Source organism: Williamsia serinedens, assembly GCF_024171725.1.
Taxonomy (GTDB): domain Bacteria; phylum Actinomycetota; class Actinomycetes; order Mycobacteriales; family Mycobacteriaceae; genus Williamsia_A; species Williamsia_A serinedens.
This window is the reverse complement of the sequence record NZ_JAMTCG010000007.1, coordinates 1-57671: the sequence shown is the minus strand read 5'-3', so window position 1 is coordinate 57671 and position 57671 is coordinate 1. Positions and strand designations below refer to the sequence as shown.

The window sequence follows — 57671 nt, the reverse complement described above, 5'->3', positions numbered from 1 at the left end:
TGGTGATGGCCGAGTGCGTCCGCGGGTTGCACTCGATCGCGTAGACCTCGCCGTCGGGTGCCTCGATGAAGTCGAACGACGCCTGCCCCGTGAGACCGGTCGGCGCGAGGAAGGTCTCGACCCACTCGCGGATGCGCGGGTGGTCGACCATCGCGTAGTTGATCTGGAACGCCGAGGACTCGCAGCACGCCCACACCTGAAGTCGTCCGTCGCGGACGGTGCCGTGGGTGCAGTACTCCGTGCCGGCGACGAACTCCTGCAGGATCCAGGGATCCTCGTCGCTGATCGAGAGGGATCGCGCGAATCGCGCGTTCTCCGCAGGGGTCTCGGCCCGCAGACGCGTGAGGTCCATGCGCCCCACCGGGTTGTAGGCGATGCGTTTGAGGATGTACTCGCGCCCCGGTCGGAAGTCGAAGTCGTCGATCTGCGCGGGGTGGGTGATCCGTGCGAAGTGCGGCACCGACAACCCCAGCTTCTCCGCACGTTCGCAGAACGCGGCCTTGTCGTCGAGCATCGCGATGGTGTCGACGTCGCCGTGCAGCACCTCGCACCGGTCGTCGAGGAGCGATCGGGCGGCGGCCTCGACGACGCTCGACGCGGGGCTCGACACCGGCACCACCACGTCGACGCGTTCCCGGTCGACGATGTCGGCGAGCGCACGGGCGTAGTCCGGCGAGCCGATCTCGGGGGTGGTGTGGAAGGCGTCGACCGCACGCGAGAACCGGTGTCCGGTCAGTCGGTACTTCGCCGACTCGACGAGGACCACACGGTGTCCCGCGGCGTGGAACGCGCGCGCCAGCGCGAGCGACTTGGTCATCTTCCCGCCCGTCACGAGCACGGTGCGGCGCCGCGGGGCCGGACGTGCCGGTGCCGGACGTCGACCGCCGACGAGGGCGGCACCGACCACGATCCCGTCGATCACCGCCGTCACCGCCGAGGCGGCGAGCACCGCCACGGTGCGCGCCGCGTTCGCCTCGCGCAGCGACGTCACGACGACCGCGTCCCCGCCCGGCGGATCAGGGTGACCCCGTCACGGATGGGCACGAGCACCTGCTCGACCCGGTCGTCGTCTGCGACCGCGGCGTTGAACGCGGCGATCGCGCGACCGTTCTCGGTGACCGGGGTGCCGTCGCGATAGGGCTGACCCTGCATCAGGGTGTTGTCGACCGCGATCACCGCATGCGGCGCCAACAGCGACGACTCGAGCAGACGATCGAGATAGCGGCCGTATCCCGCCTTGTCCGCGTCGATGAAGACGAGGTCGAAAGGCTCGATCCCGCCACGCTCGGCGTGTCCGGCGAGCTCGCGCAGGGTGTCGTCGGCGGGACCGACCAGTACGTCGATCCGGTCGGCGACACCGGCCTCGGCGAACGACTCCTGCGCGAACGCCGCCACGCGGGCGTCGATCTCGCTCGCCACCACGCGGGCGCCCGGACCGGCCGCCTGCGCCATCGCCAGCGCCGAGTACCCGGTGAACATGCCGAGCTCGAGGATCCGGCGCGCGCCCGCCATGTGGACGAGGAACTCCAGGAACCGCCCCTCGACGTGACCGGACAGCATCTCCTGTTCCAACGGCACCGTGTGCGCGTCGGCGTCCCAGTCGTGGCCCTGCGTGCGCCGGGTCAACCCGGCGAGCTCCGACGTCTCCGGCGAGGTGCACGCCGCGACGTACTCGTCGAGACCCGTTGCGAGATCGCGGGATCGACGCGCCGCCGCGAGCACGTCGTCGGCCACCCCGGCGTCGGCGAGACGATCACACAGCTCGATCAACTCCGCGGCGAGGACGGTGGTCGGTGTGACCGGCCGCGGTGCGGGGAGGGTGTGCGCGCCGGAGGGACCGTCAGGCATCGCTGCGGTCGGTGAACATGCCCGTGCCCTCGCCACCGCGCGGGAACTCGGCGCAGATCTTGCGGTGCACCTCGAGGGTGTCGACGAGCTCGCCGGTGGACACGTCGTTGAGGAACACGCAGCTGCCGATCGGGCTGGGGATGGCGGCGCGGAGGATCCCGTCGCGGGTGCGCAGGATGGAGTCCGTGGCCTCGGTCAGCAGCTCACCGGTGAAGTACGGGCTGTCCAGGGCCAGTCCGATACGGCTCATCGCGCCGAGGACCCGGTCGCGCTCCTCGGGCGTGATGTGTCCTCGCTGCTCGGCCAGCGTCGTGGAGTAGGCCATGTCGACGTTGATCGCGTGGCCGTGGAAGTACGGCGCCGGCGGCGTGAGTTCCAGTGTGGGACTCCAGGTGTGACCGAACGCGATGACGCGGTCGAGGTCGATCTCGTGCAGGTTGGGCGACTCGAGCTCGAGCATCGTCGCGATGGCCGCGTAGGTGACGCGATCGCCGATCGCCCGGATCTCGGGAGTGCCGTCGAGGTGCCCGAACCGGGTGCGCAGCAGCTCGGGTCCGTGCTCGTCGAGCAGGTCGAAGATCTCCCGGTTGCCGACCACCGAGATCTTGATGAGCTCGGCCATGCCGTTGCGGACCTGGTCCTCCGGCAGGGTCGCGAGGAAGGAGAAGTCCAGCAGCACCTGCTGCGACGCGTGGTAGGCGCCGAGACGGTTCTTGTGCTTGCCGTGGTTGACGGCGACCTTGATCGACACGCTGGCGTCGATGAGACCGATGAGGGTGGTCGGGATCCGGATGTAGGGGGTGTTGCGACGGTAGGCGGCACAGGCGAATCCGGCCACGTCCGTGCTCAACCCGCCACCGACGACCAGCACCGGCTCGGTCCGCACGAGTCCGAACGCGTCGAACGCGGTGACGATCTGCTCGAACGTCTCCAGCGACTTCGCCGTCTCGGCGATGGCCACCTCGTGCACCGTCAGGTCGATGCCGTGGTGGGCGAAGTAGGCCCGGAACCGATCGCCGTACAGGGCCGCGACCGACTCGTCGACGACCATCAGACACCGTCCGTAGGGGGTGTAGGCGTCGGCGAGATGCCGGTTCTCCGTGTCGAACACGCCGTCGACGTAGACGAGGTCGTACTCGATCCTCTCGTACCCCTCGACGTGGAACGAGGTGTCCGTCGCGGTCACGCTGGCCTGCATGTTGCTCATGGGTTCTCCTGGTCTGCTGCGATCGGCGGAGCTGCGATCGAGGTCGTGTCGGTCGTCGGGTCAGGCGGCCGCGGACGCGAGGTCACCCACGTGCGCGGGGTCGAGGGCGTCGACCTGTTCGAGGGCGTCGGCGAACGTGGTGCCGGCGGTGTTCTCGTTCGGGAAGGCGACGCAGCGGATCGAGGCGGCCGCGGCCGCGGTCACGCCGCCCACGTTGTCCTCGATCGCGACGGTGGCGTCGGCGGACTCACCGAGCTGGGCGAGCGCGTACTCGTAGACGGCCTTGTCCGGCTTGGGTGAGTCGACGGAGGTGACGTCGGTGACGATGTCGAACGACTCCGCGGTGACGTCGGGGCCGAGCGCGGAGAGCACGGCCGCCACGTTCTCCTGGGACGTCGTCGTGACGAGGCCGACCTTGATCCCGCGTTCGCGGGCGGTGCTGATGGTCTCGACGACACCGGGGCGGGCCGATGCGCCCTCCTGCAGCAGGAGAGTCCGGAAGATCTCCGACTTCGTGGCGTGGACCGCGTCGGCGTCGACCTTCTCGCCGCGCTGCCCGGCGTAGTCGGCGATGCGGTTGGCGCCGCCGTTGCTGTCCAACATCGAACGGTAGTCGTCGCGCGACCACTCCCAGTCCAGCCCGTGCGACCGGAAGGCCTCGTTGAAGGCGCGCCGCTGGATCTCCGAGGTGTCGACGAGGGTGCTGATGGAACCGAACAGGACTGCGGACACGATGTGCCTTCCGGTGGTTGTGATGCGCGCGCGAAGTGTCTGATCTCGCGTCGGGCGGGGTGCCAGTGAGAACCGGCGACTGTCGGGAATTAGTCCTCACACGTCAATGACGTTGAGAGCGCGTGGGTTTCACTCACAACACAGGCATATGTGCTCACAGTACAGTACCGGTCGCTTCGTTCAATAGCGTTTCGACGAAAAGTTCTGTCCGAAAAATGTCGGGGCCGTTCGGGCGTCGGGGCCGCAGGTGATGGCAGAGTCGTGTGTGACAGCAGGTGACATGGGGGTCCACGACCGAACCGGAGATGACGGTGAGCAACGAGGATGCGCGCGTGGCACGCACACGTGCCGACGTCTCCCGTACCGTCCGACGCCTGCTCGCGGAGGAGGGATGGGACGCGGTGACGCACGCCCATGTGGCGCGCGTGGCCGGGTACTCGAAGACGACGCTCTACACGCATTGGCCGTCCCGGGCGGATCTGTTGCGTATCGCGGTGGAGTCCCTCGGCGACATGCCCCACGCCGAGTCCACCGGTGACCTGCGGGCCGATCTCGTCGCGGAGGTGACCGCCTTCCGCACCGCGATCGAGGAACTCGCCCTCGACAAGGTCCTGATGGCCCTCGCGCAGCAGGGGGCCACGGTCGACGAGATCGGTGAGGTCCGCAAGGCGCTCGTCGCCGACGGCGAACGCCACATCCGGCATCTGCTGTCGGTGACCACCGACGAGCGGCGCCGCGACGCGGCGGTCCAGATGATGTCGGGCGTCGTGCTGTGTCCCGCCGTCATGTACGGCGAGTTGCCCGACGACCGGGTGATCGCCGAGGCGGTCGACATCCTGCTGGGCGGGCTCGGGGAGGCGTGAGCGGCCCGGAGAGCGGCGTCCGGTGGGTGCGGAGGACGGACCACGGCGTCCCGATCGACCTCGCCGTCCGACGGTCACGCGGCGGTACCGGCACACCGGTGCTCGCCGTGCACGGCATGGGCGGCGACCACACCACTTGGCGTCGGTTGGCCGCGGGGCTCCGGGCCGACGGTCGACCGGTGATCTCCTACGACCAACGCGGCCACGGGCAGAGTTCGCGCGGCGTGTACGAGCTCGATCGGCTTCGTGACGATCTGCTGTCCGTCGTCGAGGACCTCCCGGACGCGCAGACCGTCGACGTCGTCGCCCACTCGCTGGGCGCCCACGTGGCGCTGCGCGCCGCGATGGCGACCCCGGGACGGTTCGGTCGTCTCGTCCTCGAGGAGGTGCCGCCGACCCCCCGGGACGCCGCCGATGTCGCGGAGGGCATCACACCGCGCTCGTCACCGCGTGAGCTGGTGCTCGGTGTCCTCGACGTGATCCGGGACCCGCGTCCGGTGATGCGCTTCGACGCCCGCCTCGCGCCCACCGTCCAGGCGGAGTTCGACGCGCCGGACCCGGACTGGTGGGCCGGGCTGCGTCGCGTGAGCACACCCGTGCTCGTCATCTCCGGAGGCGACCAGAGCTTCCTGCCGCCGCGGCACCTGCGCACTCTCGCCGGGGCACTGCCGGATGGTCGCTTCCTGGCCATCCCGACAGGGCACAGTGTGCACCGCGACCGCCCCGACGACTTCGCCGCGGCCACGCTCGCCTTCCTGCGCGGTGAGGACGTCGGGACCCGCGCCTGACCGCCATTTCCGACCCCCGACGCCGGGTACCCGCCGCCCATGACCACGCGCTGGGACCGTGACGTCGCGCCGGGGATCCACCGGCTCGAGCACGCGCACACGAACCTGTACCTGGTGGAGACCGACGGGGGGCTCCTCCTCGTCGACACCGGCCTGCCCCGGTCCTACCGACCTCTGCTCGACGCGATCGCCGATCTGGGGCACACGCCGGCGGACATCACCGCTGTCGTCCTCACGCACGGCCACTTCGACCACGTCGGCACGGCGCGACGTCTCGCCGGCCGCTGGGACCTGCCGATCCTGGCGCCCGAGCTGGATCGTCGACTGGTGGCGCACCCGTACCGCTACCTGCACGAGAACTCCCGGGTCGGGGCGCCCCTGCGACACCCACGGTCGTGGCCGCTCCTCGGGGCGATGGTCGGGGCGGGTGCCCTCGTCGTGCGCGGTGTCCCCTCGCGGCAGGTCACGACCCTCGACGCGGGCACCCCGTTGCCCGCCGGCACACAGGTGATCCCCACGCCCGGGCACACGGCGGGACACGTCGCGCTGCACTGGCCCGACCGCGGGGTCGTCATCGCCGGCGACGCGCTCGTCACCCTCGACCCCTACACCGGCGAGACCGGACCCCGGATCGTCGCGGGCGCGGCCACCGCCGACATCGACCGGAACCTCGCGTCGCTGGACGCGCTCGCGGCGACGGGGGCCACGACCGTCCTGCCCGGTCACGGCGAGCCCTGGCACGAGGGCGTCGCCGCCGCGGTCGACCGCGCCCGGTCGACGCGCAGCTGACGCCGCTGACACACTCGGGCACGTGAGCCCACCCGATCCCGCGTCGCGCTGTCCGTGCACGTCGGGGCTGACGTACGGGGAGTGCTGTGGGCCGCGCCTGGACGGCACGCGTCCGGCTCCGACCGCCGAGACGCTGATGCGGTCACGGTTCACGGCCTTCGCGGTCGGCGACGTCGCCCACCTGCGGGCGTCCTGGCACCCGACCACCCGGCCGGAGTGCCTCGACCTCGACCCGGACGTGCGGTGGTACCGCCTGGACGTCGTCGACGTCGTCGCGGGCGGTCCGTTCGACGACGACGGGGAGGTGGCGTTCCGTGCGTTCCACCGCTCAGCCGACGGGCGCGGCGTCCTCGCGGAGCGCAGCCGCTTCGTGCGGGACGACGGCCGCTGGTACTACCTCGACGGTGTGGTCGGCTGAGGTCGCCGCCCCCGCGTCAGCGGGTGGTGATCCAGGTGAGGACCGACTGCGCGGCCTTCGGGTCGCCGTACTGCGTCCCGACCGCGCCCGCGACACCCGCGCCGACCGCGGCCCCGACGGCGGCACCCGGTACGGCCAGGATGCACGCGCCGAACACGGTGCAGCCCACCACGAGTCCGACCGCCGCGCCGACGACCGTCCCGACTCCCGCCCCGGCGGCCGCGGCGACCGTGCCGGCACGGTTCAGGCCGTTGGCGACATGGAAGAGCATGTCGTAGTAGGCGCGGTCCTTGGCCGCCGAGACCGGGTGCTCGCCGTGCCTCAGCGCGGTGGCCACCGCGGCCGGGAGCTCGGGCGTCAACGTCGCCGTGCGGCCGTCGGCACCGAGCGAGGTCCGCAGCGACACCGGTGTCCCGTCGAGCGGGACGGAGGTCGGGATGCGATCGAGCACGTGCCCGCGGGGATCGGTGACGACCAACCCGTCCGGCGCCTGCCGGAACGTCGCCCCCGACAGCGCCGACGTGATGCTGCCGTCGTGGGTGACCGCGACCCGATAGGTCGGCGGGGCGTCCGCGCCCGCCGTACCCGAGACGCTGCCCCCGATGACCATCGCCGCGACCACCGCCGGCGCCACGACCGACGTCGTGCGCGCGGCGATGACCATGCGTCCACCCCGCATGATGTCCCCCTCAGAACTGATCACGCGGATGCTATCCGACGGCGGACCCGCGAGGCCGGACGTGGGTCCACGCCGCGCCCGGGGTGGGTGAGTGGGTGCCCTCGGTGAGACTCGAACTCACACTGGACGGGTTTTGAATCCGTTGCCTCTGCCAATTGGGCTACGAGGGCGTGGCGTCGACGGTGTCGTCGGACGCGCGGAGCACCACGCTAGTGGATCCGCGGCGGCCCGGGCCAGCCGGTAGGGTTGCCCGGCACATCCCGACGCCGCGCTCGCGCGGTCGCTCGGTCCCGCATCGCCCCACCCGTGGAGGTCGTCGTGACGCCCGCACCGTCCCCCTCGTCGGTCCCGCCGCAGCGCCCCACACCCCAGCGGTCCGTCCCCGACGAGCCCGTCGCCGAGCCCGGCCCGGTGTCGCGGCGCGTGCTGGTGGCCGAGGACGACTCCCTCATCCGGATGGACCTGACCGAGATGCTCCGGGAAGAGGGCTACGACGTCGTCGGGGAGGCCCCGAACGGTCAGGTGGCCGTCGAGCTCACCGAGTCCCTGTCGCCGGACCTCGTGATCATGGACGTCAAGATGCCCGTCCGCGACGGCATCGACGCCGCGGGTGAGATCGCCCGCAAGCGCTTGGCGCCGGTCGTCATGCTGACTGCCTTCTCCCAACGCGACTTCGTCGAGAAGGCCCGGGACGCGGGCGCCATGGCCTATCTCGTCAAGCCGTTCAGCAAGGCCGATCTCGTCCCGGCGATCGAGGTGGCGGTCTCGCGATACACCGAGCTGACGACGCTCGAACGCGAGATCGCCGACATGAACGACCGTCTCGAGACACGCAAGCTCGTCGAGCGCGCCAAAGGATTGCTGATGTCCAGTCAATCACTCTCCGAGCCCGAGGCTTTCACCTGGATCCAGCGCGCGGCGATGGACCGGCGCACGACGATGAAGGCGGTCGCCCAGGTCGTCGTCGAGACCCTCGGTGACGGCAAGGCCTGATCGGCCCGGTCCCGACGCTGAGTCCGGCTAAGGATATCGGCGGCCCAACGACACACTGCCGCAACACGATTGCCACATTCGGTGCGCCGCGGCGGACACGTATCGGCGAATGACGCCGATGTCGCGCGAACGACCACGATCGGGGCTAAGTTCTCTCAGCAGCGTCGGCGACAGTCGCTGACGGGCTTCGTGCGGCGACACCGGTCGCCGCCGATCGGAGGAATGACCAGATGAATCGTCGGGTGACGGTGGGAGCGTTCGCGGTCGCGATGGCGGCCGTGCTGACCGTGTCGGCCTGTGGCAGCAAGAGTTCGGGTGGGTCGGAGGGCGGTTCGTCCGCCTCGGCCGGGTCGTCGTCGGGCATCACGATCGCCCCGATCGCCCAGATCGACACCGCGGGCAAGGAGGTCCCGACCGCGAGCGAGTCGTCGGCGATCCTGCCCGCCGGTGACGGCAAGGCCACGTGCCCCGCGTCGACGATCGCGATGGCGGGTGCGCTGACCGGTGACAACGCGGCCTTGGGCATCAACATCCGCGACGGCGCCCAGCTCGCCGTCGACCAGCACAACAAGGCCAACCCGGGGTGCCAGATCACCCTGAAGACCTTCGACACCGAGGGTGACCCGCAGAAGGCGAGTCAGGTCGCGCCGCAGATCACCAACGACCAGTCGATCATCGGTCTCATCGGTCCCGCCTTCTCCGGCGAGACCAAGGCGACCGGTGGCGTGTTCAACCAGGCCGGTCTGGTGGCGACCACAGCGTCGGCGACCAACCCGGCCCTGGCCACCAACGGCTGGAAGACCTTCTTCCGCGGCCTGGCCAACGACGACGTGCAGGGTCCCGCCGTCGCGAAGTACATGACCGGCAAGCTGGGCTTCAAGAAGGTCTGCGTGATCAAGGACGACAGCGAGTACGCCGCCGGTCTGGCCAAGGCCATCACCACGGGCCTGGGGTCGGCGAACGACAGCTCCTGCAACGGCGACGTGAAGACCAAGGACCGCGACTTCTCCGCGATCATCACCAAGGTCAACGCAGCGAAGCCCGACGCCGTCTTCTACGCCGGGTACTACGCGGAGGCCGCACCGCTGGTGCAGCAGATGAAGAACGCGGGTGTCGAGGCGACGTTCGTCTCCGGTGACGGTGTCAACGACCCGCAGTTCGTCTCGCAGGCCGGGTCCGCCGCGAAGGGCGCCGATCTCTCCTGCCCGTGTGGTCCCGCCCCGGACGCCTTCAAGTCGGCGTACAAGACCGAGTTCAACCAGGACCCGGGCGTGTACTCCGTCGAGGCGTACGACCTCGCGACGATCCTGATGCGCGGCATCGGCGCCGGCAACACCACGCGCCCGAAGCTGCTCGAGTACGTCCGCAACTACGACGGCCAGGGTCTCGCCCGCACCTACAAGTGGACGTCGGACGGTGAGCTCACCAGCTCGCTGATCTGGATGTACGACGTCAAGTAGTCCGCTGACGACGATGCGCCCGGACCCCGGGTCCGGGCGCATCGTCGTGTGAGCGACTCCGCGGGGAGGACACCGAGGAATGCACGCACTGGCCGACGGCCTGGTCCTGGCCTCGACCGTCGACTTCGACCTGAGGTCGCTGTACGACGGTTTCTGGACACTCACCATCGAGGGGTTGACCTACGGCGCGATCTACGCGCTCGTGGCGGTCGGCTACACGCTCGTCTACGGCGTCCTCAAGCTCATCAACTTCGCCCACTCCGAGGTCTTCATGGTGGGCATGTTCGGGCAGTACGTGGCGCTTCTGCTGCTCGGGTTCACCCCGTCGGGCAACGCCTACGCCGAGGGCACGGCCATGACCCTGGTGTACCTGGTCATCGCGTGCATCTTCGGCATGGCGGTCTCGGGTGTCACCGCCGTCGGCCTCGAACGGGTCGCCTACCGGCCACTGCGCAAGCGGGGGGCGAAGCCGCTGACGTTCCTCATCACCGCCATCGGCATGTCGTTCGTGCTGCAGGAGTTCGTGCACTACGTCCTGCCGAAGTTCGGCGGTGACCCGCCGCTGGGCGGGTCGACGGCACAGCCCGGCATCCGGCTCGTCGAGCAGAAGAAGCTGTTCGAGATCTTCGACGCGTCGGTGTTCAACCTGACGCTCATCATCATCGGCAGCGCGCTGGTGTTGACCTTCCTGGCCGACACGCTGATCAACCGCACCAAGCTGGGGCGCGGGATCCGTTCCGTCGCACAGGATCCCGAGGCGGCGACGCTGATGGGTGTCTCACGGGAGCGGGTCATCATGCTGACGTTCCTCATCGGTGGACTCCTCGCCGGCGCCGCCGCACTGCTGTACACCCTGCGTGTCCCCACCGGCATCGTCTACAACGGCGGCTTCATCCTCGGCATCAAGGCGTTCTCCGCCGCGGTGCTCGGCGGCATCGGCAACATCCGCGGCGCGCTGCTCGGCGGGCTGCTGTTGGGCGTGATGGAGAACTACGGTTCGGTGGTGTTCGGCAACCAGTGGAAGGACGTCGTGGCGTTCGTGCTGCTCATCCTGGTGCTGATGATCCGGCCCACCGGCATCCTCGGCGAGAAGCTCACGAGGGCCCGCGTATGAGCGCCCCCACGACGACCGACAAGGCCGCTCCCGAGCGCGGTCGGGGACTCGGCGACCGCATCCGTTTCTGGTGGAACAACCTTCCCCGTCCGCAGCAGTGGGCGATCGGTGTCCCGGCGGTGATCGTCATCGCGCTGCTGCCGGTGATCAAGCCCCCGCTCATCAGCACCACCGCCGTCGACTTCGGCGGCATGATGGCGCAGTTCGCGATGATCGCCCTCATCGCGATCGGTCTGAACGTCGTCGTCGGGCAGACGGGTCTGCTCGACCTCGGCTACGTCGGCTTCTACGCCGTCGGTGCCTACGTGGTCGCGCTTTTCACCTCCCCGGCGAGCCCGGTGTGGGACTCCAGCGACCACGGGTTCTTCTCCGGCCCATGGGCGTGGCTGGCGTGTGTGCCGCTGGCGATCGTGCTGACCGGTGTCACCGGGGTCATCCTCGGCACCCCGACGCTGCGTCTGCGAGGGGACTACCTCGCCATCGTGACGCTCGGGTTCGGTGAGATCGTGCGACTTCTCGCCGACAACCTCACCGACGTCACCAACGGTGCCGCCGGATTGCAGAACGTGCTGTTCCCCGAGGTCGGCCGGTCGGCGCAGAACCCTGACGGTGTCTTCTCCTCCGGCAACAACTCCGGGACGCTGAACTTCGGCGTGTGGTGGTTCTGGCTCGGACTCGTCCTGGTGATCGCGGTGCTGTTCTTCGTCGGCAACCTCGAGCGCAGCCGGGTGGGTCGGTCGTGGATCGCCATCCGCGAGGACGAGGACGTCGCCGAGATCATGGGCGTGCCGACGTTCCGGTTCAAGCTGTGGGCGTTCGTCATCGGGGCCGGGATCGGTGGGCTGTCGGGTGCGCTGTACGCGGGCCAGGTGCAGTACGTCGACCCGAAGGGCTTCACGGTCATCAACTCGATGCTGTTCCTGTGCGCCGTCGTCGTCGGCGGACAGGGCAACAAACTCGGCGTCATCGTCGGGGCGTTCATCATCGTGTACCTCCCCGCGCGGGTGCAGGGCATCCAGGTCGGCGACCAGTCCCTCGGTGACTTCAAGTACCTGTTCTTCGGGGTGGCGCTGGTGGCGCTGATGATCTTCCGGCCGCAGGGCATGTTCCCGGCGCGTGCCCGACTGCTGGCATACGGCAGACAGGTGTACGCGGCGGTGACCACGCCGGTGCGCGCGCGACGGGCGGACACCGCTGCGGTGGAGGCGAAGTCGTGAGCGGCGAGCACCGGGCCGACGAGAACCGGGCCGACGGCACGGGCCGACCCGTCGACCCGACACCCGAGCAGGAGGTGCAGGCCGTCCTCGCCGACCCGGCGTCGCGGACCGTCGTCGACCCGACGGCGGTCAACCCCGACCTCGCCGACCCCGACTTCGTCGCCGACGTCGTGGCCCCGAGCCGGGACATCGGCGCGAAGGTGGGCGAACCGCTGCTCGAGGTGTCCGGTCTGACGGTGCGGTTCGGTGGTGTCACCGCCCTCGACGACGTCAGCTTCACCATCGACCGCGGCGACATCTTCGGGCTCATCGGGCCGAACGGCGCCGGCAAGACGACCTGCTTCAACGCGATCACCGGCGTCTACGAACCCGCCGCCGGGTCGGTCACGTTCGACGGCCGGCCGCTCAAGCGGGTCAAACGGCACCAGATCACCCGGCGCGGTATCGCCCGCACCTTTCAGAACGTGCGGCTGTTCGGTGAGATGACGGCCCTGGAGAACGTGGTCGTGGGAACCGATGCGCGGCACCGCACCTCGGTGCTCGGGGCCGCCCTGCGACTCCCTCGTCACCACCGCGAGGAGCGCGACGCCGTCGACCGCGGGATGGCGTTGCTGGAGTTCGTCGGTATCGGTGCGCGTGCCGCGGAGAAGGCGCGCAACCTGCCCTACGGCGACCAACGACGGCTCGAGATCGCCCGCGCCCTGGCGACCGAACCCAAGCTCCTGTGTCTCGACGAGCCCGCCGCCGGGTTCAACCCCAGCGAGAAGGTCGCGCTGATGGAGCTGATCCAGAAGGTGCGTGACGACGGGTTCACCGTCCTGCTCATCGAGCACGACATGAAACTGGTCATGGGTGTCACCGAGCGGATCGTCGTGCTCGAGTTCGGGCGCAAGATCGCCGAGGGCACGCCCGCACAGGTCCGCGACGACCCGAAGGTGATCTCGGCGTACCTCGGCGTCCCCGACGAGTCGGACGAGGCCGCGGTCGGTCCGGAGGATGCCTCGGTGCCCGGGGCGGGAGAGGGAGACGATGGCCGAGCGTGAGATCGTCCTGCGCATCGAGGACATGTCGGTGCACTACGGCCGCATCCAGGCGATCCGCAACCTGTCGCTGACGGTCGGGGCGGGCGAGCTGGTGTCGCTGCTCGGCGCGAACGGCGCCGGCAAGTCCACGACGATGCGCGGACTGTCCGGGCTGCGTCCGCTGTCGACGGGACGCATCGAGTTCCTCGGCACCGACATCACCCGGATGCCCCCGCACAAACGGGTCGCGATGGGCGTCGTGCAGGTGCCCGAGGGGCGACGCATCTTCCCGGGCATGACCGTCGTCGAGAACCTCGACATGGGTTGCTACGGACGGAAGTTCGACTCCAAGGCGCAGTACGCGGAGACCCGTGACCGCGTGTTCGAGCTGTTCCCGCGCCTGGCCGAGCGGCGGTCGCAACTCGGCGGCACGATGTCGGGCGGTGAGCAGCAGATGCTCGCGATCGGGCGCGCGATGATGGCCCGCCCGACGCTGCTGTTGCTCGACGAGCCGTCGATGGGTCTGGCGCCGATGGTCATCGCCCAGATCTTCGACATCATCGGCGAGATCAACGCCGCCGGCACCACCATCCTGCTCGTCGAGCAGAACGCCCACCAGGCGCTCAAACGCGCTGACCGTGGGTACGTGCTGGAGACGGGTGAGATCACCAGGTCGGGGTCGGGCGCGGAGCTGCTCGCCGACGACTCGATCCGCAACGCCTACCTCGGCGTCGCCTGACTTCTCCCGGGCCGGAGCGGCGTGTCGGGCCCGCTCCCTAGACTCGGGGGCGTGACTCCCGCCTCGACGTCCGCGACCCGCACCGGCCCCGCGAAGGGGTCGTCGTCCGCGAAGGGCTCGGCGCCCACGCTGATGCTGCTCGACGGGCACTCGCTGGCCTACCGGGCGTTCTTCGCCCTCCCGGCGGAGAACTTCAAGACCGCGTCGGGGCAGACCACGAACGCGGTCTACGGGTTCACGTCCATGCTGATCAACCTCCTGCGCGACGAGGAGCCGACGCACATCGCCGCGGCGTTCGACGTGTCGCGCAAGACGTTCCGCGCCGAGATGTACTCCGACTACAAGGCGCAGCGGTCGAAGTCACCCGACGAGTTCGCGGGCCAGGTCGACCTGACCAAGGACGTGCTCGCCGCGATGGGCATCCCCGTGCTCGCCATCGAGGGCTACGAGGCCGACGACATCATCGCCACCCTCACTACCCAGGCGCGGGCGGCGGGGTTCCGCGTCCTCGCCGTCACCGGCGACCGCGACGCGCTCCAACTCGTCGACGACCACACCACCGTCCTCTACCCCCGCAAGGGCGTGTCCGACCTCACCCGGTTCACCCCCGAGGAGGTCGACAAGAAATACGGGCTGACGCCGGCGCAGTATCCCGACTACGCGGCCCTGCGCGGCGACCCGAGCGACAACCTGCCCGGCATCCCGGGCGTGGGGGAGAAGACCGCCGCGAAGTGGATCCGTGAGCACGGATCGCTGGAGGCGCTCGTCCACGACGTCGACCAGGTGAAGGGCAAGGTCGGCGACGCCCTGCGCGAGAACCTGTCGTCGGTGCTGATGAACCGTCGACTGACCGAGTTGGTGCGCGACGTCGACCTGCCGCTCGCGCCCGAGGACCTCGCGCTCAAGCCGTGGGACCGGGACCGCATCCACCAGCTCTTCGACGACCTGGAGTTCCGTGTGCTGCGGGACCGGCTGTTCTCGACGCTGAGCTCGGTCGAGCCCGAGGCCGAGGCGGGGTTCGAGGTCAACGGCGAGATCCTCGCCCCGGGTTCGGTGCGCGCCTGGCTCGACGAGCACGCCCGCACCGGGCGGACGGCGCTCGGCGTGGTCGGCCCGCAGCGTGTGTTCGACTCCGACACCGAGGGGATCGCCCTGGCCGCCGAGGACGGCCACGCCGCCTGGCTCGACACCGCCGTCCTCGACCCCGACGACGAGACCGCCCTCGTCGACTGGCTGGGGGAAGCCGGCGTCGCCAAGGCGATCCACGAGGCGAAATGGGCCTTCCACGCCCTGCGCGGACGTGGGTGGCCGCTCGCGGGCGTCACGAGCGACACGTCGCTCGCCGCCTACCTGGTCCGACCGGGTCAGCGGTCGTTCAACCTCGACGACCTCGCGCTGCGGTACCTGCGGCGCGAGCTGCGGTCCGACGACGCCCCCGACGACGGGCAGATGTCCCTGCTGGACGGTGAGGCGGAGGAGGCGCACGCCGCCGAGCAGCACATGATCGCCGCGCAGGCCGTGCACGAGCTCGCCGCCACGCTCGACGCGGAGCTGGAGACCATCGACTCGCTGTCGCTGCTCACCGACATGGAGCTGCCGCTGCTGATGGTCCTCGCCGAGATCGAGGCCGCGGGGATCGCCGTCGACACCGCACACCTCGAGGGCCTCGGTGAGGGCTTCGCGGACCGCATCCGCACCGCCGCCGACGCGGCGTACGCCGTGATCGGGGAGCAGATCAACCTCGGTTCCCCCAAGCAGCTGCAGACGGTGCTCTTCGACAAGCTCGAGATGCCGAAGACCAAGCGCACCAAGACCGGCTACACCACCGACGCCGACGCGCTGGCGGGGCTCTACGAGAAGACGCAGCACCCCTTCCTCGAGCACCTGCTCGAACACCGGGACGCGACGCGGCTGAAGGTCACCGTCGACGGGCTCCTCAAGTCGGTGTCGGACGACGGGCGCATCCACACCACCTTCAACCAGACCATCGCGGCGACGGGTCGCCTGTCGTCGACCGAGCCGAACCTGCAGAACATCCCGGTCCGGACCGAGGCCGGGCGGGACATCCGCAAGGGGTTCGTTGTCGGGACGGACCCGTCGGGAGACGCCTACGACTGCCTGATGACCGCCGACTACAGCCAGATCGAGATGCGCATCATGGCGCACCTCTCGGAGGACGCCGGGCTGATCGAGGCGTTCAACACCGGCGAGGACCTGCACAGCTTCGTCGGGTCACGGGCGTTCGGCGTACCGATCGACGAGGTCACCACGGACATGCGTCGGCGGGTCAAGGCCATGTCCTACGGACTCGCCTACGGGCTCAGCGCCTTCGGGCTCGCCGCCCAGCTGAAGATCAGCACCACCGAGGCCAAGGAGCAGATGGAGGCGTACTTCGCCCGCTTCGGTGGCGTGCGCGACTACCTCCACGAGACCGTCGAGGAGGCGCGCCGCAACGAGTACACCTCGACCCTGTTCGGTCGGCGCCGCTACCTGCCGGACCTCAACAGCGACAACCGTCAGCGCCGCGAGGTCGCCGAACGTGCCGCGCTCAACGCGCCGATCCAGGGCACGGCCGCCGACATCATCAAGGTCGCGATGATCGACGTGCAGCGCGCACTCGCCGACACCGGTCTGCGCTCGCGGATGCTGCTGCAGGTGCACGACGAGCTCGTCTTCGAGGTCGCACCGGGGGAGCGGGAACAGCTCGAGGAACTGGTGCGCGCCAAGATGGGCGGCGCCATCGAGTTGTCCGTGCCGCTCGACGTCTCCGTGGGTTACGGACGCTCGTGGGACGACGCCGCCCACTGATGCCACTCAGCCGCTGAGATCGGTGACGGTGCGCGCGTCGGAGTCCCACCGCCGCATTCCGTCGAGGTGGACGGTGCCGTCGATGCGGTGGTCGACCACGAGGCGCAGCACGTCCGACAGCTGGTCGAACGGCACGCGCCGCGCGACCGTGACGTGCGCGGTCCATCCGTCCGTTCCGCTGTGCGCGACGGGATCGACGGCGGCGGCGCCGATGGTCTCGACCACCGCGGAGTGTGTCACGAGCAGGTCGGCCGTCGGGACCACGAGCAGAGCGACGGTCGCGGTCCGCCCACCGAACACGACGGGGGCGCCGATCTCGACCGGCAGGGGCAGTCGGTCACGGGCGAGTCCGCGCATCGCGGGGTCCGTCGTGTCGTCGATGGTCCGCGCCGCGACCAGCGTGACGTGCGGCCGGTTCGACTCCGACGACACCGACGCCTGACTGGGCAGACCCGCGTCGATCAGCGCGTCCCAGATGTCGCGTATCCGACGCTCGGTGTCGGGGTCGGGGAGCAGCTCGACGGAATGTGCCATGGGGACAGTGTGATCGGCTCAGTTAAAACCCGGTAACCGCGGCGCAGCACACCGTTCATGTCGTCTACTGTCACCCCGAGGCGACGACACGCCGTGTCGCCCGTACCCGAAGGGGATCAACCAGTGCGATCGACACGACTCGCGACCACGGTCGCCGCCGCGGCAGTGGTCCTGCTCGCGGCCGCCGGCTGCTCGAACAGCGAGGGTGGTGGTTCCGGGGCGGCTCCGTCCTCGGGCGCGCCGACCTCCGTCGCGAAGAACGACGCGCTCGCCGCGCAGCTGCCCGCGAAGATCAAGAACGCCGGCGTCATCGTCGTGGGCGTGAACGTCCCGTACGCCCCCAACGAGTTCAAGGACTCCTCGGGCAAGATCGTCGGCTTCGACGTCGACCTGGTGAACGCGATCGCGTCGACGCTCGGTGTGCGCGCGGAGTACAAGGAATCCGACTTCGCGAAGATCATCCCGGCGGTGCAGCAGGGCACCTACGACATGGGCATGTCGTCGTTCACCGACTCCAAGGAGCGCCAGCAGCAGGTCGACTTCGTCGACTACTTCAGCGCCGGCAGCCAGTGGGCGCAGCCGTCGGGCAAGACGGTCGACCCGAACAACGCGTGTGGTCTACGTGTCGCGGTCCAGTCGGACACGGTCCAGGACACCGACGAGATCCCCGCGAAGAGCGAGGCGTGCGTCAAGGCGGGCAAGCCCGCGATCGACAAGGTCAAGTACCCCAGCCAGGCCGACGCGACCAACGCGCTCGTCCTGGGTCGCGTCGCTGCGATGTCGGCCGATTCCCCGGTCACCGCGTACGCGATCAAACAGTCGGGCGGGAAGATCGAGGCGGCCGGGTCGATCTTCGACTCGGCCCCGTATGGCTACCCCGTCGCGAAGGGCTCTCCCCTCGGACCGGTTCTCCAGAAGGCGGTCCAGGCGTTGATCGACAACGGGACCTACAAGGCCATCGCCGGCTCGTGGGGTGTCCAGGAAGGCGCCATCACGCAGTCCGTGATCAACGGCGCCACCAGCTGATCCGATGTCCGTGACCCCGCCCGGTGCGGTCCCCGCGGGGCCCGCACCGTCGGATCCCGTCCCCATCACGGCCATCCCGGTCCGACGACCCGGCCAGTGGGCGGCGGCGGCGATCGTCCTCGTCCTCCTCGCCTTGTTCGTGTACGGCGCGGCGACGAACCCGGCCTATGGGTGGTCGACCTACGGCAAGTACCTGTTCGACACGCGGATCCTGTCGGGCGTCGGCTACACCATCGCCCTCACCGTGCTGTCGATGGTCATCGGTGTGGTGCTCGGGGCCCTGCTCGCGGTCATGCGCCTCACCCCGAACCCGGTGCTGCGCTCGGTCAGCTGGGTGTACCTGTGGATCTTCCGCGGGACACCGGTCTATGTGCAGCTCGTGTTCTGGGGCCTGTTCCCGTCGCTCTACAAGACGATCAAGCTGGGCATCCCGTTCTCGACCACGTTCGCCGAGTTCGACATCCAGGACCTCAACGCGGCCTTCACCTTCGCGGTCATCGGCCTCGCGCTGAACGAGTCCGCGTACATGGCCGAGATCGTCCGCGCCGGGATCCTGTCGGTCGGCGAGGGGCAGACGGAGGCGTCGAAAGCGCTCGGCATGTCGTGGGCGCAGACGATGTGGCGGACGGTGCTGCCGCAGGCCATGCGCGTGATCATCCCGCCGACGGGCAACGAGGTCATCAGCATGCTGAAGACCACCACGCTCGTCACGGCTGTCCCGTTCAGCCTGGAGGTGTACGGCCGGCAGGCCGACATCGCCGGGGTCATCTTCCAGCCGATCCCGCTGCTGCTGGTCGCGTCGACCTGGTACCTGGTGATCACCAGCGTTCTGATGGTCGGGCAGTTCTATCTGGAGAGGTACTACGCGCGCGGTGCGACGCGTGAGCTCACCGGCCGGCAGCTGGCGGCGATGGCGGCCATGACGGGTAATCGCGACGCCGGCGGGGCGGGGGGATCATGACCACACCGATGGTGCGCGCCGAGCAGGTGTGCAAGGACTTCGGTTCCCACCGGGTGCTCAACGGCGTCTCGCTCGAGGTGAAGCGGGGCGAGGTCCTCTGCGTCATCGGGCCGTCGGGCTCGGGCAAGTCGACGTTCCTGCGGTGCATCAACCACCTCGAGTCGGTCAACGCCGGACGCCTCTACGTCGACGGCGACCTGATCGGGTACCGCGAGGCGAACGGCAAGCTGTACGAGCTCAGCGAGAAGCAGGCCGCCAGGCAACGTCGCGACATCGGGATGGTGTTCCAGCACTTCAACCTGTTCGGTCACCGGACCGCACTCGAGAACATCATCGAGGCGCCGATCCGGGTGAAGGGTGTCGACCGCTCGAGCGCCGTCGCCCGCGCGAAGGACCTGCTCGGCCAGGTCGGCCTCGCGGACAAGGCCGACTCCTACCCGGCGCAGCTGTCGGGCGGTCAGCAGCAGCGCGTCGCGATCGCCCGCGCGCTCGCGATGGACCCCAAGCTCATGCTGTTCGACGAGCCGACGTCCGCGCTCGACCCCGAGCTCGTCGGTGACGTCCTGCAGGTGATGCGCAACCTGGCGTCCGAGGGCATGACGATGGTCGTCGTGACCCACGAGATGGGCTTCGCCCGTGAGGTCGCCGACCACCTCGTGTTCATGGACGGCGGGCGCGTCGTCGAGGAGGGCGTGCCGACCGAGGTGCTCTCCGCGCCGCGCGAGGACCGGACGAAGGCGTTCCTCTCCCGCATCCTCTGACGGGCTCGACCGCGGTGCCCCAATGACCTCCGAGGTCATCGACACGATGACCTGCGGGCGGCGACGATGAGGTCGCCGTCGAGGAGGTCGCCATGCCACATCCGCCCGCCCCGTCACTGCCCGCCAGCCTGCCCCGCTGGCTGCGGCCGGTGATGATCGCCGACCGCACGCTGTCCGCGTGGTTCGTCGGGTGCGGGTTCGGGTTCGCGCCACTGCTCCTCGCGCTCACGCACGCTCCCTGGGCCACCGCGCTCGCGGTCACCGCGATCGCCGTCGCAGGGCTGTGGCTGGGCCTGCTCGGGATCGGCATGGCGTGGGGTCTCGCCCAGGTGCTGCGTGCCGGTGACGAACTGCCGCACCAGTACTGGGCGTCGATCATCGAGATGCCGCCCCCCGCAGCCGGGTCCGACGGAGGACGCCGGTGACCGCGACCGTGCCGGTCGGTGAGCAGCTGCGTGCCTGGCGGGAGCGCCGGGGTCTCAGCCAGTTGGCCGTGTCGTCGGAGACGGGTGTGTCGACCCGCCATCTCAGCTGGGTCGAGACCGGGCGGTCCCGTCCGTCTGCGGCGATGGTGCTGCGCCTGGCCGACCACCTCGACGTCCCGCTGCGGGAGCGCAACCGCCTGTTGCTCTCCGCGGGTCATGCGCCGGTGCACACCGAACACGACCTCTCCGACCCCGAGGTGGCCGCCGTGGCCGACGCCCTGCGCGCCGTCCTCGACGCGCACCGGCCCCACCCGGCACTGGTGCTCGATCGTCGGTGGCGGCTCGTGGCGGCGAACGACGCGGTCGCCCCGCTGCTGGCGGGCTGCGCCGAGCATCTGCTCGCGCCGCCTGTCGACGTGCTCCGGCTGACCCTGCACCCTGACGGGCTGGCCCCTCGGATCGTCGACCTGCCGACGTGGCGGTCGCACCTGCTGACGCGGGTGCGGCGGCGCCACCACGCCGATGGGGACCCGCAGCTCGGCGCCGTCCTGGCGGAGTTCGACGACCCGTCCGACGCGCCGACCCCGCCCACCGACCCGGTGGTGACGATGCGACTACGCGTCGCCGACACGGTGCTGTCGATGTTCTCGATGGCAGCGGCCGTGCAGACCGCCGGCGACGTCACCGTCGAGGAACTCACCGTCGAGCTGTTCTTCCCCGCCGACGTCGCGACCCGAGAGTGGTTCGCGCGCGAGTGATCCCGACCGGTCAGGCCGGCATGTGGGTCACGAAGATCGCGGTTCCGGGGAAGTACTGGCCGCGCAGCGGACTCCACTGGCCCCACTCCTGGTCGAGCCACTCCGGCCACTCGGGCTCGACGATGTCGTCCAGGATCAGCCCGGCCGCACGGATCTCGCGGACGCGATCACCGATGGTCCGATGGTGCTCGACGTAGGCCACCCGCCCGTCGTCGTCGACCTCGACGTACGGCGAGCGGTCGAAGTAGGGGATCGACGCGGTGAGCCCGCGGGGGCCCGGGTCGTCCGGGAAGATCCAGCGCACGGGATGGTTGACGGCGAACACCCACCGGCCGCCGGGACGCAGGACCCGCGCGACCTCCGCCATGACGCGCGCGGAGTCGGCGACGAACGGCACCGCACCGAAGGCCGAGCACGCGATGTCGAACACGGCGTCGGCGAAGGGCAGGTGCTCGGCGCCGGCCTGGACGAGCGCGGGCACCGCGGCGGACGAGCCCGCCGCGACGGCCCGCCGCCCGCGTGCGAGCATCACCGCCGAGACGTCGAGCCCGACGACCCGCGCGCCCTGCGTGGCCAGCCAGCGGGCGCACGGCGCCGAGCCGCACCCGACCTCGAGGACGTCGCGTCCGGCCACCTCGCCCAGCAGCCGGGCGTCGCCCTCGTGCAGGCCCTCGGGGCACCAGACGAACTCGCCGCCGGGGGAGTCGACGCCGAGGAACCGGCCGTGCTCCTCGTCGTAGGAGTGCGCGTCGGAGTCCCACCAGCGTCGGCTGGCGTCCTCGCTGGTCGCGGAGTCGGGGGTGGCCCGTGCAGGTCTGGTCACCGGTCCCTCACCCCTGTTTGCCCAGCGTCCGGGGCCTGGCGTAGCCTTCTCTACGCGCGTGCCCCATGCCCGCGTGGGTAGTCATGTCCTCGTCTGTCCGGTCCTCGTCGGCCGGACGACGGCCGGCGGCGGAACATCCAGACCGTCAGGCCGGTTGCATCGACCGTCCGAGATCCACCGAAACCTACTACCACCTGTCCGGAGCAACCCACCACATGCCGTCCTCCACCATCGCCTCGCCGCAAGTTGCCGTCAACGACATCGGCACTGCCGAGGACTTCCTCGCCGCCATCGACTCCACGATCAAGTACTTCAACGACGGCGACATCGTCGAGGGAACCATCGTCAAGGTCGACCGCGACGAGGTCCTGCTCGACATCGGGTACAAGACGGAGGGCGTCATCCCCTCCCGTGAACTGTCCATCAAGCACGACGTCGACCCCAACGAGGTCGTCGAGGTCGGCGACGCGGTGGAAGCACTCGTCCTCACCAAGGAGGACAAAGAGGGTCGGTTGATCCTGTCCAAGAAGCGCGCCCAGTACGAGCGCGCCTGGGGCACGATCGAGGAGCTCAAGGAGAAGGACGAGGCCGTCAAGGGCACCGTCATCGAGGTCGTCAAGGGCGGCCTCATCCTCGACATCGGCCTGCGTGGCTTCCTGCCCGCGTCGCTCGTCGAGATGCGTCGCGTCCGCGACCTCCAGCCGTACATCGGCAAGGAGATCGAGGCCAAGATCATCGAGCTCGACAAGAACCGCAACAACGTGGTGCTGTCGCGTCGCGCGTGGCTCGAGCAGACCCAGTCCGAGGTCCGCAGCGAGTTCCTGCACCAGCTGCAGAAGGGCCAGGTCCGCAAGGGCGTCGTGTCCTCGATCGTCAACTTCGGTGCCTTCGTCGACCTCGGTGGGGTCGACGGCCTGGTGCACGTCTCGGAGCTGTCGTGGAAGCACATCGACCACCCGTCGGAGGTCGTAGCCGTGGGCGACGAGGTCACCGTCGAGGTGCTCGACGTCGATCTCGACCGCGAGCGTGTCTCCCTGTCGCTCAAGGCGACCCAGGAGGACCCGTGGCGTCAGTTCGCCCGCACCCACGCGATCGGTCAGATCGTCCCGGGCAAGGTCACCAAGCTGGTCCCGTTCGGCGCGTTCGTCCGCGTCGAGGAGGGCATCGAGGGCCTGGTGCACATCTCGGAGCTGGCCGAGCGCCACGTCGAGGTGCCGGACCAGGTCGTCGCGGTCAACGACGACGCGATGGTCAAGGTCATCGACATCGATCTCGAGCGTCGTCGTATCTCGCTGAGCCTCAAGCAGGCCAACGAGGACTACACCGAGGAGTTCGACCCGTCGAAGTACGGCATGGCCGACAGCTACGACGAGCAGGGGAACTACATCTTCCCCGAGGGCTTCGACTCCGAGACCAACGAATGGCTCGAGGGCTTCGAGAAGCAGCGTGAGGCGTGGGAGGCCCGGTACGCCGAGGCCGAGCGTCGCCACAAGCTGCACACCGCCCAGATCGAGAAGTTCGCCAAGGCGGCGGAGGAGGCGGCCAACGCCCCCAGCGACTACTCCTCGGAGTCGTCGACGTCCACCGGCGGCTCGGCCGGCGGCTCGTCGAGCGCCCCGCGTGGCGGTTCGCTCGCCAGCGACGAGCAGCTCGCCGCTCTGCGGGAGAAGCTGTCCGGCAACGCCTGACATCTCGGCACGTCCCCGACGGCGCCTCGACCCGCACGGGTCGGGGCGCCGTCGTCGTGATCGAGGTCACACGACGATCGGGGTGTGAGGCAGTCGTGGCCCTCGCGGGACGGTTCGGACCGCGCCGACCTTGCCAACGATCGTTGTCACCTGAGAGTGTTCTGAGCGTCGGCGTGCAGCGCCGACTCGTCACCGCGGACGTCCGTGTCGCGCCGATCGACGACACATCCACGCATGACAGGACCGTCCGCCCGTGAACATGGTCTCGCGACTGCAGATCTGGCAGTTGGTGGGAATCCTCGTCGTGGCAGTGGCTTTCGGATCGCTCGTCGGGATCCGCTACGTCAAGCTCGACCACCTCGTCGGCGCCGGGATCTACACCGTGCACGCCGATTTCGCCGACTCCGGCGGGATCTTCACCAACGCCGAGGTCACCTACCAGGGTGTGCCCGTCGGCCGCGTGGGCGCGCTGTCGCTGCGGCCCGACGGTGTGCGCGTCGATCTCGCGCTCGACTCCGGGGGTCCGCGCATCCCGGCCTCGGCGCAGGCGGTCGTCGCGAACCGCTCGGCGATCGGCGAGCAGTACGTCGATCTGCGGCCGGCGTCGGTCGAGGGTCCGTCGCTGTCCGACGGATCGGTCATCACGAACACGTCGATCCCGGTGCCGGTGCAGGACGTGCTCTCCTCCGCGGTCGACTTCACGCAGTCGGTGCCACTGGACGATCTGCGGACCGTGGTGACCGAGCTGGGCAAGGCGTTCGACGGCAACGGCGAGAACCTGCGCACGCTGGTCGACTCGTTGGCGAACCTGTCGAGGTCGGGCAACGACAACCTGCCGCAGACCATCTCGCTGATCCGGAACTCCGACACGGTGCTCACCACGCAGGCCGCGCAGTCCGACGAGATCCTGACCTGGTCGCGCAGTCTGGACCTGGTCACCGCCCAACTCGCCTCCAGCGACCCCGACCTGCGACGTCTGCTCACGACCGGTCAGACCTTGGCGACCCAGCTGTCGGCGCTGCTCGAACGCAGCGGGGGAGACATCACCACCGCGCTGCGGGACCTCGCGAGCGACGTCCGGAACGTGAAGGGCGCCTTCTACGGCGTGGGCCCCGCCCTCGGACAGCTCTCGGCCATCTCGTCCGCGAGCTACTCGACCGCTCCGGGTGACGGCACCATCCACTTCGGCACCACGCTGGAAACGAACAACCCCCCGTCGTGCACCCTCGGTTACGAGAAGACGCAGCAGATCATCGCCGAGGAGAAGCGGAAGAACCCCGACTTCGACATCAACTACGACGACTTCCCGTTCAACACCGACGCCCGGTGCGCTGTCGCGCAGGGCAACCCCACCGACGTCCGCGGCGCGCAGAACGCCGCCTTCGCCGACCCCGGTGTCCGGCAGCCGTGGGACGGCACCCCCAAGAAGGACCCCGACAAGCTGAACCTGAACCCGCTGGTGACGCAGCTGTCGTACCTGCTGGGCGTCGTCCCGCGCTGACGGGTGCCGCCCGGGCGCCGTCTGACACACTGGCCCGGTGATCAGAGTCGGACTGACGGGCGGCATCGGCGCGGGCAAATCGACGGTGGCCAGAGCCTTCTCGGAACGCGGCGCCTACCTGATCGACGCGGACGTGATCGCCCGGGAGGTGGTGGCCCCGGGCACCGAGGGACTGGCCGAGTTGGTCGCCGCGTTCGGTGAGGACATCCTCGACCCGGACGGCGCGCTCGACCGCGCCGCGCTCGCCGCGCGCGCGTTCGTCGACGACGACAGTCGGAAGCGCCTGAACGCCATCACCCACCCGCGGGTCGGCGCGCGCACCTGGGAGCTCATCCAGTCGGCTCCCGACGACGCGGTGGTCGTGCAGGACATCCCCCTGCTCGTCGAGGGTGGTCTCGCGCCGATGTTCCATCTCGTCGTCATCGTGTGGGCGGACGAACAGACCCGGTTGCAGCGTCTCACCGAACAGCGCGGCATGCCCGCCGACGACGCCGCGGCGCGCATCCGCGCCCAGGCCGACGACGAGCAGCGTCGCGCGGTGGCCGACGTCTGGGTGGACAACTCCGGTGCCCCGGAGGCCGTGGCGGACGCGGCGACCCGGCTGTGGGACGACCGGCTCATCCCGTTCGAGGCCAACGTGCGCGCGGGCGTCGTCGCCGAGTCCTCCGTGTCGCGGCCGTCGGGTCCCGAGGCGGACGGGATCGCCGAGCGGGTCACGAACCGGCTCCGTGCGGTCGTCGGGGAGCGGGCACAGACGATCGAGCGGGATTCTTCCGTCGACGGTGTCGGCCTGCGGCTCGCGGTCGCCGACGACGAGGCCGCGTCGGGGCTGATCGCCCCGCTGACCGAGGCGGGGTTCCCGCGCGTCGACGGCGAGGGGCACGTGCACGGCTCCGCGGACCCCGGGCGTCCGGTGACCGTCCGCGTGGTGACCGTCGGCTGAGAGCCCCCTCAGGCGTCCCGCCAGCGCAGCGGGCACCCCTGCTCGACGAACCAGCGGTCGACGTCGTGGCCGAGCGCGGCCACCCCGGTCAGCGTGGTCGTGGCGATCTCGACGGCGGCGGTCGCGTCGGCCAGGTCGAGGTGCCCGACGCGGTGCGCGTCCAGCAGTTCGTCGACGTCGAGCAGCTCCAGTGGGCGCCCCGGGACGTCGACGAGGTCGAGGTACCAGTCCACCGCGTGCCACCTCCCGTGCTCGTCGGGACCACTGAACCGTCCGACGTCGAGGTAGAGCCGCTGATCCGACCGGTGACCGCCGACGAAGTGGAAGATGCTGGCCCGCAGACCGAGATCGGGCAGGAGCCACGACTCGAGGTGGTCGAAGCGGGGATGGTCGGCCGCGCGTGACATGTAGAGCCCGAACGGTGTCCGCTCGTAGACCTGCACCGGTCGGACGATCCCCTTGTTGTCGGTGTTCGTGCGTCCCGCGACGTCGAACACCTCCCGCTTCGGGGGGTGGGCAGCCTCCATCGGCGGACCCTATCGCCCGCCGGGGACGTTCGCGCAGGGCAGACCGCGGATGTCGGACCCCGCGCCTACCCTGGGATGCATGGCATTCGCGGCAGAACACCCGATCGTCGCCCACTCCGAGTTCCGTCCTGTCGGGGAGATCGAACGGTCCGAGGCGACCTTCGAGGTCGTCAGCGAGCACCAGCCGGCCGGTGACCAGCCGACGGCCATCGCCGAGCTCGAACGGCGACTGCGGGCGGGTGAGAAGGACGTCGTCCTGATGGGCGCGACCGGTACCGGCAAGTCCGCCACCACCGCGTGGCTGATCGAGAAGGTGCAGCGGCCGACGTTGGTCATGGCGCCGAACAAGACCCTCGCGGCGCAGCTCGCGAACGAGCTCCGGGACATGCTGCCCAACAACGCGGTCGAGTACTTCGTCTCGTACTACGACTACTACCAACCCGAGGCGTACATCGCGCAGACGGACACCTACATCGAGAAGGACTCGTCGATCAACGACGACGTCGAACGGCTGCGTCACTCGGCCACGTCGAGCCTGCTGTCGCGTCGTGACGTCGTGGTCGTCGCCTCGGTGTCCTGCATCTACGGCCTGGGCACACCGCAGTCCTACCTCGACCGCTCGGTCGAGCTCGAGGTCGGTCTCCAGGTCGACCGCGACGCCCTGCTGCGGCTCCTCGTCGACGTGCAGTACACCCGCAACGACCTGAGCTTCACCCGCGGCAGCTTCCGCGTCCGCGGCGACACGGTGGAGATCATCCCGTCGTACGAGGAACTCGCGGTGCGCATCGAGTTCTTCGGCGACGAGGTGGAGGCGCTCTACTACCTGCATCCGCTGACCGGCGACGTGATCCGCAAGGTCGACTCGCTGCGCATCTTCCCCGCGACGCACTACGTCGCCGGACCCGAGCGGATGCACCGGGCGATGGAGTCGATCGAGAAGGAGCTCGAGGAGCGTCTGGCGGAGCTGGAACGGGCGGGCAAGCTGCTGGAGGCGCAGCGGCTGCGGATGCGCACCACCTACGACCTCGAGATGATGCGTCAGGTCGGGTTCTGCTCGGGCATCGAGAACTACTCGCGCCACATCGACGGCCGCGGTCCGGGCACCGCGCCCGCGACCCTCATCGACTACTTCCCCGACGACTTCCTCCTCGTCATCGACGAGTCGCACGTCACCGTGCCGCAGATCGGTGGCATGTACGAGGGCGACATGTCCCGCAAGCGCAACCTCGTCGAGTACGGCTTCCGTCTGCCCTCCGCCGTCGACAACCGCCCGCTCACCTGGGACGAGTTCGTCGACCGGATCGGTCAGACCGTCTACCTCTCGGCGACGCCCGGGCCCTACGAACTGGGCCAGTCCGGAGGCGAGTTCGTCGAGCAGGTCATCCGCCCGACCGGCCTGGTCGACCCGCAGGTGGTGGTCAAGCCGACCAAGGGGCAGATCGACGACCTCGTGCACGAGATCACCACCCGGTCCGAACGCGACGAACGCGTGCTCGTCACCACGCTGACGAAGAAGATGGCCGAGGACCTCACCGACTATCTTCTCGAGATGGGCATCCGGGTGCGGTACCTGCACTCCGAGGTCGACACGCTGCGACGCGTCGAGCTGCTGCGACAGCTGCGATCGGGCGACTACGACGTGCTCGTCGGGATCAACCTCCTCCGCGAGGGTCTCGACCTGCCGGAGGTGTCGTTGGTCGCGATCCTCGACGCCGACAAGGAGGGCTTCCTGCGCAGCACGACCAGCCTCATCCAGACGATCGGCCGCGCGGCCCGCAACGTCTCGGGCGAGGTGCACATGTACGCCGACAAGATCACCGACTCGATGCGCAACGCCATCGACGAGACCGAGCGGCGTCGCGAGAGGCAGATCGCCTACAACGAGGCGGCCGGTGTCGACCCGAAGCCGTTGCGCAAGAAGATCGCCGACATCCTCGACCAGGTGTACCGCGAGGCGGAGGACAGCCTGGAGGTCGGCGGGTCGGGCCGCAACTCGAGCCGAGGTCGGCGCGCCCAGGGCGAACCGGGTCGGTCGGGGAGCAGCTCGGGAGTCATCGAGAAGCGTGACGTCTCGGCGATGCCGCGAGCGGAGCTGGCCGACCTGATCGCGTCGCTGACCGACCAGATGATGGCGGCCGCGCGCGATCTGCAGTTCGAGCTCGCCGGTCGACTGCGTGACGAGATCGCCGATCTGAAGAAGGAACTCCGCGGGATGGACGCCGCCGGTATCCGCTGACACGCCCGTCGGGCCGGTGTGTCGATCGCCACGAACGTCGGGACAAACCCCTCGTCGTGCCACTATTGTCCGGTCCGAGTGCGTGTTCGATCTGCGGACACCGCGAGCGATCGGTCATCGTTGATCAGACGGAGGAATGGATGAGCGCGTACACCACGGTTGTCGTCGGTACGGACGGCTCCGAGTCGTCGATGAAGGCAGTCGAGCGGGCCGGCGCCATCGTCGGCGACTCGGCGCAGCTGGTCATCGCGTGCGCTTTCTTCCCGCACGAGAGCAAGGACGTCAACTCGATGTCCGACGTCCTCAAGGACGAGGCGTACCAGGTGCACGGCAGCTCTCCGACGGAGGAGATCCTGCGCACCGCGCGCGAGCGTGCCGTGAAGGCCGGCGCCGCGACGGCCAACGTCAACACCCGGCCGGTCAAGGGCGCGCCCGTCGACGCGCTGCTGCAGCTCGTCGGCGACACGAAGGCCGACCTGCTCGTGGTGGGCAACAAGGGCCTGAACTCGATCGCCGGGCGACTGCTGGGATCGGTCCCGGCCGACGTCGCGCGCAAGTCGGCGTGCGACGTGCTGATCGTCCACACGGTCTGACACCAGGACATCGCGAACCGAGCGTGGGCGGCAGAGCCGCCCACGCTCAGTCGTCTGTGGCGAGGGACGCGGGCAGCGACCCGGTGTGGACGACGGTCAGCTGTTGCGTCGCGCGCGTGAGGGCGACGTACAGGTCGTTGAGCCCTCGGGCCGACTGGCCGACGATCAGCGACGGTTCGACGACGACCGTCCGGTCGAACTCGAGGCCCTTGCAGTCGGCCACGCTCAGCACCCGCGTGTCGACGTCACCCGCGGCGTGCCGGATCTCGTCCGCGAGCTCGTCGGGCACGATGATCGCGCTGATCCCCTCCACGTCGTCCATCCGCGCCGCCGTGGTCGCCGCGGCGGCCCGGTCCGGGGCGGCGACCCGACGCATCTCGGGCCGGGTCCCGGCACGCCGGATCGACCGGGGGGCCTGTGCCGCCGGGTCGATCTCGGCGAGCACCCGGGCGGCGAGCTCCATGATCTCCGCGGGTGTGCGGTAGTTGACCGTCAGGTCGTGTCGGCGCCACCGTTGTGCCACATAGGGTTCGAGCACCGCGCCCCAGGACCGGGTACCGGCCGGGGCGCCGGTCTGGGCCGTGTCCCCGATGACGGTCATCCAGCGGTTCGGGATGCGGCGCATGATCATCCGCCACGCCATCGCCGACAGCTCCTGTGCCTCGTCGACGATCACGTGGCCGAACGTCCACGTGCGGTCGGTCTGTGCGCGTTCTGCGGTCGTCAGTGAGCTGCGACGGGTCTGGCGTGCGGCCAGCTGCTCGGCGTCGATGAGGTCGTAGGCCATGAGGATCTCGGGATCGAGCTCGTCCTCGAGATCCTGGGGCGCGGACCCGGTGAGGATGTCGAGTGCCTCCTGGGCCTCGGCCAGGCTGCGCCGAAAGCGTGCCTGCTCCTCACGCTCGTCCTCACCGGTGTCGTACCCGATGATCTCGGCGAGCTCGTCGAGCAGGGGGATGTCGTCGACGGTGAACCGGCCCAGCGTCGCCGGTGCCCGCAGGAGCGCTCGGCGGACGCCCGCGTCGCGGGTGGCGGCGCGCAGGCGGTCGTCGTCGTGGAGGAGTTCGTCGAGCACGATCTCCGGGGTCAGGTGCGGCCACAGCCCGTCGAGCGCCGCACGGATCGCGTCGTCGTGCTCCATCTCGTCACGGATGTCCGCGATGTCACCGGAGCTCAACAACTGACTGCCGTCGACGATCGATGACCCGATGCGTGCGGCGTGCTGCTCGGCGAGGGCGTCGAGGGCGGCCCGGACGAACACCGACCGGGCCCGGTTGTGCGGTCGCCGGGTCGACCGAGCGCGACCCCGCGCCCGCTTCACCACGGTGCGGTCGATGTTCAGGGGGTAGCCGTCGAACGAGACGGTGATGGTCTCCGACGGCAGGACCTGCCTGTCGCGCACGGCATCCCGCAGCACGTCGACGATGTCGAGCTCGCCCTTGAGGGCCGCCGCGTCCGGGGTGTCGTGACCGACCGCCCGGACGCCGGGGTAGAGATCCCCGACCGTGGCCAGGAGGACGCCCGTCTCGCCCAGGCTGGGGAGCACCTGGCCGATGTAGCGCAGGAAGTCGTCGTTGGGGCCCACCACGAGGACGCCACTGCGCGACAGCACATCCCGGTGTGTGTAGAGCAGGTACGCGGCACGGTGCAACGCCACCGCGGTCTTGCCGGTTCCCGGCCCGCCCTGCACGACGGTGACCCCGCGGTGCGACGAGCGGATGATCTCGTCCTGTTCGCGCTGGATCGTCTCGACGATGTCGGTCATCTCGCCGGTACGCGCCGCGGTCAGCGCGCCGATGAGGGCGGCCTCGTTCACCACGTCGCCGCGGGTGGTCGCGTCGAGGTCGCCGGCGTCGAGTCGCTCGTCGTTGACGGCGACGACGCGTCGACTGCGGGTGCGGACGTGGCGGCGCACCGCGACGGACTCGGGTGCCGCCGGGGTGGCGAGGTAGAAGGGTCGTGCGAGCGGCGCTCGCCAGTCGAGGAGGAGCGTGGTGTCCTCGGCGTCGTCGTCGAGGATCCCGATGCGACCGATCCGTCGAACCTCGCCGTCCTCGAGGTCGAGACGTCCGAAGTAGAGGTTGTGCTCGGCGGCGTCGAACTTCGCGAGGTCGTCGGAGTACATGCGCTCGTACGACTCGCGTTCTGACTGCGACTGGGGTGTGCCGTCGGATTCGGTGAGGGCGGTGCGCAGGCGGCGGTTGGTGGCCGCCCGCATCCGGTCGAGCCGTCCGTAGACGTGGTCGAGATGTGCCTGTTCCGCCGTCGTGGCGTCGGGCGTCGTCTGGGTCATCGGGTGGGACTCATGCGTGGAGAGCTGGTGCGCGGAGACCGCGGTGTCCGCGGGAATCGGTGTGGGTCACGGGCACTCGAGGATACCGACCGGGACCGGTGGCCGTGCCGGTCCGGCGCGCAGTGCACGCCGGACCGGGGGACACGACGGCGTCAGCCGAGGTCGGAGGCCGCCTTCTCGAGACGCTTGCGGGCACGACGGCTCAGGTGCACACCCTCGTCCTGCGCCTGGGCGGCGAGCGCCTCGGCGCGGGCGCGGGCCTGCTGCACCAGGTCGGGTCCGCGGTCACGGGCGGAATCCGCCAGATCGGCGCCGCGGTCGCGAGCGCGGTCGGCGAGGTCGGCGCCGCGGTCCTTCGCGGTGTCGAGGAGGTCCGACCCGCGGTCGCGGGCGCGGTCGGCGAGGTCGGAACCGCGATCGGCCGCCGCGTCGGCGAGCTCGGAACCGCGCTTGCGGGCCTTCTTCGCCAGCTTCTCACTCTCCTTCGACGCCTTCTTGGCGAGCTTGTCGCGCTCCTTCGAGGCCTGCTTGGCCAGCTCCTCGGCGCGCTTGGACGCTTCCTTCTGCGCCTCCTCGGCACGCTTGCGTGCCGCCTTGGCCGCCTTGCGGCCGAGCTCGGCGCCGCGCTCGGCGGCGGACTCCGCGATGGGGGTGGCCTTCTCCTTGGCGGCCTCGGCGAGCGGGACGGCGCGCTCCTTGGCGGCCTCGGCGAGGGGGATGGCCCGCTCCTTGGCCGCCTCGGCGACGACGGGCGCCTTGTCCTTGGCGAACTCCGCGAGGTGGCCGGCGCGGTCCGCGGCCACCGACCGCAGCTGCTCGAAGCGGTCGTCGTCGTCACCGACGAAGGGGATCGCCGAGGTCACCGCGTCGGCGGCGTGCTCGGCGGCCTTGCGTCCGCGATAGGCGACGGACGGCTTGCCCTCGGTGTCGACGGCGGTGATGAGCAGACCACCGAGCAGGCTGACGTTCTTGAGGAAATGGATCAGCTGGGCGTTGCGCGCCTCGGCGTCCGGCTCGTTCCAGAAGTCGTGACCGGCCAGCGTCGTCGGCACCAGCGAGCCCGCGAGCGCGAGTGCGGCGATGCGGGGGATCTTGCCCGTGGCCAGCAGGACGCCGCCACCGACCTGGACGGCCGCGTTGATGCGCACCAACGACTCGGTGTCGTCGGGCAGGGGGTCGGTGATGTCGTCCGGCAGCGTCTCCTGCGACTTCTTCACGAACGGCCGGGCGGTGTCGGCGAACTGTTCGGGATGACGCAGCGCGGTGACGCCCGAGGCGATGAACACGCTCGCGAGCATCGGACGGGCAATTCGGCGGATCAACACTGATGGCCTCCTGGCAGGCGGGGTCACGCGCCGAGGTCCGGGGCTCGGGCAACGGCAGGGCGAGCACGACGTTACCGGCAGCGACCCCCCGCGCGAGGGGTCCCGACACGCCTCACCAGCCGCGTTCGCGCCATTCACCCAGGTGGGGACGTTCGGCGCCCAAGGTCGTGTCCAGACCGTGACCGGGGTGGACCTTGGTCTCGTCGCCGTAACGGTCGAAGAGCTTGGTGCTCACGTCGTCGAGCAGACGCTCGAAATCGCCTGCCTCCCAGGTCTTCCCGACGCCGCCGGGGAAGAGGCAGTCGCCCGTGAACAGGTGGGTGGCCCCGTCGACCTCGAGAGCGAGGGCGATGGACCCCGGGGTGTGTCCGACGAGGTGGATGGCGTGCAGCCGGAGCTCCCCGACCTCCACGACGTCGCCGTCGTCGACGAGGCGGTCCGCGGCGACCGGGATCTCCGGCGCGTCGATCCGACCCGCCGCGGTGGGGGCCCGCGTCGCCGTGGCGACGGCCGCCAGCGCCTGCCAGTGGTCGAAGTGCTGGTGCGTGGTGAGGATGGCGGACAGGTGACCCGGCGACGCCTCGAGCAGTCCTAGGATGCGGTCGGCGTCGTTCGCCGCGTCGATCACCAACTGCTCCCCGGTGCGGGAACACGTCACCAGGTAGACGTTGTTGTCCATCGGGCCCACCGACATCTTGGTGATGGTCGCCGAGGGGAGCGTCAGCCGGTGCGCGCCGGACTGGTCGCCCACGTCGCCGGTGTAGTCGTCGGAGATGGTCACCTGCGGAGCCGTCATGGGGCCAACCTACCGGCGGTCCACGCCGTGCGAGGTGCCCTCGCCGGGGCCGATCCGGCCGCCACGCGTCCTGTCGGTGGTCACACCTAGAGTGGTCAGGGCCGTGTATCCACGCGCCACGCACACGAGAGCAGGGGATCAACCAGTGGCAGACCGTCTGATCGTGCGGGGAGCTCGCGAGCACAACCTCCGCGGCATCGACGTCGACCTCCCCCGCGACAGCCTCATCGTCTTCACGGGGCTGTCGGGGTCGGGGAAGTCGAGCCTCGCCTTCGACACGATCTTCGCCGAAGGCCAGCGCCGCTACGTCGAGTCGCTCTCGGCCTACGCGCGCCAGTTCCTCGGCCAGATGGACAAGCCCGACGTCGACTTCATCGAGGGTCTGTCGCCGGCGGTCTCGATCGACCAGAAGTCGACCAACCGCAACCCGCGGTCGACGGTCGGCACCATCACCGAGGTCTACGACTACCTGCGTCTGCTGTACGCGCGTGCCGGGACGGCGCACTGTCCGGAGTGCGGCGCGGCCATCGCCAAGCAGACGCCACAGCAGATCGTCGACCAGGTCCTCGAGATGGACGAGGGCACCCGCTTCCAGGTGCTCGCGCCCGTCGTGCGGACCCGCAAGGGTGAATTCGTCGACCTGTTCGCCTCGTTGCAGACGCAGGGTTTCTCCCGCGTCCGGGTGGACGGCGTCGTCCACCCGCTGACGGAGCCGCCGACGCTGAAGAAGCAGGAGAAGCACGACATCGAGGTCGTCGTCGACCGCCTCGTCGTCAAGGCCTCCGCCAAGCAGCGCCTCACCGACTCCATCGAGACCGGTCTGCGTCTCGCCGACGGGATCGTCGTACTCGACTTCGTCGACCTCGACGAGTCCGACCCCGAGCGGGAGCGCCGGTTCTCCGAGCGGATGGCCTGCCCCAACGGACATCCCATCGCCATCGACGACCTCGAGCCGCGATCGTTCTCCTTCAACTCGCCCTACGGAGCCTGCCCCGAGTGCGACGGCCTCGGCATCCGCAAGGAGGTCGACGAGGACCTCGTCGTCCCTGACCCGGAGATGACCCTCGCCGAGGGGGCCATCGCGCCGTGGTCCACGGGCCACAACGCCGACTACTTCCTGCGCCTCATGTCCGGCCTCGCCGAGCAGATGGGGTTCGACGTGCACACGCCGTGGAACCGCCTGCCGGTCAAGGCCCGTCGCGCGCTGCTGAACGGCAGCGACCACCAGGTGCACGTGCGGTTCCGCAACCGCTACGGCCGCACCCGCTCGTACTACACGGAGTTCGAGGGGGTGATGAAGTTCCTGCACCGTCGCATGGAGCAGACCGAGTCCGAGCAGATGAAGGACCGGTACGAGGGCTACATGCGCGACGTTCCGTGCCCGGTCTGCTCGGGAGCGCGTCTGCGGCCGGAGATCCTGGCCGTCACGCTCGACCACCCGCGGTTCGGGACGAAGTCGATCGCGGACGTCTGTGCCTTGTCCGTCGCCGACTGCGCCGACTTCCTCACCGACCTCACCCTCGGCGCGCGCGAGCAGGCCATCGCCGGCCGCGTGCTCAAGGAGGTGCAGGCCCGCATCCGATTCCTGCTCGACGTCGGTCTCGAGTACCTGTCGCTCTCACGGGCCGCCGGGTCGCTGTCCGGCGGTGAGGCGCAACGCATCCGGCTGGCCACGCAGATCGGATCGGGCCTCGCCGGCGTGCTGTACGTCCTCGACGAGCCGTCCATCGGTCTGCACCAGCGGGACAACCGCCGCCTGATCGACACGCTCACCCGCCTGCGCGACCTCGGCAACACCCTCATCGTCGTCGAGCACGACGAGGACACCATCCGCGCCGCCGACTGGATCGTCGACATCGGCCCGCGCGCCGGCGAGCACGGCGGCAAGGTCGTCCACAGCGGCGACTACGCCGCACTGCTCGCCAACACCGAGTCGCTCACCGGCGCCTACCTGTCCGGTCGCGAGACGCTGCCCATCCCCGGGCACCGGCGCGCGGTCGACACCAAACGGCAGCTCAAGGTGATCGGCGCGAGGGAACACAACCTGCGCGGGATCGACGTGGCGTTCCCGCTCGGCGTCCTCACCGCGGTCACGGGTGTCTCGGGGTCGGGCAAGTCGACGCTCGTCAACGACATCCTGGCGACCACTCTGGCCAACAAGCTCAACGGTGCGCGGCAGGTGCCCGGACGGCACACGCGCATCACTGGCCTCGACCACCTCGACAAGCTCGTCCAGGTCGACCAGTCGCCGATCGGGCGCACGCCGCGGTCCAACCCGGCGACCTACACCGGCGTGTTCGACAAGATCCGCACCCTGTTCGCCGCGACCACCGAGGCCAAGGTCCGCGGCTACCAGCCCGGGCGCTTCAGCTTCAACGTCAAGGGCGGTCGCTGCGAGGCGTGCACCGGCGAGGGCACGATCAAGATCGAGATGAACTTCCTGCCGGACGTCTACGTCCCGTGCGAGGTGTGCCACGGTGCGCGGTACAACCGCGAGACGCTCGAGGTCCACTACAAGGGCAAGACGATCGCCGAGGTGCTCGACATGCCCATCGAGGAGGCCGCCGAGTTCTTCGAGCCGGTCACCTCGATCCACCGCTACCTGAAGACGCTGGACGAGGTCGGCTTGGGCTACGTCCGGCTCGGGCAGCCCGCGCCGACGCTGTCCGGCGGTGAGGCGCAGCGCGTGAAGCTGGCGTCCGAGCTGCAGAAGCGCTCGACCGGGCGGACGGTGTACGTCCTGGACGAGCCGACCACCGGCCTGCACTTCGAGGACATCCGCAAGCTGCTCGACGTCATCAACGGCCTCGTCGACAAGGGCAACTCGGTGATCGTCATCGAGCACAACCTCGACGTCATCAAGACCGCGGACTGGATCGTCGACATGGGCCCCGAGGGCGGGTCCGGCGGCGGCAGAGTCATCGCCGAGGGCACCCCGGAGCAGGTCGCGGGCGTGGCCGAGAGCCACACCGGCGGGTTCCTGCGAGAGATCCTCACGCCCGAGAAGCCGGCCGCCCGTCCGCGGAAGGCCGCGGCGAAGGCGACGAAGAGCACGAAGAACGGCGCGACCGCCCGCTCCCGGGCGCGGGCGTCGGCCTGACGCGCCGGGGTCAGCGCACCGGGCCGGTGTACTTCTCGCCCGGGCCCTGACCCGGCTCGTCGGGGACGGCGCTGGCCTCGCGGAAGGCGAGCTGCAGGCTCTTCAGCCCGTCGCGGATCGGCGCGGCGTGCAGGCCGAGGTCGGGGAGAGCGGCGGTGACCAGGCCGGCGAGCGCGGTGATGAGCTTGCGTGCCTCGTCGAGGTCGACGCGGGCACCGGCCGCGGGATCGTCGGCGAGACCGAGCTTTTCGGCCGCCGCGCTCATGAGCATGACGATCGAGCGGGTGACCACCTCGACGGCCGGGACGTCCGCGAGCTCCCGGACATCCTCGGAATGGGGATTCTCGGACATGACTGTTAGACTTCCACGTCAGACCGCCCCGGTGAGAGCCGGGGTTTGCAAGTGGAGCCCGCTCCCACCGTCCGACACGGCATCGCCGCAGTCGTACGGTCCGGTCACCGCATCGCCTCCCACCTGGGAATACCGGTGCGGTGCCTCCTGTTGGAGGTGGCACGTGCGTGGGTTGCAGACCCGCTCGACGCTGCCGACCGGTCAGTGCGGGCCCCGCCGATCGCCGATCGGACGGGGCCTTTTCGCTGGCTGAGGGCGTTCGACGAGCAACGCGTCGCACGACGCGGGAGTCCCGGGGACCCGGCGACGTCCCGCACCACCGAAGTACTAACGAGGAGGCCCCATCAGCACAGAGACCCGCATCAACGAGCGCATCCGCGTCCCGGAGGTCCGACTCGTCGGACCCAACTCGGAGCAGGTGGGCATCGTGCGTGTTGAAGATGCCTTGCGATTGGCCCTGGAGGCCGATCTCGACCTGGTGGAGGTGGCGCCGAACGCCCGTCCGCCGGTCTGCAAGATCATGGACTACGGCAAGTTCAAGTACGAGGCCGCGCAGAAGCAGCGCGAGTCGCGCCGTAACCAGCAGATGACGGTCATCAAGGAGCAGAAGCTCCGGCCGAAGATCGACGACCACGACTACGAGACCAAGAAGGGCCACGTCATCCGCTTCCTGGAGGCGGGTTCGAAGGTCAAGGTCACCATCATGTTCCGCGGGCGTGAGCAGTCGCGACCGGAGCTCGGCTACCGGTTGCTGCAGCGACTCGGCGCGGACGTGGGGGAGTACGGGTTCGTCGAGACGTCCGCCAAGCAGGACGGACGCAACATGACCATGGTGCTCGCCCCGCACAAGGGCGCGAAGACACGCGCGAAGGCCGCCGAGGCCCGCGACGCCGGCCCGGCCGGCCCCGCGCAGTAGCGCACCAGCACCAGCACCAGACGAGCACCACACGAAGAAGTCGAGGAATCACCATGCCGAAGGCGAAGACCCACAAGGGGACCGCGAAGCGTTTCAAGGTCTCGGGCACCGGCAAGATCCAGCGGCAGAAGGCGAACCGTCGCCACCTGCTGGAGCACAAGCCAACCAAGCGCACCCGCCGGCTCGACGGCACCGCCGTCGTCGCCGAGGTCGATGCCCCGCGCATCAAGCGCCTCCTGAACATCTGAGCCCCGCGCTCACCATCCCCATCCGACCGCCGCGGCGGTCGGCCGAGAAGTAACGAGGTACGCACGTGGCACGCGTGAAGAGGGCGGTCAACGCCCAGAAGAAGCGTCGGTCGACGCTCGAGGCATCCAAGGGCTACCGCGGCCAGCGGTCGCGGCTCTACCGCAAGGCGAAGGAGCAGCAGCTCCACTCGCTGACCTACGCCTACCGCGACCGTCGCGCCCGCAAGGGTGAGTTCCGCAAGCTGTGGATCGCGCGCATCAACGCCGCGGCCCGCGCCAACGACATCACCTACAACCGCTTCATCCAGGGCCTGAAGATCGCCGGCCTCGAGGTGGACCGCAAGATCCTCGCCGAGATCGCCGTCAGCGACCCCGAGGCCTTCACCGGCCTGGTGGAGGTCGCCCGCACGGCACTCCCGGCCGACGTCAACGCCCCCGCGGCCTGACGCCGAGCACACAGCACGACACCGGACGACCCGTGGTGGAGACCGCTCTGACCGAGCGATCCACCCGGGTCGTCTCGCTGTCCAAGCTGCATCGCGCCGCCCAGCGCCGTGACCGGGGAGTGTTCCTCGTCGAGGGCGCGAACGCGGTGGGCTCGGCGCTGGCCGTCGGTGCCGTCCGCACCGTCCTCGTCCGTGAGGACGACGTGACCTCGTTCGTCACGATCCTCGACGACGCCCGCGCCGCCGGGATCGAGATCGTCGTGATCACCCCGCGTGCGGCCGACAAGCTCGGCGAGACCACCACGACGCCGGGCCTGTTCGCCGAGTGCACCGCCCTCGACACCGACGTCGACGCGGTCGTCGCCGCCGGGCGGGACGGCGCCGTCGTGGTGGCCGTCGACCTCGCCGACCCCGGCAATGCGGGCACCCTGATCCGCACCGCCGACGCCACCGGGTGCGCGGGTGTCGTGCTCGCGGGGGACGCCGTCGACGTCCACAACGGCAAGTGCGTCCGGGCCAGTGCCGGCTCGGTGTTCCACCTGCCGATCGTCCGTGACCGCGATGTCGCGGGTGTCCTGACGCGACTGCGCGAGGCCGGTCACACGGTCCTCGCGACCGCCGCCGGTGGCGAGCTGTCCCTCGACGACCTCGATGCGGCCGGGAACGAGGGTCTGCTGGCGGGACCGGTCGCGTGGGTGTTCGGCAACGAGGCGCACGGGCTGTCGCCGGAGGTCGCCGCGTCCGCCGATCACCGCGTCGCCATCCCCGTCCGGGGTCGGGCGGAGAGCCTGAACATCGCCGCCGCCGCCGCGATGTGCCTGTACGTCAGCGCCCGCGTCCACGCCGCACACACGTCCTGACCTGCGCCGCGGCGCCGAAAATCCGGGTGCGCGCATCCGATAGGCTCATCGTGTCGTCCGTCGGCGACCCCACCACCGATCTCCGAGGAGCCCGTCCCGTCGTGACCACCGACAGCCTGGACCTGATCCCGGCCGCCGAGGCGGCCGAGGCGGCGTTCGCCGCGGCCCGTGACCTCGCCGAGCTGGCCGAGGCCAAGACGGAGCACCTCGGCGACCGGTCGCCGATAGCGCTTGCACGCCGTCGGCTCGGCGAGCTGCCGAAGGATGAACGGTCGTCGGCGGGCAAGGAGGTCAACGCGGCACGCGCGCGGGCACAGTCCGCACACGACGCGCGCCGCGAGCAGTTGGTCGCCGAGCGCGACGCGGCCGTGCTGGTCGCGGAGGCCATCGACGTCACGCTGCCGACGGCGCGCCGCCCCCTCGGTGCCCGCCACCCGATCACCGTGATCGCCGAGCAGGTCGCCGACGTGTTCGTCGGCATGGGGTGGGAGATCGCCGAGGGGCCCGAGGTCGAGACCGAGCACTTCAACTTCGACGCGCTCAACTTCCTGCCGGATCACCCTGCGCGGTCGATGCAGGACACCTTCTACATCGCACCGGAGGGCTCCCGTCAGGTGCTGCGCACCCACACCTCGCCGGTCCAGGTCCGCACCATGCTCGAGCGCGAGGTGCCGATATACGTCGCCTGTCCGGGGCGCACGTTCCGCACCGACGAACTCGACGCGACCCACACGCCGGTGTTCCACCAGGTCGAGGGCCTCGCCGTCGACAAGGGCCTCACCATGGCGAACCTGCGCGGCACGTTGGAGATCCTCGCCAAGGCGATCTTCGGCCCCGACACCACCACACGCATGCGCCCGAACTACTTCCCCTTCACCGAGCCCTCGGCCGAGGTCGACGTCTGGTTCCCGGCCAAGAAGGGCGGGCCGGGATGGGTCGAGTGGGGCGGCTGCGGGATGGTCAACCCGGCGGTGTTGCGCGCCAGCGGCATCGACCCCGACGTCCACTCCGGCTTCGCCTTCGGCATGGGCCTCGAACGGACGCTGCAGTTCCGCAACGACCTGCCCGACATGCGGGACATGGTCGAGGGCGACGTGCGCTTCACGCTGCCCTTCGGTCCCGCCGTCTGACGCGGCACCGGACACCGTGTCCCCGAGATCCCCTGTGGCAGAAACCCTGAGAGAGGTCGAACCCGAGTGCGTGTGACCCAGTCCTGGATGGTCGACGTGGTGCGCGGCGGTGCGCCCGACTTCGCGGCGACGCCCGCCGCGCTCGACGCCGCCTTCGTCCGCGTCGGTTTCGAGATCGAGTCGCTCGAGGATTTCCCGGAGATCACCGGGCCCCTGGTCGTCGGGCAGGTGCTCGAGATCGAGGAGCTCGAGGGCTTCAAGAAGCCCATCCGGTTCTGTCGCGTCGAGGTGGGGGAGAGCGAGCCGCGCGGGATCGTCTGTGGTGCCCGCAATTTCGCCGAGGGCGACCTGATCGTCGCCGCCCTGCCCGGGGTCGTGCTTCCTGGTGACTTCGCGATCGCCGCGCGGAAGACCTACGGCCGCACCTCCGACGGCATGATCTGCTCGGTCAGCGAGCTCGGCGTCGGCGACGACCACTCGGGCATCCTCGTGCTCCAACCGGGCTCGGCGACACCGGGCGACGACGCGCGCGTCGTCCTCGGACTGGCCGACTGCGCCATCGACGTCAACGTCACGCCCGACCGCGGGTACGCGTTCAGCGCCCGCGGCCTGGGACGGGAACTCGCGGCGAGCTTCGACCTGCCCTTCGTCGATCCCGCCGATCGCACGATCGCCGCGGCGTCGTCCCCCGGCGGCGAGACCTCCCCGGGCGTCCGGATCGACGAGGCGTCGTCGGCGACGCGGTACTGCGCGCAGGTGATCCGTGGGATCGACCCGACCGCCCAGTCGCCGTGGTGGATGCGCAAGCGTCTGCTCGTGGCCGGTGTCCGACCGATCTCCGCCGTCGTCGACGTCACGAACTACGTGATGCTCGAGTTGGGTCAGCCTCTGCACGCGTTCGACGCCGCCCGGGTCACCGGCACCATCACCGTGCGTCGGGCGATCGCCGGCGAGACGCTGACCACCCTCGACGGCACCGACCGCACCCTCGACCCCGACGACGTCGTCATCGCCGACGAGTCCGGGCCGATCGCGTTGGCCGGCGTGATGGGCGGCGCCCACAGCGAGGTCGCCGACGGGACCGCCGACGTGATCCTGGAGTCCGCACGCTTCGACCCGGTCGCTGTCTTCCGCACCGGACGGCGTCACCGCCTCTCGAGCGAGGCCGGGAAGCGCTTCGAGCGCTCCGTCGACCCCGAACTCGCCCCGGTCGCGCTCGCGCGGGCCGCCGAGCTGCTCGTCGACCTGGCCGGGGGTCAGGCCGACCCGACCTTCACCGACGTGCGCGTGGACGTGCCCGGCAGCGTGATCGTGGTCGACGCCGACCTCCCCGACCGGGTGGCGGGCGTCGCCTACCCCGAGGGCACCACCGTCCGCCGGCTCGAACAGGTCGGGTGCACCGTCACCGGGACCGGTCCGCTCACCGTCGAGCCGCCGTCGTGGCGGCCCGACCTGCGTGGCCCCGCGGACCTCGTCGAGGAGGTGCTGCGACTCGAGGGGCTCGAGAGGATCCCCGCCGTCGCGCCCAGCGCCCCCGCCGGCCGGGGTCTCACCGCGACGCAGCGTCGTCGGCGGGCCATCGGCAAGGCACTCGCGGTCTCCGGGCACGTCGAGGTGCTCCCGTTCCCGTTCCTGCCCGCGGACGTCTTCGACGCCTGGGGCCTGCCCTCCGACGACCCGCGTCGGGCGACGGTGCGCGTGCTCAACCCGCTGGAGTCCGACCGTTCCGAGTTGGCCACCACCCTGATCCCCAACCTGGTCGAGATGGCCGTCCGCAACATCACCCGTGGTCAGCGGGACGTCGCGCTGTACACCATCGGCCAGGTGGTGCTCGCCGACGCGAACGCGCACCCCGTCGGCCCGGTCGACGTCTCCGGGCGGCCCAGCGACCAGCAGATCGCCGAGCTGTACGCCTCCCTGCCGCGTCAGCCGCTGGCGGTGGCCGTCGTGCTGGCCGGCAACCGCGAGCCGGCAGGTCCGTGGGGGCCGGCGCGCCCGGTCGATCCATCGGACGCGTTCGAGGCCGCCCGCATCGTCGCCGAGGCGTCCGGCGTGGCCGTGCGGATGGTCGCCGACGACCACCTGCCGTGGCATCCGGGTCGCTGTGCCCGCGTCGTCGTGGACGGTCCCGACGGCCCCGTCGACGTCGGCTGGGCGGGCGAGCTGCACCCCCGCGTCATCGAGGCGTCCGGTCTGCCCGCCCGGTCGTGCGCGGTCGAGATCGACCTCGACGCACTGCCCGTCGGGGCCGACCTCCCCGCGCCGACACTCTCGGCGTTCCCCGCCGTCCTGCAGGACGTGGCGGTGGTCGTCGACGCCGCGGTGCCGGCGGCGGACGTGCAGGACGCCCTCGCCCGGGGTGCCGGACCGCTGCTCGAGGAGATCCGGCTGTTCGACGTGTTCACCGGCGAGCGTCTCGGGGGAGGGCACAAGTCCCTCGCCTTCGCGCTGCGCTTCCGGGCGCCGGACCGCACGCTGACCGAGGACGAGGCGAGTGAGGCCCGGCTCGCGGCCGTCGCGCACGCGGAGGCGGCGGTCGGGGCCCGCCTGCGCTGAGCGCGCGCCGACCCCGCCGCTGAATAGAGTTGCAGTGGTCTGCATAATGACCACATGACTTCGATCGCCGTGGCCGGCGCCAGCGGATACGCGGGCGGGGAGATCCTGAGGCTGCTCCTCGGGCATCCCCGCGTCGTCTCCGGCGAGGTGACCATCGGGGCGCTCACCGCCGGCGGCAACGCGGGCACACGCCTCGGCGAGCACCAGCCGCACCTGTTCCCGCTCGCCGACCGTGTCCTCGACGACACGACCCCGGAGGTCCTCGCGGGCCACGACGTCGTGTTCATGGCCCTGCCGCACGGTGCCTCGGGTCCGCTGGCCGACAAGCTGCCTCCCGCGACGCTCGTCGTCGACTGCGGCGCCGACCACCGGCTGACCGATTCCGAGGAGTGGACCCGGTTCTACGGCACCCCGTACGCGGGGACATGGCCGTACGGACTGCCCGAGATCCCCGGCGCCCGCGAGGTGCTGTCCGGCGCGACGCGCGTCGCGGTACCGGGCTGCTACCCGACGGTGTCGGTGCTGTCCCTGCTACCGGCCGTCGCCGCGCGGATCGTCGACTCCGCGGTGACGATCGTCGCCGTGAGCGGCACCTCCGGTGCCGGCCGGTCCACCCGCGTGGACCTGCTCGCCTCCGAGGTCATCGGGTCGGCCCGGGCCTACGGCGTCGGCGGCGCGCACCGGCACAACCCCGAGATCGGGCAGGCGCTGTCGGCGGTGGCGGGGGAGCCGGTCGCGGTGTCGTTCACCCCGGTCCTCGCGCCGATGGCCCGTGGCATCCTCGCGACCTGCACGGCGCGGACGACCGCGTCGGCCGACGAGGTGCGGGCGGTCTACGAGAAGGCCTACGCCGACGAGCCGTTCGTCCACCTGCTGCCCGACGGCGCCCTGCCCACGACGGGGTCGGTGATCGGGTCGAACTCGGTCGCGCTGTCGGTCACCGTCGACGAGCGCGCCCAGACGCTGGTCGTCGTCGGAGCGATCGACAACCTCACGAAGGGGACGGGCGGTGCTGCGGTGCAGTCGATGAACATCGCGCTCGGGTTCGACGAGGCCGAGGGCCTCACGACGGTGGGGGTCGCGCCGTGACGACGTCGACGAGGTCCACCGTGGTCCGTGGTCAGGGTGTGACCGCGCCGCTCGGGTTCCGTGCCGCGGGCATGGCGGCCGGCATCAAGGCGTCCGGTCGCCCCGACCTTGCGCTCGTGTTCAACGAGGGTCCCGAGTACGCCGCCGCGGGCGTGTTCACCCGGAACAAGATCAAGGCCGCGCCCGTCCTGTGGTCGCAGCAGGTGCTGACGTCCGGCCGGCTGCGCGCCGTCGTCCTCAACTCCGGGGGCGCGAACGCGTGCACCGGTCCCGACGGCTTCACCGACACGCACAGGACGGCCGAGGCCGTCGCCGCGGCGTTGAGCAACTGGGGCACGGAGACCGGTGCGGGCGAGGTGGCCGTCTGCTCGACCGGGCTGATCGGCGACCGGCTGCCGATGGACACGTTGCTGCCCGGCGTCGACGCGATCGTGAAGGACATGGGCGGCGGGCTGTCGGGTGGCACCGACGCCGCGCACGCCATCATGACCACCGACACCGTCCCGAAACAGGTCGCGGTGCACCACCCGGCAGGGTGGAACGTCGGGGGCATGGCCAAGGGTGCGGGCATGCTCGCGCCGTCGCTGGCCACCATGCTCGTCGTGCTCACCACCGACGCCGCCGTCGACGCGCCGGCGCTCGACGCCACGCTCCGGGCGGCGACGGCCCGCACCTTCGACCGGCTCGACGTGGACGGCTCGTGCTCCACCAACGACACGGTCCTGCTGCTCGCCTCCGGCGCGAGCGAGATCGTCCCGGACCCCGACGAGTTCGCCGCCGCCGTCCTCACCGCCTGCGACGACCTCGCCGACCAGCTCATGGCCGACGCCGAGGGCGTCACCAAGCGCATCCGGATCACGGTCTCCGGCGCGGCGTCCGAGGACGACGCCGTCGCCGCGGCCCGGACCGTCGCCCGCGACAGCCTCGTCAAGACCGCGCTCTTCGGGTCCGACCCGAACTGGGGGCGGGTCGTGGCGGCCGTGGGGATGGCTCCGGTCGCCCTCGACGTCGACCGACTGACCGTGGCGTTCGACGGGACCGAGGTCTACCGCGCGACCACCGGCGTGCCGGGCGCCCGTGAGGTCGACCTCTCCGGCGCGGACATCGCGCTCACGATCGACCTCGGCGTCGGCGACGCGGCGGCGACCATCCGGACCACGGACCTGTCCCACGGATACGTCGAAGAGAACTCGGCGTACTCGTCATGAGCACCGCACCGACCGAGACCACCGCGCTGTCGGCGCTCGCGAAGGCCCACGTCCTCACCGAGGCGTTGCCGTGGTTGCAGCGCTTCGCCGGCAAGGTCATCGTCGTCAAGTACGGCGGGAACGCCATGGTCGACGGCACCCTCAAGGCCGCGTTCGCCCAGGACATGGTGTTCCTGCGCACCTGCGGGATCCACCCCGTCGTCGTCCACGGCGGCGGCCCGCAGATCTCGGCGATGCTGTCGCGGCTGGGTCTGACCGGGGAGTTCCGCGGCGGCTACCGCGTCACAACGCCCGAGGTGATGGAGGTCGTGCGCATGGTCCTGTTCGGGCAGGTCGGGCGGGAACTCGTGGGGCTGATCAACGCCCACGGCCCCCACGCCGTCGGGATCTCCGGTGAGGACGCCCGCCTGTTCACCGCGACGCGACGGACGGTCGCGGTCGACGGTGTCGCCACCGACATCGGGCTCGTCGGCGACGTCACCACCGTGACGCCCGGCGCCGTCACCGACCTCATCGAGGCGGGACGGATCCCCGTCGTCTCCTCCATCGCGCCCGACGCCGACGGCGTGGTGCACAACATCAACGCCGACACCGCCGCCGCTGCTCTCGCGCAGGCGCTGGGTGCCGAGAAGCTCGTCGTCCTCACCGACGTCGAGGGTCTGTACACCGACTGGCCCGACCGCGGGTCGTTGGCGTCGGAGATCGTCGCCTCCGAGTTGGAGACCCTGCTCCCGCAGCTCGACTCGGGCATGGTCCCGAAGATGGAGGCCTGCCTGCGCGCGGTGCAGGGCGGGGTCCCGCGTGCGCATGTCATCGACGGCCGCGTGCCGCACTCCATGCTGCTCGAACTGTTCACCGAGGAGGGGATCGGCACCATGATCCTGCCCGATCCCGTCCCACCGCCCGACCCGATGGAAGGCGCGTCATGACCTCGACAGGCGAGACGACCGCGGGCACCGACACCCTGCGGGGCCGGTGGTCGGCGGCGCTCATGGACAACTACGGGACGCCCGGCCTCGCGCTGACGCACGGGTCGGGGGCGGTGGTCGTCGACGCCGACGGCCGCGAGTACCTCGACCTGCTCGGGGGGATCGCCGTGAACGCGCTCGGTCACGGCCACCCGGCTGTCGTCGAGGCGGTCACCCGCCAGCTGCAGACCCTCGGTCACGTCTCGAACCTCTACGTGTCGGAGCCATCGGTCGCCCTGGCCGAGGCCCTGCTCGACCGGTGGGGTGTGCCGGGTCGGGTGTTCTTCTGCAACTCCGGCGCCGAGGCCAACGAGGCCGCCTTCAAGATCGCGCGCCGGACCGGCCGCTCGCGGATCGTCGCCACCGAGAACGGTTTCCACGGTCGCACGATGGGCGCGCTCGCCCTGACCGGTCAGCCGGCGAAACGTGCGCCGTTCGAACCGATGCCCGCCGGGGTCACCTTCGTGCCCTACGGCGACATCGAGGCACTCGCCGCGGTCGTCGACGACGACACCGCCGCGGTCGTCCTCGAACCGATCCAGGGGGAGGGCGGTGTGGTCGTCCCGCCCGCCGACTACCTCGCCGCAGCCCGGTCGCTCACCGCGGACCGTGGTGCGCTGCTCGTCGTCGACGAGGTGCAGACCGGCGTGGCCCGCACCGGACCGTTCTTCGCCCACCAGGCCGCGGGCATCGTCCCCGACGTCGTGACCATGGCCAAGGGGCTCGGCGGCGGACTGCCGATCGGGGCCTGCCTGGCCACCGGACCCGCGGCCGAGTTGCTCACCCCGGGCCAGCACGGCACCACCTTCGGGGGCAACCCGGTCTGCGCCGCGGCGGCGCTGGCCGTGCTCGCCACGGTCGACGCCGAGCGTCTCGGCGACCACGCGGCCGCCGTGGGCAAGACCATCGCCTCCGGCGTCGAGGATCTCGGGCACCCGCTCGTGTCGCACGTCCGGGGCGCGGGACTGCTGCTGGGCATCGTGCTCACCGCGGCCCGCTCGAAGGCGGTCGAGTCCGCCGCCCGTGACGCGGGGTACCTCGTCAACGCCCCCGCGCCCGACGTCATCCGGCTCGCGCCGCCGCTCGTCCTCACCGACGAGCAGGCCCGCGGTTTCGTCGGCGCACTCCCCGGGATCCTCGACGCGGCAGCGGAGGACGACGCATGACCCTCCGTCACTTCCTCCGTGACGACGACCTGACCCCCGACGAGCAGGCCGAGGTCCTCGCGCTCGCCGCCGAGCTCAAGGCGAACCCGTTCTCCCGCCGTCCGCTCGAGGGGCCGAAGGGCGTCGCGGTCATCTTCGACAAGAACTCGACCCGCACCCGCTTCTCGTTCGAGGTGGGCATCGCCCAGCTCGGCGGCCACGCCGTCATCGTCGACGGCAAGAGCACCCAGATGGGTCGCGACGAGACGCTGTCCGACACCGGGACGGTGCTGTCGCGGTTCGTCGACGCCATCGTGTGGCGAACCTTCGGTCAGGAGCGACTCGACGAGATGGCCGCGGCCGCAACGGTTCCGGTGGTGAACGCGCTGTCGACGGAATTCCACCCGTGCCAGGTGCTCGCCGACCTGCAGACGATCGTCGAACACAAGGGTCGCGCGGCGGGGTTGTCGATGACCTACCTCGGCGACGGCGCCAACAACATGGCGCACTCGCTGCTGCTCGGCGGCGTGACGGCGGGGATGGACGTCACCGTCGCCGCGCCCGAGGGCTTCGTCCCCGCCCCGTTCGTCCTCGAGGCCGTTCGTGCCCGCGCCGCCGAGACCGGCGCCACCGCACGGGTTCTCACCGACCCGCATGCCGCGGTCGAGGGTGCCGACGTCGTCGTCACCGACACCTGGACGTCGATGGGTGACGAGGGTGACGGTCTCGACCGCGTCGGCCCGTTCCGGCCGTATCAGGTGAACGACGACCTGCTCGCCTCGGCCGCGGACGACGCGATCGTGCTGCACTGCCTGCCGGCGCACCGCGGCGACGAGATCACCGACGCGGTGATCGACGGCCCTCGCAGTGTCGTGTTCGACGAGGCGGAGAACCGCCTGCACGCACAGAAGGCGCTGCTCGTCTGGCTGCTGGAGCACGCGCGGTGAGCGCGCTCGAGCACGGCGCGCAGCCGCCGACCACCCCGGCCGGTCGGCTGTCGCACACCCGCGCCGGACGCCACGCGGCGATCGTCGCGATCCTGGCCGAGAACCACGTCCACAGCCAGGCCGAGCTGCAGGCGCTGCTGGTGCGCGCGGGTATCGAGGCCACCCAGGCGACCATCTCCCGTGACCTCGACGAACTGGGCGCGAGCAAGCTGCGCGCGGCCGACGGCGGTGCCGGGGTCTACGTCGTCCCCGAGGACGGGTCACCCGTCCGTGGGGTGTCCGGCGGCACCGACCGCCTGTCCCGACTGCTCGCCGACCTGCTCGTCTCGACCGACCACAGCGGCGGGATGGCCGTCCTGCGGACCCCGCCGGGTGCCGCGCACTACCTCGCGAGCGCGATCGACCGTGCCAGCCTGCCTCAGGTGGTCGGCACCGTGGCCGGGGATGACACCATCTTCGTGGTCGCCCGCGACCCCGTCACCGGCGCGGAGATCGCCCGCATGCTCGAGGGCCTGGCGTGAGCCGGGCCCACCACCGACCGACCACCACCGACACATCAGGAGCTGCAGACAACCATGGCTGAACGCGTCATCCTCGCCTACTCCGGTGGCCTCGACACCTCCGTGGCCATCAGCTGGATCGGTCGCGAGACCGGCAAGGAGGTCGTCGCCGTCGCCATCGACCTCGGTCAGGGCGGCGAGGACATGGAGGTCGTGCGACAGCGGGCCATCGACTGCGGCGCCGTCGAGGCGGTCGTCGTCGACGCGCGTGACGAGTTCGCCGAGCATTACTGCCTGCCGACGATCCAGTCGAATGCGCTGTACATGAACCGGTATCCGTTGGTCTCCGCGATCAGCCGCCCGCTGATCGTCAAGCACCTCGTCGAGAACGCCCGCGCCCACGGCGGCACCGTCGTCGCCCACGGCTGCACCGGCAAGGGCAACGACCAGGTGCGCTTCGAGGTCGGGTTCAACACGCTCGCACCGGAACTCGACGTGCTCGCACCGGTCCGCGACTACGCGTGGACCCGCGAGAAGGCGATCGCGTTCGCCGAGGAGAACGCGATCCCCATCAACGTGACCAAGAAGTCGCCGTTCTCCATCGACCAGAACGTCTGGGGTCGTGCGGTGGAGACCGGCTTCCTCGAGGACCTGTGGAACGCCCCGACCAAGGACGTCTACGACTACACCGAGGACCCGTCGGCGAACTTCACCGCGCCCGACGAGCTCACCATCTCGTTCGACAAGGGTCGCCCGATCGCGATCGACGGCCGCCCGGTGTCGGTGCTGCAGGCGATCCAGGAGCTCAACGAGCGTGCCGGTCGGCACGGGGTCGGCCGCCTCGACGTCGTCGAGGACCGACTCGTCGGCATCAAGAGCCGCGAGGTGTACGAGGCCCCCGGCGCGATGGTCCTCATCCGTGCCCACGAGGAGCTCGAGCACGTCACCCTCGAGCGCGAGCTCGGCCGCTACAAGCGCCACGTCGACCAGGACTGGGCCGAGCAGGTCTACGACGGCCTGTGGTTCTCGCCGCTCAAGTCCGCGCTCGACAGCTTCGTCCAGCACACCCAGGAACACGTCACCGGCGACATCCGGCTCACCCTGCACGCCGGCGTGATCGACGTGAACGGCCGCCGCAGCGGGGAGTCGCTGTACGACTTCACCCTCGCCACCTACGACGAGGGCGACGCCTTCGACCAGTCGGCCGCGAAGGGCTTCGTCCAGCTGCACGGGCTGTCGTCGAAGATCGCCGCACGACGCGACCGTGGGGCCGTGGCCCCGCAGGCACTCTCCGACGTCGGGAACGTGGAGTCCGGGGAATGAGCGATACCCCGCACGGCACCAACACCGGGGCGTTGTGGGGTGGTCGGTTCGCCGGTGGTCCCGCCGACGCGATGGCGGCGCTGAGCAAGTCGACGCAATTCGACTGGGCGCTGGCGCCCTACGACGTGCGCGCCTCGCAGGCCCACGCCCGGGTGTTGCACCGCGCGGGACTGCTCTCCGACGACGACCTGGCCACCATGCTGCGCGGTCTCGAGGACCTCGCCGCCGACGTCGCCTCCGGGGCGTTCACCGCGGCCGAGTCCGACGAGGACGTCCACGGGGCGCTCGAGCGCGGCCTCATCGAGCGTGTCGGGCCCGAGGTCGGCGGCCGGTTGCGGGCCGGTCGCTCGCGCAACGACCAGGTCGCCACCCTGTTCCGGATGTGGGTGCGCGACGCGATCGTCGTCGTCGCCGAGGGCGTCCTCGACGTGTGTGCCGCGCTGATCGACCGGGCGGCGACCTATCCCGACGCGGTCATGCCGGGCAAGACGCATCTGCAGGCGGCGCAGCCCGTGCTGCTGGCCCACCACCTGCTCGCGCACGCCCACCCGTTGACGCGCGACGTCGACCGTCTCCTCGACCTCGACCGACGGACCGCGGTGTCCCCGTACGGATCCGGCGCGCTCGCGGGGTCGTCGCTCGGGCTCGACCCCGACGGCATCGCCGCCGACCTCGGCTTCGACGCGGCCGCCGACAACTCGATCGACGCGACGAGTTCGCGGGACTTCGCCGCCGAGGCGGCCTTCGTGTTCGCCATGATCGCGGTCGACCTGTCGCGGCTGTCGGAGGACGTGATCCTGTGGACCACCTCGGAATTCGGCTACGCGACCCTGGCCGACGAGTGGTCCACCGGCAGCTCGATCATGCCGCAGAAGAAGAACCCCGACGTCGCCGAACTCGCCCGCGGCAAGAGCGGTCGGCTCATCGGGAACCTCGCCGGCCTGCTCGCGACGCTCAAGGCGCAGCCGCTCGCGTACAACCGCGACCTGCAGGAGGACAAGGAGCCGGTGTTCGACTCGGTGGCCCAGCTGACGCTGCTGCTGCCCGCGGTCGCCGGCATGGTCGGCACGCTGACGTTCCACCCGGAGCGCATGGCGGAGCTGGCGCCCGCCGGCTTCACCCTGGCCACCGACATCGCCGAGTGGCTGGTCCGGCAGGGCGTCCCGTTCCGTGTCGCCCACGAGGTCGCGGGGGCCTGCGTCCGGGCCGCCGAGTCCCGCGGGGTCGGGCTCGACGAGCTGTCCGACGAGGAGTTCGCGGCCGTCTCCGAGCACCTGACGCCGGCGGTGCGCGAGGTGCTCACCGTCGACGGGTCGATCGCCTCCCGCTCGGCGCGGGGCGGTACAGCCGGGGTTCGCGTCGGCGAACAACGGACCGCCCTGGCAGATCACGTTCAGACCCTGCGGGAACGGGTACGCCGGGCGTCGGACCGCAAGTAGAGTGACACCGTCGCGGCGCCGCTCGGCGTCATGAGCGCGTGCAGTCACTGACGCAGGAGGTGTTGTCGCGTGGTGGGCATCCCGAACCTCGGTCGAGCACTCGACCGGGTCGTCGCCACCGCCCAGAACGGTCTCGAGGTCATCCGCATGGGTGGCCTGGAGACCGGGACGACCCCGGCTCCGTTCCGGGTCGAGGAGACGTCGTCGATGTACCGCCTGCGGCGGTACTTCCCCGACGACGTCGCCGACGGCCCGGCGGTGCTGCTGATACATCCGATGATGGTGTCGGCCAACATCTACGACGTCACCCGGCACAACGGCGCGGTGTCGATCCTGCACGCAGCGGGCATCGACCCGTGGGTCGTCGACTTCGGCTCACCCGACCAGGTCGCCGGCGGGATGGAGCGCACCCTCGCCGACCACATCGTCGCGCTCGACGAGATCGTCGACTTCATCCGTGAGGAGACCGGGCGTCCGGTCCATCTCATCGGTTACTCGCAGGGCGGCATGTTCGCGTACCAGACCGCCGCCTACCGCCGGTCGCGCGACATCGCCAGCCTCGTCACCTTCGGCAGCCCGGTCGACGTGCTCGCCGCGCTCCCGCTCGGTCTGCCCGCGAACATCATGGCGCCGCTCGCCGAGGTGTTCGCCGACAACGTCTTCAACCGCCTCGCCATCCCCGGCTGGCTCGCGCGCACCGGCTTCCAGATGCTCGACCCGGTGAAGGCCGCGCGCAGTCGCATCGACTTCCTCCGCCAGCTGCACGACCGCAACGCCCTGCTGCCCCGCGAGGACCAGCGACGCTTCCTCGAGAACGACGGGTGGGTCGCGTGGTCGGGGCCCGCGATCGCCGAACTGCTGCGCCAGTTCGTCGTGCACAACCGGATGGTGTCCGGCGGTTTCGTCATCCGCGACCGGCTCGTCACCCTGGCCGAGGTCACCAGCCCGGTGCTCGCCTTCGTCGGCAGCGCCGACGACATCGGCCAGCCGCTCGCCGTCCGGGGCATCAAGCGCGCCGCACCGCGCGCCGAGGTCTACGAGTCCGTCCTGCCCGTCGGCCATTTCGGGCTCGTCGTGGGCTCCGTCGCGGGCGCGCAGAGCTGGCCGACCGTGTCGCAGTGGATCCGCTGGCGCGAGGGCCTCGACGACCAGCCCGCCGACATCGCCCCGATGGAGGAGAACCCGCAGGACTCCACCGGGTCCGGTGTGAGCATCACGTCGCGGGTCACCCACGGCATCGGTGCCGTCGCCGACGCGAGCGCCGGCGTCGGCCGCGAGCTCGCACACGCCGCCGACTCCTTCCGCCGCACCTCGCAGGCCGTCCTCCGCGAGTCGGTGCGGACGCTTCCCCGTCTGGTGCGTCTCGGCCAGATCCAGCCGGGCACGCGGATCTCGCTGGGCAAGCTGATGACCGAGAACGCCGAGCGGTTCGGTCACCGGGAGCTGTTCCTCTTCGAGGACCGCGTGCTGAGCCACATCGAGGTGAACCGTCGCGTCGACAACGTCGTGCGCGGGTTCATCGCGTGCGGTGTGCGTCCGGGCCAGCACGTCGGCGTCATGATGGAGACCCGTCCCAGTGCGCTGGTCGCGATCGCGGCGCTGTCGCGTCTCGGTGCGGTCGTCGTGCCGCTGCCGCCGGACGCCGCCCTCGACCCGATGCTGACCCTGGCCGACGTCACCGTCGTCGTCGCCGACCCCGACAGCCTCGACCACGTGATGGGCAACGCCGAGCGTGTCCTCGTGCTCGGCGGTGGTGACACCCGTGCGATCCCGGAGGCGGACGGCGACGCCGTCGTCGACATGGAGCAGATCGACCCCGACCAGGTCGAGCTGCCGTCGTGGTTCCGACCCGATCCCGGACTCGCCGGCGACCTCGCGTTCATCTTCTTCACCACGTCGGGCGGCACCCTGCAGCGGTGGCCGGTCACGAACCACCGCTGGGCGCAGTCGGCGTTCGGAGCGGCCTCGGCCGCGGCGATCGGCGGCAACGACACCGTCTACTGCCTCACCCCGCTGCACCACGCGTCGGGTCTGCTCACCACGCTCGGCGGCACGGTGGTCGGTGGCGCCCGCATCGCGCTGTCGTCGGGCATCGGTCCGGAGAGCTTCGCCCGCGAGGTGTACCGCTACGGCATCACCGTCGTCTCCTACACCTGGACCATGCTCAACGGGATCGTCCGCGACCCCGACCTCGCCATCACCGAGCACAACCCGATCCGTCTGTTCATCGGGTCGGGCATGCCCGCCGGCCTCTGGGACGACGTCGTCGCGCGGTTCCCCGACGCCGGCGTGATGGAGTTCTTCGCCACGGCCGACGGCGCGGCGATCCTCGGTGACGTCTCGGGCGTGAAGATCGGCTCGATCGGCCGCCCGCTGCCGGAGACCAACCGTGTCCGGGTGGCCGCGTGGGACGTCATGGAGGAGCGCTTCCACCTCGACGCCCGTGGATATGTCCGCGAGGCGCACGTCGACGAGGTCGGCGTCCTGCTCGCGCAGACCCGCCAGCGCGACGAGACCGGTGCCACGGTCCTGCGCGACGTCTTCGGTTCCCACGACCGCTGGGAGACCTCCGGTCAGCTCGTGCGCCGCGACATCGACGGCGACCACTGGCTGATGGGCAGCGTGAACGGGGTGGTCAAGAGCGATGAGGGACCGGTGTACCCGCAGCCGATCATCGCCGCGCTGTCTCGCCATCCCGACGTCGACCAGGTCGTCGTCTACGGCACGACCGTGGGTGACCACGAACTCGCGGTCGCCGTCGTGTCGCCGCGTCGGCACACGGCCAACCTCACGGTGTCGTCGCTGCGCCTGGCGCTCGCCGGTCTGCCCGCGTCGGAGAGGCCGCACATCGTGTGGGCCGTCGACGAGATCCCGCTCAGCCACTCCTACCGACCGGTCCCGAACTGCTTCCGGGCCGAGGGGATCCCGCGGCCGAGCGCACGCGTCTGGTACCGCGACGAGAACGGTCGCTACCGCCGTCTCACCCGGACCGTCGCCGACGAGAAGGGCTGGTCGGCGCAGGGCGACGCGATCACCGAGGCCAAGTCGTCCTGAGCCCGATCGCGGCCGCCGCAGCACCGACGGGGAGACTGACACCATGCCGCTCGACGCCTTCCTGACCGAACGCCTGGTCTGCCCGCAGGACCACGGACCCCTCCTGCACCTCGACACCGACACCGGGCCCGACGAGGTCCTGTACAACCCGCGCCTGCGGGTGGTCTACCGCGTCGACGACGGCATCCCGGTGCTGCTGATCCCGGAGGCGCGACCCGTCGACGACACCGAACACGACGCCCTGATGGCGCGGTCGACCCGCTGAGGTGACGGCGGTCCGCGTCGAACGGTCGCGTCTCGCGGTCGACCCGGTCACCGCGGCCCGTCGGCTGCTCGGATGCGTGATCGACCACGGTCCCGTCGCGCTGCGGATCGTGGAGACCGAGGCCTACGGCGGCCCCGAGGGCGGTCGGCACCCCGATCCCGGTGCCCACTCCTTCCGTGGCCCGACCCCGCGTGCCGCGGTGATGTTCGGCCCGGCCGGTCACGCCTACGTGTACCGCTCGTACGGCATCCATCTGTGCGTGAACATCACCTGCGAGTCCGACGGGGAAGGCGGAGCCGTGCTGCTGCGCTCGGCCGAGGTGCTCGCCGGTCACGACGTCGTCGCGGACCGTCGGCGGTCCCGATCCGGGGTCGTCCCGCCGCAGGACCGCTGGGCCATGGGCCCCGGCAACCTCGGTGCGGCGCTCGGCGTCGGGTTGGCGGACTCGGGACGCGACGTCCTGCGACCCGGCTCCGACATGCGGCTGCTGAGCGGTGAGACCGTCGCCGACGCGCGGGTCCGCAGCGGCCCGCGGGTCGGGTTGACCGTCGCGACCGGTCGCCCCTGGCGGTTCTGGGTCGACGGCCACCCCGCCGTGTCGGCCTGGCGACCCGGCTCGGCGGCCGTGCGCGCCCGCCGCTCGGCGTCGTGCGGGGATGCGGAAAGATCGGACTGGTGAGCACCGACATCATCGACGACCTGCAGTGGCGCGGGCTGATCGCCCAGTCGACCGATATCGACGAGCTGCGTGCCCGGGTGGCGCGCGGCACGCTCTCCCTCTACGCCGGGTTCGACCCGACCGGCCCCAGCCTCCACGCCGGACACCTCGTGCCCCTGCTCACCCTGCGACGCTTTCAACTCGCCGGGCACCGGCCCGTCGTCCTGGCGGGAGGCGCCACCGGGATGATCGGTGATCCCCGGGACGTGGGGGAGCGGACCATGCAGACCGCGGACACGGTGCGCGACTGGGCGAGCCGGATCGACGCGCAGTTGCAGCGGTTCGTGACGATCGACGACTCACCGTCGGGCGCGGTGGTCGCCAACAACCTCGACTGGACAGGCGGGCTGTCGGTGGTCGACTTCCTCCGGGATGTGGGCAAGCACTTCTCGGTGAACGTCATGCTCGCGCGCGACACCATCAAGCGGCGGCTGGCCGGGGACGGGATCAGCTACACCGAGTTCAGCTACATGCTCCTGCAGGCGAACGACTTCGTTCAGCTCAACCGCCTGCACGGGTGTGAGCTGCAGATCGGTGGGTCCGACCAGTGGGGGAACATCGTCGCCGGCGTGGATCTGGCCCGACGGATCGACGGGACGGCGTTGCACGCACTCACGGTCCCGCTGGTCACCGCGTCCGACGGCACGAAGTTCGGCAAGTCGACCGGCGGCGGCAGTCTGTGGCTCGACCCGACGATGACCAGTCCGTACGCCTGGTACCAGTACTTCGTGAACACCGCCGACGCCGACGTCGTGCGCTACCTGCGGTGGTTCACCTTCCTCGACCGCGAGGAGATCGAGCAGCTGGAGAAGACCACCGCGGAGTCACCTCACCTGCGTGCGGCCCAGAAGCGCCTGGCCGCGGAGATGACGACACTCGTCCACGGTGCCGAGCAGACCGCCGCGGTCGAGGCGGCGAGCCAGGCGTTGTTCGGGCGCGGCGACCTGTCCGGCCTCGACGAGGGGACGGTCGCCGGCGCGCTGCGCGAGACCGGTGCCGTCGAGCTCGCTCCCGACGACCCGCGCACCATCGTCGACCTGTTGGTCGCGACCGGCCTCTGCGACGGGAACAAGGCCGCCCGACGGGTGATCGGGGAGGGCGGTGCGTACGTGAACAACACGAAGATCGAGGACACGGACTGGCAGCCCGGTGTCGACGACCTGCTCCCCGGCGGGTGGTTGGTGCTGCGTCGAGGCAAGCGGACGGTGGCCGGAGTGCACGTCCTGACGGGCACGTAACCGAACACAGGCCGCTGACCAGGCAATTTGACGCTGTGTTCGCGTCTGTGTAACTTCTTCCATGCACCGCAGCGAGGGAAAACACCGCCGGGCCTCAGAGCCCGCCGGAACCGCTAGCGCGAGGTGCAGAACCCCAGATCGAAACCGCTGGAGACAGCGCGCTCATCTGGCAGCTCCCACGGGAACCCCGACGAGGGCGGAACGTGCGGGTGTGTGTTCTTTGAGAACTCGATAGTGTGTCGACAATTGTTGGTGAAGTTTTTGTTTGCCTGCGGTGTTTGTCAGTGGATGCCGTGGGTTTT

General features: G+C 70.4%; 52 protein-coding genes and 1 tRNA gene (1 of these 53 running past the window's edge). 40 read left to right on the top strand and 13 right to left on the bottom strand.

Features of this window, described 5'->3' with window-relative positions:
• The 4 genes in view from LX12_RS18255 to LX12_RS18240 are tightly spaced (at most 60 nt apart) and all read right to left on the bottom strand, a layout consistent with a single transcriptional unit that may run on beyond the window.
• On the bottom strand, positions 1–991 hold the 5' portion of the coding sequence (locus tag LX12_RS18255) for an ATP-grasp domain-containing protein (protein WP_253656025.1). It extends 320 nt beyond the left edge of the window; 991 of the gene's 1311 nt are visible here — the first part of the coding sequence; the start codon lies at positions 989–991; the stop codon falls past the left edge of the window.
• The gene (locus LX12_RS18250) at positions 988–1848 is read right to left on the bottom strand and encodes an O-methyltransferase (RefSeq protein WP_253656024.1); all 861 of its coding nucleotides are present in this window, start codon (positions 1846–1848) and stop codon (positions 988–990) included. The genes LX12_RS18255 and LX12_RS18250 overlap by 4 nt, the downstream gene beginning before the upstream one ends.
• Positions 1841–3055, bottom strand: coding sequence for a sedoheptulose 7-phosphate cyclase (locus LX12_RS18245; protein WP_253656023.1), 1215 nt, complete (start codon positions 3053–3055; stop codon positions 1841–1843). The genes LX12_RS18250 and LX12_RS18245 overlap by 8 nt, the downstream gene beginning before the upstream one ends.
• A 60-nt stretch (positions 3056–3115) precedes the next feature.
• Positions 3116–3787: an HAD family hydrolase gene (locus tag LX12_RS18240; protein WP_253656022.1), complete on the bottom strand. Its 672-nt coding sequence runs from the start codon at positions 3785–3787 to the stop codon at positions 3116–3118.
• 332 nt (positions 3788–4119) lie between these two features.
• Between LX12_RS18240 and LX12_RS18235 the strand changes: the two genes are divergently transcribed.
• Genes LX12_RS18235 through LX12_RS18220 form a run of 4 tightly spaced genes read left to right on the top strand, consistent with a single transcriptional unit; the run spans position 4120 to position 6645 of the window.
• Entirely contained in the window at positions 4120–4650 is a 531-nt protein-coding gene (locus tag LX12_RS18235; protein WP_253656021.1) for a TetR/AcrR family transcriptional regulator, read from the top strand.
• Positions 4647–5438 carry an alpha/beta fold hydrolase gene (locus LX12_RS18230; protein ID WP_253656020.1) on the top strand — a complete coding sequence of 264 codons (792 nt, stop codon included), beginning with the start codon at positions 4647–4649 and terminating at the stop codon, positions 5436–5438. The genes LX12_RS18235 and LX12_RS18230 overlap by 4 nt, the downstream gene beginning before the upstream one ends.
• A 39-nt stretch (positions 5439–5477) precedes the next feature.
• On the top strand, positions 5478–6227 hold the full coding sequence (locus LX12_RS18225; RefSeq protein WP_253656019.1) for an MBL fold metallo-hydrolase: 750 nt from the start codon (positions 5478–5480) through the stop codon (positions 6225–6227).
• Between the two features lie 22 nt (positions 6228–6249).
• Positions 6250–6645, top strand: a complete 396-nt coding sequence (locus tag LX12_RS18220; RefSeq protein WP_253656018.1) for a YchJ family protein — start codon at positions 6250–6252, stop codon at positions 6643–6645.
• Between the two features lie 16 nt (positions 6646–6661).
• On the opposite strand, the gene LX12_RS18215 is transcribed toward LX12_RS18220, so the two are convergent.
• Positions 6662–7348, bottom strand: a complete 687-nt coding sequence (locus tag LX12_RS18215; protein WP_253656017.1) for a DUF8020 domain-containing protein — start codon at positions 7346–7348, stop codon at positions 6662–6664.
• A gap of 72 nt (positions 7349–7420) precedes the next feature.
• Positions 7421–7494 (bottom strand) — tRNA-Leu (locus LX12_RS18210).
• 241 nt (positions 7495–7735) lie between these two features.
• On the opposite strand from LX12_RS18210, the gene LX12_RS18205 reads away from it, so the two are divergent.
• The 7 genes from LX12_RS18205 (at position 7736) to polA (ending at position 16677) form a co-directional block, all read left to right on the top strand.
• Positions 7736–8317, top strand: a complete 582-nt coding sequence (locus LX12_RS18205; protein ID WP_253656334.1) for an ANTAR domain-containing response regulator — start codon at positions 7736–7738, stop codon at positions 8315–8317.
• 230 nt (positions 8318–8547) lie between these two features.
• The gene (locus LX12_RS18200; RefSeq protein ID WP_253656016.1) at positions 8548–9777 is read left to right on the top strand and encodes a branched-chain amino acid ABC transporter substrate-binding protein; all 1230 of its coding nucleotides are present in this window, start codon (positions 8548–8550) and stop codon (positions 9775–9777) included.
• Between the two features lie 79 nt (positions 9778–9856).
• Positions 9857–10891, top strand: a complete 1035-nt coding sequence (locus tag LX12_RS18195) for a branched-chain amino acid ABC transporter permease (RefSeq protein ID WP_253656015.1) — start codon at positions 9857–9859, stop codon at positions 10889–10891.
• A complete protein-coding gene (locus LX12_RS18190) occupies positions 10888–12108 on the top strand; it encodes a branched-chain amino acid ABC transporter permease (protein ID WP_253656014.1) in 1221 nt (406 codons plus the stop codon). The genes LX12_RS18195 and LX12_RS18190 overlap by 4 nt, the downstream gene beginning before the upstream one ends.
• A 74-nt stretch (positions 12109–12182) precedes the next feature.
• On the top strand, positions 12183–13151 hold the full coding sequence (locus tag LX12_RS18185; RefSeq protein ID WP_253656333.1) for an ABC transporter ATP-binding protein: 969 nt from the start codon (positions 12183–12185) through the stop codon (positions 13149–13151).
• Positions 13138–13869, top strand: coding sequence for an ABC transporter ATP-binding protein (locus tag LX12_RS18180; protein ID WP_253656013.1), 732 nt, complete (start codon positions 13138–13140; stop codon positions 13867–13869). The genes LX12_RS18185 and LX12_RS18180 overlap by 14 nt, the downstream gene beginning before the upstream one ends.
• A gap of 51 nt (positions 13870–13920) precedes the next feature.
• Positions 13921–16677 carry a DNA polymerase I gene (gene polA / locus LX12_RS18175; protein WP_253656012.1) on the top strand — a complete coding sequence of 919 codons (2757 nt, stop codon included), beginning with the start codon at positions 13921–13923 and terminating at the stop codon, positions 16675–16677.
• A gap of 6 nt (positions 16678–16683) precedes the next feature.
• Here polA and LX12_RS18170 read toward each other — a convergent pair whose 3' ends face one another.
• A complete protein-coding gene (locus LX12_RS18170) occupies positions 16684–17211 on the bottom strand; it encodes a 2'-5' RNA ligase family protein (RefSeq protein WP_253656011.1) in 528 nt (175 codons plus the stop codon).
• Positions 17212–17334: 123 nt separating this feature from the next.
• On the opposite strand from LX12_RS18170, the gene LX12_RS18165 reads away from it, so the two are divergent.
• From LX12_RS18165 to LX12_RS18145, 5 genes are all read left to right on the top strand, one after another.
• Entirely contained in the window at positions 17335–18237 is a 903-nt protein-coding gene (locus LX12_RS18165; RefSeq protein WP_253656010.1) for an ABC transporter substrate-binding protein, read from the top strand.
• A gap of 4 nt (positions 18238–18241) precedes the next feature.
• A complete protein-coding gene (locus tag LX12_RS18160) occupies positions 18242–19198 on the top strand; it encodes an amino acid ABC transporter permease (RefSeq protein WP_253656009.1) in 957 nt (318 codons plus the stop codon).
• On the top strand, positions 19195–19959 hold the full coding sequence (locus tag LX12_RS18155) for an amino acid ABC transporter ATP-binding protein (protein WP_301284817.1): 765 nt from the start codon (positions 19195–19197) through the stop codon (positions 19957–19959). Before LX12_RS18160 ends, LX12_RS18155 begins: the two co-directional genes overlap by 4 nt.
• A 92-nt stretch (positions 19960–20051) precedes the next feature.
• Positions 20052–20384, top strand: a complete 333-nt coding sequence (locus LX12_RS18150; protein WP_253656008.1) for a hypothetical protein — start codon at positions 20052–20054, stop codon at positions 20382–20384.
• Entirely contained in the window at positions 20381–21142 is a 762-nt protein-coding gene (locus LX12_RS18145) for a helix-turn-helix domain-containing protein (protein ID WP_253656007.1), read from the top strand. Before LX12_RS18150 ends, LX12_RS18145 begins: the two co-directional genes overlap by 4 nt.
• A 10-nt stretch (positions 21143–21152) precedes the next feature.
• On the opposite strand, the gene LX12_RS18140 is transcribed toward LX12_RS18145, so the two are convergent.
• A complete protein-coding gene (locus LX12_RS18140; protein WP_253656006.1) occupies positions 21153–21965 on the bottom strand; it encodes a class I SAM-dependent methyltransferase in 813 nt (270 codons plus the stop codon).
• Positions 21966–22180: 215 nt separating this feature from the next.
• Here LX12_RS18140 and rpsA point away from each other — a divergent pair, with 215 nt between their 5' ends.
• The 3 genes from rpsA (at position 22181) to coaE (ending at position 26097) form a co-directional block, all read left to right on the top strand.
• Positions 22181–23653: a 30S ribosomal protein S1 gene (gene rpsA / locus LX12_RS18135; RefSeq protein WP_253656005.1), complete on the top strand. Its 1473-nt coding sequence runs from the start codon at positions 22181–22183 to the stop codon at positions 23651–23653.
• Between the two features lie 259 nt (positions 23654–23912).
• The gene (locus tag LX12_RS18130; protein WP_253656331.1) at positions 23913–25154 is read left to right on the top strand and encodes an MCE family protein; all 1242 of its coding nucleotides are present in this window, start codon (positions 23913–23915) and stop codon (positions 25152–25154) included.
• Between the two features lie 37 nt (positions 25155–25191).
• Positions 25192–26097, top strand: a complete 906-nt coding sequence (gene coaE, locus LX12_RS18125; protein ID WP_253656004.1) for a dephospho-CoA kinase — start codon at positions 25192–25194, stop codon at positions 26095–26097.
• A gap of 8 nt (positions 26098–26105) precedes the next feature.
• Here coaE and LX12_RS18120 read toward each other — a convergent pair whose 3' ends face one another.
• Positions 26106–26624: a ribonuclease FAU-1 family protein gene (locus tag LX12_RS18120; RefSeq protein ID WP_253656003.1), complete on the bottom strand. Its 519-nt coding sequence runs from the start codon at positions 26622–26624 to the stop codon at positions 26106–26108.
• A gap of 79 nt (positions 26625–26703) precedes the next feature.
• Between LX12_RS18120 and uvrB the strand changes: the two genes are divergently transcribed.
• Positions 26704–28860: an excinuclease ABC subunit UvrB gene (uvrB, locus tag LX12_RS18115; RefSeq protein WP_253656002.1), complete on the top strand. Its 2157-nt coding sequence runs from the start codon at positions 26704–26706 to the stop codon at positions 28858–28860.
• A 140-nt stretch (positions 28861–29000) separates the two neighbouring features.
• Positions 29001–29453, top strand: coding sequence for a universal stress protein (locus LX12_RS18110; protein ID WP_253656001.1), 453 nt, complete (start codon positions 29001–29003; stop codon positions 29451–29453).
• A gap of 46 nt (positions 29454–29499) precedes the next feature.
• On the opposite strand, the gene LX12_RS18105 is transcribed toward LX12_RS18110, so the two are convergent.
• The 3 genes from LX12_RS18105 to LX12_RS18095 all read right to left on the bottom strand — a co-directional run bounded on the left by LX12_RS18105 (position 29500) and on the right by LX12_RS18095 (position 33867).
• On the bottom strand, positions 29500–31746 hold the full coding sequence (locus LX12_RS18105; RefSeq protein WP_253656000.1) for an ATP-binding domain-containing protein: 2247 nt from the start codon (positions 31744–31746) through the stop codon (positions 29500–29502).
• A gap of 152 nt (positions 31747–31898) precedes the next feature.
• On the bottom strand, positions 31899–33044 hold the full coding sequence (locus LX12_RS18100) for a DoxX family protein (RefSeq protein WP_301284836.1): 1146 nt from the start codon (positions 33042–33044) through the stop codon (positions 31899–31901).
• A gap of 139 nt (positions 33045–33183) precedes the next feature.
• A complete protein-coding gene (locus LX12_RS18095) occupies positions 33184–33867 on the bottom strand; it encodes an MBL fold metallo-hydrolase (RefSeq protein ID WP_253655998.1) in 684 nt (227 codons plus the stop codon).
• Positions 33868–34012: 145 nt separating this feature from the next.
• Between LX12_RS18095 and uvrA the strand changes: the two genes are divergently transcribed.
• Positions 34013–36967: an excinuclease ABC subunit UvrA gene (gene uvrA / locus LX12_RS18090; RefSeq protein WP_253655997.1), complete on the top strand. Its 2955-nt coding sequence runs from the start codon at positions 34013–34015 to the stop codon at positions 36965–36967.
• A 10-nt stretch (positions 36968–36977) separates the two neighbouring features.
• Here the strand turns inward: uvrA and LX12_RS18085 are convergent, their stop codons facing one another.
• Positions 36978–37319 (bottom strand): DUF1844 domain-containing protein, encoded by a 342-nt coding sequence (locus tag LX12_RS18085; protein ID WP_253655996.1) that lies wholly within the window; start codon positions 37317–37319, stop codon positions 36978–36980.
• Positions 37320–37662: 343 nt separating this feature from the next.
• Between LX12_RS18085 and infC the strand changes: the two genes are divergently transcribed.
• The 18 genes from infC to tyrS all read left to right on the top strand — a co-directional run bounded on the left by infC (position 37663) and on the right by tyrS (position 57369).
• Complete coding sequence (gene infC / locus LX12_RS18080; RefSeq protein WP_253656330.1) at positions 37663–38235, top strand: translation initiation factor IF-3; 573 nt, start codon at positions 37663–37665, stop codon at positions 38233–38235.
• Between the two features lie 53 nt (positions 38236–38288).
• Complete coding sequence (rpmI, locus tag LX12_RS18075; protein ID WP_253655995.1) at positions 38289–38483, top strand: 50S ribosomal protein L35; 195 nt, start codon at positions 38289–38291, stop codon at positions 38481–38483.
• Between the two features lie 65 nt (positions 38484–38548).
• A complete protein-coding gene (rplT, locus tag LX12_RS18070; RefSeq protein WP_253648871.1) occupies positions 38549–38929 on the top strand; it encodes a 50S ribosomal protein L20 in 381 nt (126 codons plus the stop codon).
• 35 nt (positions 38930–38964) lie between these two features.
• The gene (locus LX12_RS18065; protein ID WP_253655994.1) at positions 38965–39789 is read left to right on the top strand and encodes a TrmH family RNA methyltransferase; all 825 of its coding nucleotides are present in this window, start codon (positions 38965–38967) and stop codon (positions 39787–39789) included.
• A gap of 101 nt (positions 39790–39890) precedes the next feature.
• Complete coding sequence (gene pheS, locus LX12_RS18060; RefSeq protein ID WP_253655993.1) at positions 39891–40919, top strand: phenylalanine--tRNA ligase subunit alpha; 1029 nt, start codon at positions 39891–39893, stop codon at positions 40917–40919.
• A gap of 66 nt (positions 40920–40985) precedes the next feature.
• Positions 40986–43475, top strand: coding sequence for a phenylalanine--tRNA ligase subunit beta (gene pheT, locus LX12_RS18055; RefSeq protein ID WP_253655992.1), 2490 nt, complete (start codon positions 40986–40988; stop codon positions 43473–43475).
• Positions 43476–43529: 54 nt separating this feature from the next.
• A complete protein-coding gene (gene argC, locus LX12_RS18050) occupies positions 43530–44564 on the top strand; it encodes an N-acetyl-gamma-glutamyl-phosphate reductase (protein WP_253655991.1) in 1035 nt (344 codons plus the stop codon).
• Positions 44561–45772 carry a bifunctional glutamate N-acetyltransferase/amino-acid acetyltransferase ArgJ gene (argJ, locus tag LX12_RS18045; protein ID WP_253655990.1) on the top strand — a complete coding sequence of 404 codons (1212 nt, stop codon included), beginning with the start codon at positions 44561–44563 and terminating at the stop codon, positions 45770–45772. The genes argC and argJ overlap by 4 nt, the downstream gene beginning before the upstream one ends.
• Positions 45769–46701 carry an acetylglutamate kinase gene (gene argB / locus LX12_RS18040; RefSeq protein WP_253655989.1) on the top strand — a complete coding sequence of 311 codons (933 nt, stop codon included), beginning with the start codon at positions 45769–45771 and terminating at the stop codon, positions 46699–46701. The genes argJ and argB overlap by 4 nt, the downstream gene beginning before the upstream one ends.
• On the top strand, positions 46698–47906 hold the full coding sequence (locus tag LX12_RS18035) for an acetylornithine transaminase (RefSeq protein WP_253655988.1): 1209 nt from the start codon (positions 46698–46700) through the stop codon (positions 47904–47906). The genes argB and LX12_RS18035 overlap by 4 nt, the downstream gene beginning before the upstream one ends.
• Complete coding sequence (gene argF, locus LX12_RS18030) at positions 47903–48832, top strand: ornithine carbamoyltransferase (RefSeq protein WP_253655987.1); 930 nt, start codon at positions 47903–47905, stop codon at positions 48830–48832. The genes LX12_RS18035 and argF overlap by 4 nt, the downstream gene beginning before the upstream one ends.
• On the top strand, positions 48829–49353 hold the full coding sequence (locus LX12_RS18025; protein WP_253655986.1) for an arginine repressor: 525 nt from the start codon (positions 48829–48831) through the stop codon (positions 49351–49353). Before argF ends, LX12_RS18025 begins: the two co-directional genes overlap by 4 nt.
• A gap of 54 nt (positions 49354–49407) precedes the next feature.
• Positions 49408–50655 (top strand): argininosuccinate synthase, encoded by a 1248-nt coding sequence (locus LX12_RS18020; protein WP_253655985.1) that lies wholly within the window; start codon positions 49408–49410, stop codon positions 50653–50655.
• A complete protein-coding gene (gene argH / locus LX12_RS18015) occupies positions 50652–52094 on the top strand; it encodes an argininosuccinate lyase (RefSeq protein WP_253655984.1) in 1443 nt (480 codons plus the stop codon). Before LX12_RS18020 ends, argH begins: the two co-directional genes overlap by 4 nt.
• Before the next feature lie 69 nt (positions 52095–52163).
• On the top strand, positions 52164–55148 hold the full coding sequence (locus LX12_RS18010) for an AMP-binding protein (RefSeq protein WP_253655983.1): 2985 nt from the start codon (positions 52164–52166) through the stop codon (positions 55146–55148).
• Positions 55149–55191: 43 nt separating this feature from the next.
• Positions 55192–55413 (top strand): Trm112 family protein, encoded by a 222-nt coding sequence (locus tag LX12_RS18005; RefSeq protein ID WP_253655982.1) that lies wholly within the window; start codon positions 55192–55194, stop codon positions 55411–55413.
• A gap of 1 nt (position 55414) precedes the next feature.
• Positions 55415–56092 carry a DNA-3-methyladenine glycosylase gene (locus LX12_RS18000; protein ID WP_253655981.1) on the top strand — a complete coding sequence of 226 codons (678 nt, stop codon included), beginning with the start codon at positions 55415–55417 and terminating at the stop codon, positions 56090–56092.
• Positions 56089–57369 carry a tyrosine--tRNA ligase gene (gene tyrS / locus LX12_RS17995; protein ID WP_253655980.1) on the top strand — a complete coding sequence of 427 codons (1281 nt, stop codon included), beginning with the start codon at positions 56089–56091 and terminating at the stop codon, positions 57367–57369. The genes LX12_RS18000 and tyrS overlap by 4 nt, the downstream gene beginning before the upstream one ends.
• Positions 57370–57671: the final 302 nt, after the last annotated feature.

Coding starts and splice junctions, on each gene's coding strand:
- LX12_RS18250 (WP_253656024.1), bottom strand. CDS start 1,848: ATGCCTGACGGTCCCTCCGGCGCGCACACCCTCCCCGCACCGCGGCCG.
- LX12_RS18245 (WP_253656023.1), bottom strand. CDS start 3,055: ATGAGCAACATGCAGGCCAGCGTGACCGCGACGGACACCTCGTTCCAC.
- LX12_RS18225 (WP_253656019.1), top strand. CDS start 5,478: ATGACCACGCGCTGGGACCGTGACGTCGCGCCGGGGATCCACCGGCTC.
- LX12_RS18200 (WP_253656016.1), top strand. CDS start 8,548: ATGAATCGTCGGGTGACGGTGGGAGCGTTCGCGGTCGCGATGGCGGCC.
- LX12_RS18195 (WP_253656015.1), top strand. CDS start 9,857: ATGCACGCACTGGCCGACGGCCTGGTCCTGGCCTCGACCGTCGACTTC.
- LX12_RS18190 (WP_253656014.1), top strand. CDS start 10,888: ATGAGCGCCCCCACGACGACCGACAAGGCCGCTCCCGAGCGCGGTCGG.
- LX12_RS18180 (WP_253656013.1), top strand. CDS start 13,138: ATGGCCGAGCGTGAGATCGTCCTGCGCATCGAGGACATGTCGGTGCAC.
- LX12_RS18170 (WP_253656011.1), bottom strand. CDS start 17,211: ATGGCACATTCCGTCGAGCTGCTCCCCGACCCCGACACCGAGCGTCGG.
- LX12_RS18160 (WP_253656009.1), top strand. CDS start 18,242: ATGTCCGTGACCCCGCCCGGTGCGGTCCCCGCGGGGCCCGCACCGTCG.
- LX12_RS18155 (WP_301284817.1), top strand. CDS start 19,195: ATGACCACACCGATGGTGCGCGCCGAGCAGGTGTGCAAGGACTTCGGT.
- LX12_RS18150 (WP_253656008.1), top strand. CDS start 20,052: ATGCCACATCCGCCCGCCCCGTCACTGCCCGCCAGCCTGCCCCGCTGG.
- rpsA (WP_253656005.1), top strand. CDS start 22,181: ATGCCGTCCTCCACCATCGCCTCGCCGCAAGTTGCCGTCAACGACATC.
- LX12_RS18130 (WP_253656331.1), top strand. CDS start 23,913: ATGGTCTCGCGACTGCAGATCTGGCAGTTGGTGGGAATCCTCGTCGTG.
- LX12_RS18120 (WP_253656003.1), bottom strand. CDS start 26,624: ATGGAGGCTGCCCACCCCCCGAAGCGGGAGGTGTTCGACGTCGCGGGA.
- uvrB (WP_253656002.1), top strand. CDS start 26,704: ATGGCATTCGCGGCAGAACACCCGATCGTCGCCCACTCCGAGTTCCGT.
- LX12_RS18110 (WP_253656001.1), top strand. CDS start 29,001: ATGAGCGCGTACACCACGGTTGTCGTCGGTACGGACGGCTCCGAGTCG.
- LX12_RS18105 (WP_253656000.1), bottom strand. CDS start 31,746: ATGACCCAGACGACGCCCGACGCCACGACGGCGGAACAGGCACATCTC.
- LX12_RS18100 (WP_301284836.1), bottom strand. CDS start 33,044: ATGCTCGCGAGCGTGTTCATCGCCTCGGGCGTCACCGCGCTGCGTCAT.
- LX12_RS18095 (WP_253655998.1), bottom strand. CDS start 33,867: ATGACGGCTCCGCAGGTGACCATCTCCGACGACTACACCGGCGACGTG.
- LX12_RS18085 (WP_253655996.1), bottom strand. CDS start 37,319: ATGTCCGAGAATCCCCATTCCGAGGATGTCCGGGAGCTCGCGGACGTC.
- rpmI (WP_253655995.1), top strand. CDS start 38,289: ATGCCGAAGGCGAAGACCCACAAGGGGACCGCGAAGCGTTTCAAGGTC.
- argC (WP_253655991.1), top strand. CDS start 43,530: ATGACTTCGATCGCCGTGGCCGGCGCCAGCGGATACGCGGGCGGGGAG.
- argB (WP_253655989.1), top strand. CDS start 45,769: ATGAGCACCGCACCGACCGAGACCACCGCGCTGTCGGCGCTCGCGAAG.
- LX12_RS18035 (WP_253655988.1), top strand. CDS start 46,698: ATGACCTCGACAGGCGAGACGACCGCGGGCACCGACACCCTGCGGGGC.
- argF (WP_253655987.1), top strand. CDS start 47,903: ATGACCCTCCGTCACTTCCTCCGTGACGACGACCTGACCCCCGACGAG.
- LX12_RS18020 (WP_253655985.1), top strand. CDS start 49,408: ATGGCTGAACGCGTCATCCTCGCCTACTCCGGTGGCCTCGACACCTCC.
- argH (WP_253655984.1), top strand. CDS start 50,652: ATGAGCGATACCCCGCACGGCACCAACACCGGGGCGTTGTGGGGTGGT.
- LX12_RS18005 (WP_253655982.1), top strand. CDS start 55,192: ATGCCGCTCGACGCCTTCCTGACCGAACGCCTGGTCTGCCCGCAGGAC.